The following is a 57,671-nucleotide window of genomic DNA, read 5'->3' as shown; positions in this document are numbered from 1 at the left end:
CGCCTATGTGAAGATGGCTGCCGCCCGGGCGAATGTGCAGCTTGGCGATCTAGATCCGGCAAAGGGTGAGGTGATCTGCCGGGTCTGCGAGGAGATCGTCACCGGCCGGCATCATGACGCCTTTCCCCTCGACGTCTTCCAGGGCGGCGCTGGCACCTCGACGAACATGAACATCAACGAGGTCATCGCCAATCGCGGCCTGGAAATGCTCGGTCGACCGCGCGGTGACTATGCGGCCCTGCATCCCAACAATGACGTGAACCTCGCCCAATCCACCAACGACGTCTACCCGACCGCCATCCGCCTCGCCATCCTGTTCTCGCACAAGAAGCTTAGCCAGGCGCTGGAGCTTCTGGCGGCAGAATTCGAGGAAAAAGCAGGAAGCTTCTCCGACATCCTCAAGCTCGGGCGCACTCAACTGCAGGATGCAGTGCCCATGACGCTTGGACAGGAGTTCGGTGCCTTCGCCATTACCTTGCGTGAGGACGTGGTGAGGCTACAGGAGATCGTCTCTTTGTTCCGGGAAGTGAATCTCGGTGGAACCGCGATCGGAACAGGGATCAATACCAGCGCGGACTATCAGACGGCGGTTGTCGACGAACTTCGCGCGGTCACAGGCCTGCCTGTCGTCGCTGCCGCCAATCTAATCGAAGCGTGCTGGGACACGGGCGCCTTTGTCCTTTTCTCCGGCATGCTGAAGAGAACCGCCACAAAACTGTCGAAGATCTGCAACGACCTGCGCCTCCTTTCCAGTGGCCCGCGAGGCGGGTTGAACGAGATCAATCTCCCTGCCTTGCAGCCCGGCTCGTCCATCATGCCCGGCAAGGTCAACCCGGTGGTGCCGGAGGTGGTGAACCAGGTGGCTTTTCAGGTCATCGGCTACGACCTGACGATCACGCTCGCATCGGAGGCCGGGCAATTGCAGCTCAACGTGATGGAGCCTGTTATCGCCTACAATACGCTGCATTCGATCGATCTGCTCACAAATGCGATCGAGACGTTGCGCATCCGGTGCGTGTCTGGGATCACGGCCAATCCCGAGGCCTGCCGCAAGCATCTCGAGGCCAGCACCGCGGTGGCCACCGCGCTGACACCCGCGATCGGCTATGAGCGCGCTGCCCATCTCGCCAAGGAGATGCTTTCGAGTGGCATGACGATCCGGGACGTTCTTGCCCGGCACACCGATCTGTCGGAGGATCTGATCGCGCAGACCACCGACCTGCACCTGCTGGTGCGGCCGACATCCGCCAGACGGGCCGTGTGAACCGGCATTCTTCCATCCCCGCAGGGCGCCGCCAGCCCCTGCTCACTGCTCGGCGTTCTCCTGAACGCCGAGCATTTTTCTATGGGTGACGTGCGATTGATGTTCGGCGGCACTCCTCACATATTCGCATCTCAAGGCGCGTCTCACCGAGAGCGCCGGGCAACTCGATCGTGTCGATGACGAAGCACGCCGACTGATAGAATTTTCTGATCCAATGGATCAACAAATCGTCGTTTTCATTCTGACTGCCCATCCTATCCTGGAAGTCCATGATTTCGAGGTGGCAGCGTGAATCTCTACGAAGTCCTCAGGGTCGCTACTGACAGTACGTGTTCCGAGATAGACGCTGCCTACCGACAACGGACAGCAACGCCCCAAAGCGGTTTTCTCGGAAAACTAGTGCTGTCGCTGCAATTGTACGCGGACGTCGACTACGCCTATTCCATCCTCTCCAATCCACAAACGCGTCAACGCTACGACAGATCTCCAAGTGAATTTCTGGAGTTCTATCAAGTACCAATCGTGATCTAAAAGGAGATCCTAACATGATCGGCATCCATAAATCCGACCAACCGCTCCTGGACGCGGCCGCATGCGCGGCGCGCGGCGACCAAAACGCCGTCCGGGTCGCGATCAAACAATCCGAAGCACTGGCTGAGCGCAGCATTACGCAAGTTTTCGCCAGCCTCATTCAAGCGGCACGAGCATTTTTCCGCGCAATGAGAAAGGCGGATGCTGTTCAAGGGAAAGAAACAGCCCACCCCAGTCCGATTAGACGCGTCCCGAGATGAGATGCCTCGGTGAAGACATTCTCAAATTCCACTCGCCCGCTAGCCCTGTGGCACAAGGCTCGTTCTGATGCCGCGGGTGTGGTTATCGATTAGGCTCTCTGTGATGTCCTGAAGGCAGATGAACTCGGCCGAAACCGCCCACCGACGTCTTGGTGCTTGAGCTTGGCATTCTTCACTACCACCAAGACTTAAACCGCTTTTTCCAAGTGATGCGAGAGCTTGCGATAGATGATGGCACTCTCCTTTTAAATGAATTTCATCCCATTCAACGCAAACTGTACTGGGCAGAAGACCCGCACCACTACTTCCAGACGGATCGAAGCGGACGTTCCGACCCCCCGCCGACGACGGCGAAAGTCTCGGGAGGTGTATGTACCGGTTCTCGATTTTGGGAGAGATCGTAACTGCAGCCGTAAACGCGGGCTTTAAGATTGCAAGGCTCGACGAGCATCCCGATTGGAAAGACCCGACTATTCCCGGCTCCTTACAATGCTGGCCGAAACGTGAGCCCATGCCATGACAGGTTTGGGCCGAGCCTGGTCTTCCAACGCGTTCAAAGTATGCCGAGCTTTTGATCTGGATTACCGGAAATCTCGGGCCTTAGGGAATGGGCTCGGCATGGTATGGGCCCCGGGATAAATTCCGTTATGCCTAACTCGGCATAAGGGTATGAACATATCTTGCGGCACGGCGGCTTCGGCGCATCGCGCGGGTCTGGTCGGCGTCCATGGGCGATCCCATCACCTCGTCACGTCCTCGAGTCCGCGGCTGCTGACAAGAAGGTTCCGCGTCCTGGCGAATGTCGTTCGATGGACAGGAGCGCTAACCCCAAGGCGACGGCGCTGAGCAGATGCCAAATGAATTCCCACACTCCAAGATCCGCAGAGCGGTTGACCTTGCCCCGCGTAGGGGTTCCGTGGAATCGCGGCTCTCTCCCGATCCAAGGCGACACCTGCAGTCCCTATTTGACGGTCGACCGCAAGCAATAAAACAAAAAGAGCCCGGGCAAAGCCCAGGCTCCCTCTCATGGCTGCCAAAAGCTCACTCGCAGTTCTCCGCAGCACGAGAGTCTCGTGCACGACCTACTAACCTCCCGGCATCGCGCAGCACGCATCTAACGACCGCCCGGTTGCTCCTCTCGCACAGCACGAACACAACCCGACATTAACGCTCGCATGGCGTCGATGTCATCGGATATAGGCCTGTCATCGGCATACGTAGGTACCCTTTCCCGTATCTGCCGCCAAACCGCCGTTGTCGCCGTCGCGGAATGCATTAGTCTCGATTGAAGGTCGTAGGCTTGCGCGGCCGAAAGCAACTCGATAGCCAAGATTTCCTCGACATTCCGAAGAATGGTTAGGAGTTTAAGAGAGGCGGGCGTGGCGTGGGTCAGGATATCTTCCTGCAGGGCAGCTGTGATGCCGCCATCCAACGAGGCCGGTGCCGCCAAGCGGCGATTATCAGCGGCAAGCGAAGCTGCTGTGCATTGAACCACCTGGAATCCCGTGCATGTGCCGCTGTCCGCCGTAAGGAAGGCCGGCAAACCACTGACAAGGGGATTAACTAGACGGTCAATGCGGCGCTCCGAAACGGCCCCAAGCAAGGAAGCGGCAACCGCCAGATTGTCCATTGCAAGCGCAATTGCGGCGCCAACGGCATGCGCTTGTGAATGGACAGCGGGAGCTGCGGCGGTGCCGCTCACGGCCGGATTGTCCGTTACACTAGCTAGCTCCCGGTCGACCACGTCAGCCACGTGCGAAAAATTGTCGCGCACGGCTCCATGGATTTGCGGGACAGCTCTCAGGCTGAGCGGATCCTGTGTCCGGCGGCCTGCTATTTTGGCAAGCAACGGACTTCCGGCGAGCAACGACCGCAGTGTCCCCCCAACCTCCAGGAGTCCTGTCGACTGACGCATAGAAAGCGTTTCATCGTCAAATGTGCCCGCCTGGTTTCCGAGATTTTCATAGCTCATCGCCGCTGCCACATCGCCCCAATCAGCGAGACGCGCCATTCGAGCTAATCCAACACAGGCCAAACCAGTCGCGCAGGCCGTGCCATTGACGAGACTCAACCCCTCCTTCGCCTGCAAGACTAGCGGCTCATGTCCAATGAGAGCAAGAGCCTCCGCACCACCGACCTTTTCGCCTCCAAGAAGGGCGTGTCCACATCCAATCATGACGAGTGCGATGCAGGCTGCGTGAGCCAGATAGCCGACGGACCCCCTGGAACGCACAACAGGAATACAATCGTGCTTAAGCATGGCGCATAGAAGCTCGACTACCTCAACCCGCACCCCTGATCGACCGTGCGCATAGGTGTTCACCATCGCCGCCATGATTGATCTGGTCTCGACCCGACCGAGTGGGTCACCTACCCCGCATGCATGGCTCATGACAATGTTGCGCGACAGTTTCTGCTGCTGAGTTCGATCAATGATGACGTCGCATAGTGCGCCTACGCCAGTGTTGATGCCATATCCTCGGATGTTCTTCTCGACTATGGCCTCGACCAGGGTTCTTGCGTTGGCGATCCGGTCCCGCGCCGCATCGGATAATGTAAGTCCTGCACCCTCGGAGACCGCTGCGATATCGCGCCATGAAAGCGGTTGATCGATAATAATGGTTGTCATGCGTGTATTTGCCTCCCCTTGACGAAGCGCGCTACGTAATCGTCCGCCGGATGCGACAGGATGTGATCTGGTGTTCCGCACTGAACAACCTGTCCGTCCTTGAGTATCGAAATTTCTGATCCGATTTTTAGAGCCTCGTCGAGATCATGCGTGATGAAGACAATTGTCTTGGAGAGGTTCTTTTGCAGATCCAGCAGTTGGTCCTGCATATCGGACCGGATGAGCGGGTCGAGCGCGCTGAAGGCTTCGTCCATCAGAATGACATCGGTGTCAGCAGCCAGTGCACGTGCCAAACCAACTCGTTGCTTCATCCCGCCGGACAATGAAAATGGATAACGATCTTCGTAGCCAGAGAGGCCGACGACGTCGATCCATTTTTTGCCGATGGCGCGCGCCTGCTCGTGTTCCGTACCGCGGATCTTCTGGCCGTACATAACATTCTGCAGCACCGTGCGATGCGGGAACAATCCGAAACTCTGAAAGACCATGCTGATGCGGCTTGTACGGAAGGAACGCAGCTCCTGCGGATTCAAGCTCACGATGTTTTGGCCGTCGAACAACAGTTCGCCGCTAGTTGGCTCGATCAAGCGGTTCAGATGCCGAACGAGTGTCGATTTACCCGACCCTGACAGCCCCATGATCACGAAGATCTGGCCCGCACCGATGGACATGTTCACGTCGTTCAGACCTACGGAGCACCTGGTCTCAGCTAGAATCTCCACTTTGCTGCGACCGTCGCGCAGCATCGCCATTGCGGTTGGAACTTTTGCGCCGAAAACTTTGTAGACGTTGCGGATCTCGATGTTAGCCACGTTGTGCCTCTTCCTTTTTCGAGCGGCCGAAGCCCTGCGTGATGCGGTCCAAAACAATGGCGAGGATCACGATGCCAATGCCGGCTTCCATTCCTTTTCCGACGTTCAGCGTTTGAATTCCGTTGAGCACCTGCTCTCCGAGACCACGAGCGCCGATCATCGACGCAACCACGACCATCGACAGCGCCATCATGATTGTCTGATTGAGACCGGCCATGATGGTCGGCACCGCCAGTGGCAGTTCGACGCCGAACAGGATCTGTCGTGGGCTACCGCCGAAAGCGGTCGCAGCCTCAAGAACCTCGCTGTCCACCTGCCGGATACCGAGGTCGGTCAAGCGGATTAGTGGAGGTACGGCGTAGATGATCGTTGCCAAAATCGCCGGAACCTTGCCGAGTCCGAAGAGCATCATGGCCGGGATGAGGTACACAAAGCTCGGCATTGTCTGCATGACGTCGAGCAGCGGCAGCACAACGGATCGAGCCCATCGGCTTTTCGCGACCAGTATGCCGACTGGCAGCCCAATCACGACCGATATGAATGTGGCCGTCAACATCAGTGCAAGGGTCTGCATAGTCAGATCCCAAAGCCCCAGGATACCACTGACCATGAGGAGGCCGCCGATCGTGGCCGCCAAACTGACACGCTTCGTGCTTTGCCACGCCAATGCGACAAAGACGACCAGGAGCACCCACCAGGGCAAACCACGCAGCACCCATTCAATGAACAGTACGACCTGAAGGATGCCGTTCGAAACAGCTTTGAAAAAGCCGCCGTAGTTTGACACGAGGATCTGCACGAAACCGTTGACGGGGCCGGCGATCGAGACATGAAGACTTTCGGGAAACATGGAATTACCTTTCGTGTTGGGCTCCGTCACAGTCTGCGACGGGAGCCCACTCGAAACTGACGTTGGCTACTTGAGGCTCTCTTCGATTTTCGCCTTGGCGTCAGGCGAAACCCAATTGCTCCAGATGTCGCCCTTGGTCTTGAGGAAGTGAGCGGCTGCCGTGGCACCGTCCGATTGATTGTCCGCCATGTAAGCCAGAGTCTCATTGACCTGGCTCAGGGGTATCGTTGCCTTTGACAGGATTTCGATAAGCTCCGGAGCGGCCTTCGCGAACTCGGTGCTGACGCCGTAGGCGACGTCGACCGCCGGGAAAGCGCAGGCCTTATCGTGCTTGCCGTTGCCGCTGCTCAGGTCTTTCCAGCAATCATCGCTGTAGGCAGGCTCCTCCAGCTTGACCAGTTTGTATTTCCCCATCACCGCGGTCGGGGACCAATAATAGAAAAGAATAGGTTCGCCTTGCGCGTATGCCGAGGCAATTGCCGCGTCCAGCGCCGTGCCGGTCCCAGGGCGGAAATTGATGTAAGCCTGATCGAGACCGTATGCTTTCAGCTTCACAGTGGTCAAACCCTCACATGACCATCCCGACGGGCAATTGAGGAACCGCCCCTTCGTGGGCTCTTCCGGATCGGCGAAAAGCTCGATGATCCTTGTCTCAGAGAGTTGAGAAACGCTCTTCAGGTCCGGCGCGGAAGCCTCGATGCCGCGCTCCTTGTCTCCGTGGACGACATAGTCGGGAACGAACCAGCCTTCCGAAGCACCAACAAAGGGCCTGCCTGCGTTGACCACCTTCCCCGCCGCAAGGGCTTCAGTCCACGTGTCACTCCTGCCCAGCCACTGCTCGGCAAACACCTGGATATCGTTGGTTACTGTGCCGTGCTCAAGAACCACGGATGTGCCGGGCACGGACTCGACGTTGCATCCGTATCCCTTGGCGAAGATTATCTTCATCACCTCGGTAACGAACGAGCCGCTTTCCCAATCGAGACCGGCAAATTTAACTGTATTGCCCGCCTCGCAATAGGACGCAGCATGTGCAGCGCTGCTGATCGCCAAGGCGCCGACTACGACGGAAGTTCGCAAAAGCCTCATCTCATTTCCCTTTCTGGAGTTGTTGTTGCAGTCATGTCGCTGCCTGCTGAAGGCAGAGTCAGCTTGTTGAGTCCGAGCCAAACGACGCGGTCCCTGTTGCTCTGAAGATGTTTTGGAGTTCGCGGGATTAGCTGAAGACGTCAGCCCGCGCCTGCTGGCCGGACAAAGGCGCCGAATCCTGGGGGAACCAAGACATCGGTTCCGTCGAAGACGCAGGTACCGCGCACGAAGGTCGCTATCGGCCGGAACGGCAGCTCCAAGCCCTGATAGGGACTCCAGTTTACATAGTTGTGGCCGCTCGCCCCCGGCTCGTAAATGCTAGGGGCGTGCGCCATTACGGTTATATCTGCGTCACGCCCGAGTTCGATCGCACCTTTCCGGTGACCTATACGGAATAGACGAGAAGGATTGGTTGCTAGCAGTCGAGCGGCCCAGGTGACTGGAAGACCGCGCTCCGTCAGCCCCTTCATGAGAAGGCTGTAGAGCACTTCAAGACCCGGCGCTCCCGAAGCATTTTTCAGCATGTCCGGATCGGACTTGCGGTCCTCGGACCAACTAACGTGATCGGTCGAGACAACCGTGATGTTCCCAGCGGCCAGATGGTGCCAAAGCGCTTCCACTTCCTTGCGGGGGCGAATTGGAGGATTGATTTTTCCCTTGCCCACGAGCCGCCGTACATCGTTCTCCTCATCGAGGGTCAGATAGTGGATGCAAGCTTCCACCGTCGCATCATGGCCCTGTTGTCGGTAGCCGTTGCACAGCTCATAGCCGCGGCCAACCGAGCAATGCACGACATGTGTGGAGCACCCGCTCTGTGCGCCCAATTCATACACTTCGGCCATGGCAAGGGTTTCGGTCACGGGAGGACGCGAAAGTCCGTGAGCACGATAGTCACGTATCCCGGACATCTCGACTTCGGCGATCGCCGCTCGCACCATCTCGTCATTTTCGTTGTGGATGCCGGCAATCAACCCGTGACGAGCGATTTGCTCGAAGCAGGCGTAGAGTGTCTGCGGCGCTATTCGTGGAAACCGCTTGGAGTCGGTGTTGAATGTCGAAAACTTGAAGCCACAAGCACCCGCCTCCACCATTCCGTCTATCTCCTTCGGACCATCCTCCGGAGCAATGGTGCCGTAGAGCGCGAAGTCAACGCGAGCTTGTTCGCCCGCCTCGAGCGCCTTCCGCTTGATCCGGTCACCTGTGCACACGAGGAACCCGGCATCGTAAGGCATGTCGACGACAGTCGTCACGCCTCCAGCCGCTGCGGAACGGGTCGACCAGACAAAGTCCTCCTGCCCGGCTTGCGAGCGGGAATGGACCTGCGAATCGATGGCACCTGGCATCACATATGCGCCACCGAAATCATGACGTTCGCGCGCCGCGGGCGGGGTGCCGCTGCCGACGCGCTCCACGGTGCCATCGCGGACGGCAATAAATCCGTCCTCGATGACACGATCGGCAAGGACAACGCGTCCTGTGACAACAAGATCGAAATCGCTCATGGTTGGTTTGTACCTTTTACTTGATCTGAAACGATTGCTGGCGGGGCGAGCACTTCGACTGCCGGAGGCAGCCCGTCGAAGCGTACGACCTCGACCAGTGCGGAGTTGCATGTCGGGCCCTGCCCTATTGGCGAAGTGCCGCGGTCTGGCGTCAGGACATTTGGATTTCCGTGACGCTCCAGCGATCCTGGAACACCCGGGTTCTCAGGGTCGAACCAAGATCCGGTCGGTAGTTGGACGACCCCGCGAAGCATCGTATCGACGAGCTTTGCACCGGCTAGGCACGCGCCGCGGCCGTTGAACACCTTGACGACGTCGCCCTCCCCGATCCCGCGTGCTTCGGCGTCGTGGCGGCTCATCAGCAGGCGGGTTCTGCCTGCGACCTTTGCAGCCCGGCTCACCACGCCTTGATCATATTGGCTATGAAGCTTGTCCGCCGGTTGAGGCGAGAGAAGGTGTAACGGAAACTCTCGCGCTAGCGGACTGCCCAGCCATTCACGCGGTTCTCGCCAAACGGCATGACCAGGGATGCCCTCGTAACGGAAACCGGCGATGGTCTCGCTGAACAATTCGATGCGTCCTGACGGCGTCCGCAGTGGCCGTCCGGCCGGGTCAGCGCGAAAATCGGACAGCAGGTCGTGCGAAACGACCGTGCGTTCGACTTCGACGCTTCCAAGCCGCCAGAAGGTTTCGAAGTCGGGCATGGCGGAGCCATGGAACGCGGCCCGCGAGCGCGCGTCGTCGTAGAGGGTTTTCACCCAGTCAGAGGCGGACCGGCCTTCGGTAAAGGCGTCCTGGACACCAAGCCGTGCAGCCAAATCAGCAAATATCGCGAAGTCATCGCGTGCGTCCCCGACGGGGTCCATCACCCGTTTCATCGCCACCACGAAGTTCTCGCGGTTTGAAAAGGCCAGGTCGTCCCGCTCCAGCGGCGTCGTCACCGGCAGAACAATGTCGGCATGGCGCGCGGTTGCCGTCCAGTAGGGCTCGTTCACGATGATGGTTTCAGGACGTTGCCAAGCGTGTACGAGACGGTTGAGGTCTTGGTGATGATGGAACGGATTGCCTCCAGCCCACCAGATCATCCGAATATCCGGATAGACTAGACGGCGGCCGTTGAAATCACAGGCGCCGCCGGGATTGAGCAGCATATCCGCAATGCGTGCCACCGGAATGAAGTCGGAAACCGGGTTCTTCCCTTTTGCGACCGACGGCCATTTGAAAGGTAGTTCAGCGCGCCCTGCTCCGTTGGTGGAGGAATATCCGAAGCCGAAGCCTCCCCCAGGAAGTCCGATCTGGCCAAGCATCGCTGCGAGCGTCACCGCCATCCAGTAGGGCTGCTCGCCGTGATCCGCCCGCTGGATCGCCCAGTTGACCATGATCATTGTTCGCGTCGCCGCCATCGCACGCGCCAGTTCACGGATAGTCAGCGCGCTGAGGCCGGAGATTCCCGCCGCCCATTCCGGCGTCTTGGCCACACCATCGCATCCACCGAGGACGTAGGCTTGAACCTGTTCGAAGCCGACAGTGTAGCGATCGAGAAACGTCCTGTCGCAAACCTCCTCGGACAGAAGCACATGCGCCATGGCCAGCATCACAGCCGTATCCGTACCGGGTATCAGCGCATGCCATTCGAAATCGATACCGTCCGGTCCGTCATCCTTCACGGGTGAAAGACTGATGAAACGCACGCCGTGCGAGTTTGCCTTTCGCATGGCTTGCAAAACTTCGTGCTTGCCGACACCGCCACCCTGCACCTGCGCATTGCGCCGAGGCATGCCCCCGAAGGAAACGACGAGACCACCTTGTCCGGCTATTCCATCCCACGTGGACTGGTGACTGGTCAGTCCCTCCATGCTGCCGATGATATGCGGAAGGATCACTTCGGCGGCAGCGTAGGAATACGCGTTCACCGAGGAGGTGTAACCACCGACGGCATTGAGGAACCGGTGGAGCTGGCCCTGTGCGTGGTGGAACCGACCCGCGCTCGCCCAGCCATACGAACCGCCGAAGATGGCCGAGCTACCGTTCTGGGTCCGCACCCGGCTCACCTCGGCTGCCACGATATCGAGAGCTTCGTCCCAATCGACTTCAACGAACGGTCCAGCACCACGCAAACCGGACGAAGCCGTTCCCACCCGTTCGAGCCACGCTCTCCGGAAAGCAGGTCGAGCGACGCGCAGCACCCCGTCCACCGACCCCACAAGTGAACTGCCGATCGGCGATGGGTCGGGGTCGCCCGCCCAAGGCTCGACACGGGTCAGGCGGCCGTCCTCGACAGTCACACCATAGGTGCCCCAGTGCAGGGTGGTCAGAACAGGCTTAGGAGCGCTGCTGCTCATCATCAGATCCGATCGAGCTGTTCCGGAATGCCGATACCAGCAGTCCGCGCCTTCTCGCGCGCTGTCTCGTACCCGGCGCTCGCATGGCGCAGGACCCCTATCCCGGTGTCGTTGTCCATAACACGGGCCAGGCGGGCGGCGGCGTCCTGCGTGCCGGTGGCGATCGTCGTCACGCCGGCCGACTGCGCCCAGTTGCCCATTCCGTGTACGGCCACCAGATCGGCGCCCGAGGCGCAGTTGAGCAGCGCATTGAGGATGGGCCAGTCGGAGATCGCGTCCGATCCATCGGCCATGTTCTCTGTCTCCCGGTGCGGCAGTGTCGCCGAGCCGGAGTCGAGATGGTCCCGCGTGAAGGCAATCGGTCCCTTCAGCTGCCCTTTCGCCACCAGTTCGTTCACTGCGAGCGCCAGAATGCGGCGCTCTCCGAGCCCGAGCCAACCGATGCGTGCCGGCAGTCCCGTAAATTGCACATGGTCGCGCGCCGTGCGGATCCAGCTCGAAATCCTGTGGTCCGAGGGGAACATGTCCAGGATGAGATCGTCGATCATATGGATGTCGCCAGGCTCTCCCGATGCGGCTATCCAGCGGAACGGCCCAATGCCTTCGCAGAAGAGCGGCCGGATGTAGGCCTCGATGAACGAGCCAAAGCCGAACGCCGTCTTGAGACCAGCCTGGCTCGCATACTTGCGCAGGTTGTTGCCGTATTCGAAGACGACCGCGCCGCGCTCCTTGAGCGTCAGCATCGCTGAAACATGCGCAATCAGTGTCTCATTCGCCCGCGCCTTGAGCGTGTCCGGATCGGCCTTACGCAGGGCTGCGGCTTCTTCTACGCTCATGCCGCCAGGGACATACCCGGCGACCGGGTCAGCGATCGTCTGGTCGGTCACGATGTCGGGCGTGATATCCTTCTCAACGAGTTGGACGAGCACGTCGGCAATGTTGCCAACGAGACCGACCGAGATGCCCACGCCCGACGCGCGCGCTTCGGTGCACCAGGCAAGCGCTTCCTCAAGGTCATGGGTCAGGCGCTGGCAATACCCGGTGTCGATGCGCCGACGAACCCGCTTCTCGTCGACTTCGACTACCAGCGTGGCCGCGCCCGCGAGCTGGCCTGCAAGCGGCTGCGCGCCACTCATGCCGCCGCATCCGCCGGTCACGATCAAACGGCCCGATAACGTCCCGCCAAAGTGCATGCGCGCCGCGGTCATGAAGGTTTCGTATGTGCCTTGCAGAATTCCCTGGCTGCCGATGTACTGCCATGCGGCGGCCGTCATCCCGGGCATGATCGTCAGCCCCTTGCGCTCCAGCGCGCGATAGTCGTCGTCTCCGGCCCAGCCGCCGACAACGTTCCCGTTGGCCATAAGCACCAAGGGCGTCGTGCCCTGGGAGGGAAACAGTCCGACCGGGCGGCCGGATTGCATCACAAGCGTCTGGTCTTCCTCAAGACGCTTCAGCGCCGCGACCGCCTGTTCAAAGCTCTCCCAATCACGAGCAGCCTTTGCCCAGGACATGTAGACGACGAGATCCGCCGGGTTCTCGGCGTTTTCGAGGTTGTTTTCGAGAAGGCGCAGGATCGCCTCCTGCCGCCAGCCCTTGCAGCGAAGCTGCGTACCCCTCTGGGCGGTAAAGCGGTTTTCAGTCATTGGAATTTCCTCGCAGGCTTCAGGGATTACGCGTCAGCCACGGCCGGCGCATCGAAGGATTTGTCACGGTCGACGCGCAGCAGTGCCTCAAGCAGAACTGCCGTCCCGTCGGCGCATTGTTGCTTTTCCGTCCATTCCTCGGGGCAATGGCTTTTGCCGTCACGGCTGGGTACGAAGACCATCGCCATCGGCGCGATCAGGGAGAGGAACGCCGCGTCATGACCGGCGCCGCTCGCCATCAGGACCGCAGTGAGCCGAAGCTCTTGTGCGGATGCCGCGAGATGATCGCGTAGTCTCGTGTCGCAAAGTGCTGGCCGGGAGGATGAGAGCAACGTGAATTCCGAACGCCGGACACGAAGCCACGACGCGACGACTTCGCTGGTCTTGTCGATAACCTCGACGAATTCGTCGAGTATGGCCGCATCTTCGGCTCGAACCTCGACGACCATAGTGACGCGTCCGGGAACGACGTTGGCGGCATTCGGCTCCACATCGAGGCAGCCTGTGGTCGCAATGACGTAGCCTCGTCCCCGCGTTGAAAGCTCCTCGCCCACCGAGCGAACAGTCGTGACCATATGGGCTGCAGCCACGAGAGCATCTTCGCGCAGGTCGAATGGCGTGGCCCCCGCATGATCCGCCGCCCCTGCGAAGACGATGCGCAACCGAACTATGCCCACGATACCGGTAACCAGACCTACATCCGTTCCACCGCTTTCCAGCACGCGCCCCTGTTCGATATGGAGTTCTAGGAAGGCGGCGATGTCAGTCCGCACCGCTTCCGCTAGCTCGTCCCGTTTACCGCCGACTCTGGCGATGGCCTGGCCGAGACTCTCCCCGTCCGAACGCTTCAGCGCCAGCAGATCATTCGTCAGATGACCGCTCATCGCGCGGCTTCCAACACAGGAAAGCCCGTACTCGCTCGGTTCCTCGGCGAGAAAATCGATAACCTCGATAGGGTGCCGGGTGACGATCCCTCTTTCGGTCAGGGTCCGCACGACCTCCAGTCCGGCGAGGACACCAAGTATCCCGTCAAAACGTCCGCCTGACGGCACGGTATCGGAATGCGAGCCAAGCACGATCGGCGACAGGCCTGCGACACTGCCCTCGCGTCGCGCGATCAGGTTCGCGGCATTGTCGCAACGTACGCTCATGCCCGCCTCTTCGAAGCGACCCTCCAGCCAGCGCCGTCCATCCAGAAACAACGGCGAAAAGGAGCGCCGTGTGTGCGGGCGACCAGGCTCCGTAATTTCAGCTAGTGCCATAAGATCATCCCAGAGCCGGTCCGGGTTGATCACTGCGTTACTGGCCTCTCGTACATGACTGTTCATCGCGGCTCCTCCGGCACGAGGTGCTCGAAGCGAGGCAAGCCCTCGAACCGCGACAACCAAGCGCGTAAGGACGGCATGCCGCCGAGATCGTATCCACCCTCCGGTGCGAGGCGGATGTACGGGTAGAGTGCGAAATCCGCGACCGTCAACTGATCGCCGGCGATCCAGTCGTGTTGCGAAAGGGACTGCTCTACAGGTGCGAAGGCAGTGCTGGCGATTCCCTTGTAGTGAGCAATTACGTCAGCCTGCTTTTCAGCCTGCCCGGTCATGGCAAAAAAACGGGGATACGCCAGGAAGCGGGAAAGATCGCCTTGGTCGTAGAACAACCAGGAAACGACCGCAGCACGTTGCGTCGGAGCTACCGGCAGCAAAGCAGTGTTTTCCGAGAAGTACAAAAGGATTGCACCGGACTCGGAGATATGGTTGCCGTCGGGCAAGCCAACCACGGGTATCCGTTTGAAGGGGTTCCGCGCAGCGAAGTCGGGCGTCTTATGCGGAGCCTCGGCTAGGTTCATAGTCACCCGCTCGAAGGGAATGCCCAAATGGCGCAGCAGTAGGCGGACTTTCCAGGCGTTGCCTGAAAGCTTGCTGTCATAGAGCTTGATCATTACGCGGCATCTCTGATGTAGGAGAAGAGTGCGACGCCGAGTGCTTCCTCGACTTCGATGAAAACCACTGGGTCGATGGCGCCTTTTCCGAGCGGAAATCGCTTGTGGTGCGCGGTGACGATCGCAACGGATGACCCAATGGGCAACTGAGCGATAGCGATCGGATCGCCCGTCTGCGGATCGAGCGAACCCATCATGTCCGGGAAGGTCGCTGCCCGCCGCCCGTTGAGGTCTGCGGTCATGAATTCGTTGTAGACGCCAAGCACGACTTCACGCGTTCCGTCCGACACGACGATCCGTCCGACGTCAAAGCCGTTGCCATACGCAACGCTGTTTTCCGTGACGGTACCGGAGACCAGGACCTCACCGCCCATGAAGTTGGCGGCGGCGGCGATGCGGTCGGCGCCGGGCGTGGCGTCGAGCATCGCCCGGCCGAGGTCGATCTGGAAGCTGATCGCACCGAGCGCGCCGTTTTCCGCAACGAAGCCAACATCGTACGGGCCGCGGGCCGCCGCCACGAGACCGCCGCTGATAATTGCGGCATGCCGCATCACTTGTGAGGTCTTGACCAGGTTGCCTTCGGCGACGACGGAGATTTTGGAGCCGGTCTCGGCAAAGCCTGCCTGCGCGACTTGGACGATAGACGACGTCGGCTGCGACGCCAGGCCCATACCGCCCATTTTGACGGTCGGATGACCGCGCCCGTTGGCGGCGGCGTCGACATATGGAATGTCCAACGCTGCGGCCACGAGCCAGCCGTTGAAGCCCGGGACATGGCCGCAAATCACCCCGACCGGCTTTCTGTTGAGCTTATCGATAAGCGCACGTGCCGCATCGACGTGATCGCGTAGAACGAGTTCCGGCTTGGCAAAGCCGGGCGCGCCGACCGAGGTGGACACCAGCAGGTACCCATAGGAAGGCAGTTCGTCGACGGACACGAATTCCACATCGCCATAGCCCAGGGCGACTTCCGCGGCCACATCGTGGCGCTCAAGCGACCTCGTCATGCCGCTGCCTCCCGCGGAGAGCAGCAGGCCGCCGATCATTGCGGCCGCGATATCGTCGTTCGTCAGTTTTCTTTTCATGTCCTGCCTTCTTCGTTTCAGGTCTCTAGTCGGCCGCTCGCGCTTTGCTTCGATGCGCCAAGGTTGGCCGACATCTCGCCGGCTTCGGCGACCAGCCATTCGCCGGTGCGCTCGATGAACATGTCGCCGACGCGATAGGTCGGCGCCGTGACGCTGATTGCAGCGATCGCCTGGCCGTCCGCGCCGTACACGGGAGCTGCGATCGCCGTGACGTCGGGCTCAAGCGTCGTGCTCACATGCGCGTAGCCGCGCTCGTTGACTGCGCCGCGGATCGCCGCACCGATTGCCGTGCCCTTGATCGGGACAGAGCGGCCGATCCAGTTGTCGTGGCGCACCGTATGCTGGCTACGAACCTGCCGGATGTAGAGCATCTTCCCGTCGCCCGTCGGGATAGCAAAGTTCGCGGATTCACCAGTCAGCTTCGCAAGGCGCTCCAGGTGTTCTTCGGATGTATCGAAGAGTTCTACGCCATGCAGTGCGATCACTCCGATGCGCAGCAGTCGCCCACCTGGCATGTATCGTCCATCGGCGAGGCGGCGTACGAACTGCGAAGCTTCCAGCGTTCCCATCAACCGAGAAACCGTGCTCAACGGCAAGTCTACGGCTCGCGCGGCTTCCGTGAGGGTCATCGTCTTCTGTTCGGCGCTGAAGCATCCGAGCAGATCGAAAGCCCGATCGACCGCACGCACGGTTGCGCGATCCTGGCCGCCTTTTTCGTTCTCGCCGCCGTTTGCAGATTTCTGATCGTTCATTTGCAATCTCCTAGACATGTCGCTGAGCATCGCCCGTTGTGGCGTAGTCAATGTCTAGCCCGAGGTAGTCTTCGAAGAAACTCTCGCGGGATCTGAGATCAGACGGAGCGCCCGTCACGACCAGTCGACCGGAGGAGAGGACAGCGGCTCTGTCCGCGACATCGAGAGCACGGTCCGTGTTCTGCTCGACGAGGACTATCGCCATCCCCTCCTTCTTCAGGCCAACGATCGTCTCGAGGCAAAGGTCGATGATTTTCGGCATCAGACCGAGTGACAGTTCGTCGACCAGCAGGACCTTCGGAGAGGTCATCAACGCACGGCCGATGGCGAGCATCTGCTGTTCGCCTCCGGACATCGAGCCCGCTATCTGACGCCTTCGCTCTGCCAAGCGCGGGAAAAGCGAATAGACCCGCTCCATGTTTGCGCTTGCGACTGCGGCGGCACAAATGTACCCGCCTACTGTCAGGTTCTCCTCGACAGTGAGTTCGTTGAAGAGGCGCCGCCCCTCCGGCACCACGGCGACGCCCAAATGCGGCCGCCTCCTTGCAGACTCGCGGGTTATGTCCCGTCCGTCGACACGGATCGCACCCCCGGTCACCCGTACATGGCCCATAGTCGCCATGATCGTCGAAGTCTTCCCCGCTCCGTTTGGGCCGATCAGCGCAAGGATTTCACCCTGGTCGACGGAGAAGCTGATGTTCGACGCCGCCACGATCGAACCGTAGCCACAGGACATACTTTCCAGGGTCAGCATTTAGTGTCCCCCCATGTAAGCGGCTTGAACGTCCGGACGGGCCAGAACCTCGGTCGGCGATCCGGTCGCCATGAGGCTACCTTGGTCGAGCACGGCGAGTCGGCTGCAAATGCGCACCACCTCAGCCAAGCGGTGCTCAACCAGGATGATGGTCAGGCCAGTTCTATTCAGTCCCGCGATCACATCGCTCAGCATCGACGCTTCAGCATGGTTCAACCCAGCCAAGGGCTCGTCCAGTAGAAGGACATCGGGTTCCAGCGCCAACGCACGCGCGACTTCCAGCCGCTTCAGCTGCCCCAGAGGCAGGGCGCCCGCTTTTCTCTCGGTCACGCTTGCGAGGCCGACAAGCTCGAGGAGAGATTGCGCCTTCGAGCGCGCCGCGCCGCGGTCGACATGCAAGACCGCACATGCGGGCGACTCGGTCAATTTGTGGCCCGCTGCAATCATGACGTTTTCGATCGTCGACATGGAGCGGAACGGCCTGACGATCTGATGAGTGATCGCAAGGCCGGCCCTGGCCCGCCGATCGATCGACAGGCGTGTGACGTCGCGTGCCCTCAGCAGAATGCGACCCGCATCGGGGCGCAATATCCCGGTCAGCAGACGAAGAAGAGTGGTCTTCCCCGCCCCGTTCGGACCAATGAGCCCGAGCAATTCGCCTTCGTCGAGCGAAAGTCCTACGCCACGGACAGCCTGGACTCCGCCAAAAGAGATGCGGAGATCTGTGGATTCAAGGATAGCCGTCATGCGATCTGGGCCTTTCGGTTTCCAGCGCGTTCGACCACCCGCATTGCGATTTCCGCTATCCCGCCAGGGCTGAACCTCATCACCAATAGAAGGAGCGCGCCGAAGATGAGCTGACGGTATTCTCCGGCAAAGCGGAAGACCTCCGGGAACAGTGTCAGGAGCACCGCTCCGGCGGTCACACCGGCCACCGATCCGATGCCACCAATAACGACGATGGCGACTATCGAGACCGAAACGAGGAAACCGAAGGCATCCGGATTGATGAACCGCGAATAATAGCAATAGAGGAAGCCTGCGACGCCGGACATGGCGCAGCCGATGAAGAAGGCCGTTAGCTTGTATACCGGGACAGGGATGGCGATCGCGCGCGCCGCCGCCTCGTCTTCGGCCAGTGAGGTGAAAGCGAAACCCAGCCAGCTTTTCTTCAAGTACACACAGAAAGCGATCGACACTGCCACTAGGACGGAAATGAAGATCGCGAAACCCAGCTGTCCGAGACCGGACGCCGGGATGCCGGCAAGCCCGACTTCGCCTCCAAAGAACTCGTTCTTGCGAATAACGCCGAGGAACAAGAAGTTGACGGCAATGGTAGTGACTGCGAGGAAGTCGTCGCGGACGCGCAACGATACCAGTCCCACCACCACACCACAAAGGCCCACCAGCAGCGTTACGATAGGCAACACAGCCCAGAACGGCCAGCCGGAAAGCGCCAACAATGCGGAAGCGTAAGCTCCCATGCCGAAGAATGCTGCCTGCCCGAGGCTGATCTGACCGCAGAACCCGGCAATAACGTTGAGCCCCAAGGCGAGAAGGATGTTGATCCCGACGAGCGGCACGAGACTGATGAAGTACCCGGTCATACTGCCCTCCTCCAAACCAGACCCTGCGGGCGAAGCATCAGCACGACGACGAGGCAGACCGCGGCGATCGCGTCGCGATCAAGCACGTCCGTCAGGAAGATTGTTCCGAACGATTCTGCGACCCCCAGCAGCAGGCTGCCCACCAGCGCCCCGGCCATGTTCCCCAGTCCGCCCAGCACGATGACGGCCAGGGCCTTGTAGCCCACCACCATGCCCATCCCAGGCTCTACGTAGTTGTTGAGTAGCGCGATCAGGACACCCGCAACCCCCGCGAAGGCGGAGCCGATGGCGAAGTTCAGGTCATGAACGCGAGCGACATCGACGCCGAATGAAGTGGCCATTTGCGGATTGGCAAGCGTCGCCCTCCAGGCAATACCCGTGCGACTGAAAGCTACAAACACGGCGAACCCGGTCAGGATCGCGGTGGCTGACAAGAACATCACTGCCTGCAACAGGCCAATCGTCATACCACCAATGTCCAGCGTCTCGTAGAGCCAGGGGTTGTCGTCGAACGAGAGTCCGAGATTGCCGAAGACGATCCGGATCGCGTCCTCGATAAAGATCATGAGCCCCACCGACGCGATGAGCGCCACGAGCGGGGGACGGGACGTCAGGGGCTGATAAACTAGGCGGTTGATCAGTACGCCCGCGCAGGCGGCGATGACGACGCTCGCCGGCGCACCGATCCACAGGCTGCCCGTCGCATTGGTCACGATCACCGCAACATAGGCGGCTGTAGCGAAGACCGCGGCGTGCGCGACGTGAAGAATACGCATCAAGCCGTAGATCAATGTCAGCCCGATCGCCATCAGGGCGTACATACTGCCAAAGACGAGACCTTGGACTGCAAGTTCAAGATAGTACATTGTCGGGCATCCCCCGTTTTCAACGCGTGGCAAGAAGACTGGGAGGAAATCCCAGTCCTAGAAGTCACTTCGTCGCGTTGCCAGAGGAGACGAACTTGCCGTCCTTCACCATGATAACGGGGGTCGGGAGCTCCGCTTCCCGTTCGGTAGTGAAGGCCGCCAACGTCCCATAGAAATGCGGGAACTCAGACGTGCTCTGGAGCGCGTCGCGAACCTTGGCTTTCTCGGTCGACCCTGCACGCTTGACCGCATCGTTGAGCAGCATGAAAGCGGAATAGACAGCGGCCGCAGTCGAAGGCGACTCCGCCTTCTTCTCATTCAGACGGGTCATCATGTGCTGAAACGTGGCGTCGTCATTATCGCGGTTCAGACCATTGATGACGTAGATGCCTTCAGCGGCCTGCCGGCCGATCGAGATGAGAGCGTCGGAATCGAACCCTTGCGTACCAACGATAGGAACCTTGATCCCTGCGGCGCGCAGCTGAATGGCCAGCGGCCCGCCGTGGAAGAAGAGACCCGCCACGAAAACGGCGTCCGGATCGTCTCTCTTGATACTTGCGACAATCGAGCCAAATTGCCGGTCCTTCATGCCGAATGTGTAGCTACCGGCAATTTGGAGCCCTGCCTCATGTGCCGCGGGCGTGAATCCAGCAATCACTCCTTGCCCGTAGTCGTTGTCCAGGACGGCCACCGAGATCTTCTTGACCTTCAGGTGGTCAGCCAGAAAATAAGCCGCAGACTTCGATTGCACCGGGCCTAGCTTGAAGCTCCGGAAGACATAATCGCCGGCGTGCGTAATTGCCGGATGCGTCGCATAGGACACGACATAAGGAGTCGAGGCCTCCTGGAAAATCGTGGCCGCTGCGCGCGTCGGTTCCGAGTAGCTGCCGGAGACGACGAAATCTACGGCGTCCTGGTTCGTCAACTTGTTCGCGATAGCGATCGCCTGCTGAGGCTGGGTCTGATCGTCGTAGCTGACCAGAACAACCTTCTCGCCTGCCATCCCGCCGGCCTGATTGATCTCTTCGACTGCCATCTCCGCCGCCAACTGAGCCGAGACGCCGTCGGCTGCTGCGAACCCGGTGGTGGGCGCGTGGAAGCCAATCTTCACATCGGCAAATGCGGGTACCGCAACCAACCAAATGGCCGCGGAAATTGACGGCACTTGGAGCGCTTTTCTGAAGACCACTGGCATCGATTTCCTCCTCACCGACTTTCATTGTGTGGAAGTAACTACCATTCTGCGGAAGTCGTGTCAATTTCGACTGGCCGTTTCTTTTTCCGGACGCCTCAGGATGGGGACAGGAGGTGCGCAGAGCATTCCTTTCACGACCTACCCAAGCTCAAGTGCTCAGGCAGCCCGCAAAGCTGCGAACGTCACTCAAGTCGAAATGGGCCAGTGCATTGGCCAACGGCAAACGCTCGTTTCATAGTTTGAACTTGAGGAACGGCGGTGGATGCTGCCAACTTCGTGAAGGTCAGCCGCGCGATCGGCGCCGATCCGTTTGAGATCATGCGCAAAGGAGATTTGGCCAATTGGACTAGCCTTCGGGCCGACTGCCGAAATCGCCATCTCGACGGATGGCAAGGGTACGTGGCGGGACAACGTGTTCGTCGAACGGCTCTGGCGTTCGATCAAGTACGAGGAAGTCTACCTCCACGCCTACAAGACCGTGTCCAAGGCCCGCGTCTGCATTGGCCGATATCTGACCTTTTACAATAGCCGACGCCCACATTCATCCCTTGACCGGCAGACGCCGGATCAGGCCTACTTCGACGCGCTGGCACCAATGATGGTGGCGGCATAATCGAGGCGGAAATCGACTTAGCGAAACGCCCGAAACTGTTCAGACAAACCGAGCCACCTCTGACCTTGCAGCCGTATCGCAACGTAACCTTATCCAGCTTGCTCGCAATCTCAACGACCAGCCGAGAAAGTGCCTCGACTACAGGACGCCTCCCGAAGTGTTTCGTGCACATTTGCAAGATGGGAGCTGAACGCCTACCCTAAAAAGCCGGTATGATGCACTTCAGTTAGGATCTCCCAAACGGGAACAAGCAGTGTACACGCGGGCCGTAGGGAGAGTCCGGCGCGCAGGCGAAACACCTGGTCGACCGGCGGTTTTGAGCGATTTCGTCAGATGCGGCGCGATCCGCGTGAACGGCCGGCTGAGAGGAGGAACGGTCTTGCGTTGCAACTTTGTCTTGAGCGATTACAATTCCTTCGGGTCGGCGATAACATTGCTGGAGGAATTGCATGTCACTGTGGACTTACTGAGCGATGAGATCGAAGAACATTGGATGGGCCAAATTCGCTTGCCTCCCATTCGTAGCGTTAGGCGCCTGCGTCAGTGCAATCGTCACTTTCTCCCCATCCCACGCTCAGACTGTTGCAGGCCATGCGGTCGGCGAAGACGCTTCCAAATTTGTGGCTGACCAGCAAGTTGCTTCGTCAAAGCCTACAGCCGAATACACGATCCTCCAGCTCCCCAGCCCCAACGGAATCGATGTGACGGCGACCTACCAAAACGGGTCAAAGAAGATCGTCCAAATTGAAGCCACCCGGCGGCTTTCTCAGCCTGGAGCATCGGGGCAGTTTGGGAAATTTGAATTCGGAAAAACAAGCCTCTCCGAAGTACGTTCTCTTTTTGGTAGCAAGGGCTTGCTCTTCACAGGCGTCGCGCCCGCAACCGCTGCACCGGATGGTGGAGTGACTATTGTCAGCTCTTACGAGGTGCAGGGGACCAAAACCATCGCCTCGTTTGTCTCCAAAATATCCGCATCCTCCCTACGTGAGTTGAAGCAGCGGTTCGGTGAAGACATGTACGCTCACCTCGAAGGTGTGGCGTTACTGGAGTCAACCGTAATCTCAGACATCGACTATTTGAAGGGTGCACGAGGGAACGAGCTCGTCTACGATGTGGATTACGCACCCATCATGTGGGTAAATGTAAACTCGCCAGCCGGTGTGAAACGGCAAATTTCGCTCTCGCGCATCTCCCCCTCACAGCTTCCGGTGCATCGTATCTACAATGGGCCGATCAACGCCCCATATTTCACGGATGCCTCGGCACGGAACTTCCAAACTCGAATCTCGGAAGGCATGGCGAGCGGCCCGACCTTCGCCGGCGAATATGCCGTGATCCAAGTGGGCTGCGGCACAGGATGCTCCATCGCCTATGTTGCGAGCGTCAGGACTGGCGAGGTTTCGCGCATTCCCATCGATGACCAGGCGGCCCATTATCTCGACCTTAAATACCAGATCGACAGTCGGCTGTTGGTCGCCCAATGGGCAAGAGGTGCGGCTTCCAAATGCCACATGCAGTTCTTGACGATGGATGAGGGTGAATGGACTTCCTTGCTCGAGCACGATGTCGGGCCGACGGAGGCGTGCTACAACTCGATCGCCCAGAATCTTCGAAACTGACTGGAAGGCGCACCATCAATGGATCGTGCAGACTACGAGAGAACTTTGGCCATCGAACCCGAACTCTGTCCTTGGTTGGCGGACGCAGCTGCTCGGTTTCACTATCTTTATCCGGACGTCCATCTGAGTATAAGCGAGCAGTCGGTGACACTGACGACCTCCAATGACCGAATGACCGCACTCGTGCAGGATTTCATGTTTTGCCTTTATCGGCAGAAGATCTACACCGAAACGTTGCCGCTTCGGACAATGCTGATAGAAGGGGTGACGGGATTTGTCAGTCGTTCCGCTTAAATTCCGGCCACATCACGATGGTCTCCTCCTCTTCGCGGACGACGCCGGCGGATACTTTAAGTCCGACCATGCCTTCTTGCACCGCTATGCGTTCGATCAATTGACATCCGGCGATCTCGCATTCCTGAGTGGGAACGGCCACGCCTACAATGCCGTCGGTGATCTGGCATATTCGGGTTTCGAGTACCGTTTTGCTGAGCGGCTCTACCTGCCGCGAGAAATGGACTATGTCATTCTGGTCCCTACGCTCAGATGCAACTTGGCCTGCGGCTATTGCCAAGTTTCGCGTGTCAACGAAGCTACTCCAGGCTTCGACTGGGACGACTTCACACTTGAAGCGGTTATCGGATTTCTCGGCTCTCTCTCGACCAGGAAGATCAAGGTCGAGTTCCAGGGCGGCGAGCCTCTCTTGCGCCTCGACGTCATTGAGAGGATTCGTGATTTCTGCAGGCAACGATTTGATGCCTGCGAGTTCGTAATTTGTACAAATCTGCAGGAGGTCAGCAACTCGGCCTGGGATCTACTCGGACGAGGCGACGTTTTTGTCAGCACGTCTTTGGACGGCAATCGCATAACGCATCAAAAGCAGCGGACAATCGTGCCGGGCAAGACGGACCAATTCTTCTCAAATCTCGATTTCGCGGTGGGCCGACTGGGGTCGGAAAAAATCTCCGCCTTGCCAACGATCGACCCGCACAATGCGCCCTCGCCGCAGGACGTCATCGAGACCTTCCTCAGCTATGACATTCGATCCATCTACCTGCGACCCGTAAACTACCAGGGCTTCGCGAGAAAGAAGTTCGACGCACGCGGAAGCGCTGACGTCTGGAACAGATATCATACCGCTTTCATCGACGCACTCGTCGAACACAATTGGTCCTCTGCGGTCCCAATCGAAGAGTACTATTTCGTCCATTGCCTTCGACGGGTGCTGAGGTCCGGTCATAACGGTCACGTGGATCTCCGCAATCCCAATATCGTCGGGCAAGGCTACGTAGTGATCGACTATGACGGAAAGATATACCCGACCGATGAAGCGCGGATGGTCACTCGCATCGGTCAATTCGATCTGTCCATGGGAGATGTCTTCAGCGGGATCTCGGCGGACACGATCGATCGCCTGAACGCTGAAGCGCTCAACAACTTCCACCCTGATTGCGTGCACTGCCCCTACCAAGCCTTTTGCGGGATTGATCTGGTCGATGACATTTCACGGTATGGGCGGATCGATATGCCGAAGCATCTTACTGACTTCTGTCAGCGCCATACATCTATCTTCGACAGGGTTTTTGCGATGATCTATTCGGATGATCCGAAGGTCAAAAAGACGCTGGCGCTTTGGGCGGGTACGCCTCACTTCGATCCGCTTCTTGCCAAGGTTCATCAATGATCAGCCTGCGCCTGAAGGTCGACCCGTTACCGATCGACGAGCCTTTGGTCGTGCGCCTGCAAGCGCAGGGGTCACCCGCGCGGACAGATCATGACGCGGTCCTTGCCGACGTGGGATCTGATCGCCGCGAATATGACCTCAATGGCTTCTCCTTTGGCGTTTATGGGGTTTCCGATGAAGTCATAGACGGCGACGTCCTGATGATGCTGCCAGGCGAAACAACGGCGCATCGCCTCATCCGCGCCGGTTCGGCGCACAATACGCTTCTGGTGACCGAGCAATGCGACCAGCTTTGTGTGATGTGCTCGCAACCTCCCAAGAAGTATCACGCCGATCTCTTTGAGCAGTTCACCTTGGCTGCGTCACTTGCCCCGCAGGGTGCAATGATTGGCGTTTCAGGCGGTGAACCCTTGCTTCATAAGGAGCGGCTCTTTGGCATGCTTGAAGAAGTGAAGGCGCGGCGTCCCGACGTCGGATTTCATGTATTGACCAACGCGCAGCATTTTTCCCGAGCAGACCTACAAAGACTGCAGCGGCTAGACCACGAACGCGTGCTCTGGGGCGTTCCGCTCTATTCAGCCACACCTGAAACTCACGATCGGATCGTGGGCAAACCGGGAGCTTTCGCCAACCTCGAACAGGGATTATCGATCCTGATGCGTGCGGGGGCTTCCCTCGAGCTGCGAACGGTCGTCATGCAACAGAACTGGCAGGATCTTCCAGCCCTGGCAGACTACGTCTCCACCCGCCTCAACTTCTTGACGGTCTGGGCCATCATGCAGCTGGAGCGGATCGGTTATGCCCGGATGAACTGGAAAGACACGTTTCGGGACACGTCCAGCGATTTCGACCAGATCGCTCGGGCGGTCGATATCGTAACGGCACGCGGCCTCAAGGCTTCACTCTATAATTTTCCACTGTGTTCAGTACCGCCCGCTTACCAGGATTTTGCGCCCTCAACGATCTCGGATTGGAAGAGAAAATACCTAGACTTCTGTTTGAATTGCCGCGCCAAAGAAACTTGTGGTGGTTTTTTTCAATGGTATAGTCACGCCGAGGGGTTTGCATTTCTGGGGCCATTATGAAATCTCGCCTGTTTATGATCCCGTCACTTCTGGTGGCGGGCTTTTTGCCATCGAAATCTGATGCGATGCCCATTGGCGAGGTTGTTTCCAAGAAAGATCCCGGGACTTCGGTGCTGGAGCGCCTTAGGCTGAAGCACATATTCACGCTCGCCGGGCATCGATCACATAGCTCCCACCGCTCACATAGCTCCCATTCAAGCCACCGATCAAGCAGCGGCGGTGGCTACACATACAGACGCAGTGCGCCAGTCTACTCGCCACCATCCACGGTCTACACAGCTCCTTCTACAGTATACACAGCACCGTCTGGTTCGTTTGCTACCCAACCCACGGTCTCGGCGACACCTACTTATCCGGTCAATTCCGATCCGGTGACAGCCACGCCGCTCAAAACTCTTCCGGGAAATACCGCGAAATTCAAGCGCATCGTTATGCAGGTCCAGACAGCTCTCACCGCCTATGGCTACTACGAAGGCTTGATTGATGGCCAAGTCGGCCCCGCCTGCAAGAAAGCGCTTCTAGCGATGCAGACCGACTACAATCTCAAGGTCACCGGAACGATCACGCCCGACGTGCTCAATACTTTCGGCATCGTCGCGAATTAATCGATCCACCAATCCCAACGGTTTTTGAAAGAACAGACCATGGTCAACCCGTTTGAGCAGCAACCCTTCGAAGGCGCAGAGTTCGTCGAAAACCCAGAACCGCGGTGCCCCTGCCTTCTGCTCCTCGATGTCTCAGGTTCGATGCGAGGAGCGCCACTGAAGGAGTTGAACGAGGGGCTGGTCCAATTCAGAGACGAGCTCTACGCGGATTCCCTGGCTGCCAAAAGGGTCGAAGTAGGCATCGTTACGTTCGGGCCGGTTTCGGTCGCGAACGACTTCGAAGGCATCCACCAGTGGAACCCGCCTGAGCTTTCGTCGCAAGGCGACACTCCGATGGGCCGCGCGATCGAAACCGGACTCGAGATACTCCGACAGAGAAAGAACTCCTACAAACAAAACGGGATCTCTTACTATCGGCCCTGGGTCTTTCTCATCACGGATGGGGCCCCAACTGACGCCTGGCACGACGCTGCCAGCGTCGTGAAGGCCGGCGAAGCCGAGAAGGCATTTTCATTCTTTGCAGTCGGTGTACAGGGAGCCAATATGGAAATCCTGTCGCAGATTTCGGTTAGGCAGCCTTTGGCGCTGAAGGAACTGCGTTTTCGGGATCTGTTCTCGTGGCTATCAAGCTCGCTTGGCTCGGTATCCCACTCGAATCCAGGGGATGCGGTTCCGCTGGCAAATCCGGCTACGCCGGACGGATGGGCATCGATTGCATGACCAACAGCTGGCGATGGGCAGGCGCACGCTCCATTGGCACCTCGCATGTAAGGACGAACACCGCGTGCCAGGACTTCGCGGGCGCAAAGCTTTTCATGCGACCAGAGGGACCGATTATGACCGCGGTCGTCTCGGACGGAGCAGGCAGTGCGTCACACGCGGACGCCGGGTCCAAGCTGATATGTCTTTCGTTTCTTCGGGCGTGCCGGGAGTTTCTGACAACAAAGCCCATTGAAGAATTGGTCGAAGAAGATGTCTGGAACTGGCTCGATGAGATCCGCGAGGCGGTAAATGCCAGAGCGAACTCCATGGCACTGCGGCCGCGGGACTTCGCGTCGACGTTGGTGGCCATAATCGCAGGCCCACATTCGTCGATCGTGATCCATATCGGCGATGGTGCGGCAGTGTGGAAGAAGCGGCGGTCGGACGAATGGGAGGTGCCTTCCTGGCCCTATCATGGTGAATACGCATCGACGACAACATTTGTGACCGACGATCCGCAACCAAAGCTCAGCTATCTGCGGATAGGCGAGGCCATTGACGAGTTCGCCTTGTTTTCCGACGGCATCGAACGTCTTGTACTTGAACAAGCCACCAGATCGGCACACGCTCCATTTTTCAATCGGATGCTAGCACCCTTGAAAGGCTCAAATGTTGAGGGTCTGGACAAGAATCTCTCCGCGGCATTGAAAGACTACCTCGAAAGTCCAAGCGTATGCGAGCGCACCGACGACGACAAATCGCTAATCCTTGGCGTCAGGATATGACAGTCATCGTGTCATCCGATGGTCGGCGATTGACGCTGGGGAACCTTCTCGCGAAAGGTGGAGAGGGTGCTGTCCACCACATCGTCGAGGCGCCCGATCTGGTTGCGAAGATTTATCTTCGCGGAAAGGCCGACGAGCGCAGGGAAAAAGTCGAAGCAATGGTTTCGGCTCGTCTACATCAGACCACGTCTTTCGTCGCATTTCCGGTCGATACCCTGAAATCGCAACGGGGCGAGTTCCTGGGCTTCACAATGAATAAGGTGGACGGCTTCAAAAGCGTTCACGATCTTTATGGGCCGGCAAGTCGCAAGACTGAGTTTCCGACAGCCGATGCGAACTTCCTCGTCAGATCCGCAATTAACCTGGCGCGAGCGATCGCGAGTGTGCACGCGATGGGATGTGTGATCGGTGATATCAACCATTCCGGCGTCCTCGTTTCTGAGAAAGCGCTTGTCACCCTCATCGACAGCGACTCGTTTCAATTCCGATCACAATCAAAACTCTACCGATGTTTGGTCGGCGTTCCGGAATATACTCCTCCGGAGCTCCAGGGAGCACTGCTCGACAAAACGGACCGAATGCCCAACCACGATAACTTTGGGTTAGCGGTACTTCTTTTCCAGTTACTGTATCTTGGACGTCATCCGTTCGCAGGACGCTATCGCGGCAACGGCGATATGGATATCCGAAAGGCCATTGGAGAAGGCCGCTTTGCCTATAGCGAACGCCGCGCTGAAACAATGATGGAGCCGCCGCCCTATGTCCCGGGGCTGGACAATTACGGGAAGGACCTGGGCCGCGCTTTCGAAACAGCTTTCCGTTTGCCTCCGAAGGATATCAACGGGCGGCCACTCGCCTCGGAATGGGTGGCATTGCTGACTTCAGTCGAAGCTGGACTTAAGACGTGCGCCGCCGATCGGGCTCATTCATATGCAGGCAGTCTCAGTTCATGCCCCTGGTGCTCGATTGAGCGGTCGATGGGGCGCTCTCTGTTCGTCGCGCAGTATTCCCCCACGGCCCCAATTATGGATATCGGCCAACTCCTCACGGCAATCCGTGGCATACCAGCCCCCGGGAAGCCCCCCGAGCCCGAGAGAATTGTTGAGCCAGTTTTGAGTCTGACGGTGTCCCCCGCGGGTCAGCAGGCCCGGTCCAAGAGAACCGTTACTGTCGTCGCTGGAATTGTCGCGATTATCATCGGGCTCTACCTGACCACTTCAGTTCAGGGCTTTTGGGGGTCCGCGCTTGTAGCCGGGGCCGGCTTCGTGACCCTTCGCTCTCTAGATTTGAAGCGAGCATTTGCCACCGATCATGCGAGCGCCCAGTCGGGTTGGGAGGCCGAGAGGAAGAAATGGATAGCGCATGCGGGGCCCGAGAAGTTCGAAGAACGAAGGAGTCACTACCTCGGTGTAGCCACAGCTCATTCAGAGTTGCCTGCGCAGGAGCAAGCAAAATTGAAGGCGCTGGAACAGAAAAAGCGTCAACTCCAGATGCAGAAACACATGGAATCGCATCTGATCGAGCGCGCGAAGATCCCTAAGATAGGGGCCGGTCGCAAGGCAACGCTGGCGTCCTTTGGCTTCGAAGATGCGTGGGATGTCATGCAGCGCCCAATCACCAATGTGCCGGGCTTTGGCCCATCGCTCGCTGCAGACGTCATGGGGTGGGCGCGCTCGGTCGAGCGCAAGTTCGTCTTCAACAATGCTATTCCGACGGACCCGCAGGCGATTCAGCAGATCAAGACCGAAATCGGAAAAAAGCGCGCCGAGTTCGAAAGAGAACTTAATCGAGCGCCTGATGAACTTCGCCGTTTGGCCGACGACGCGCGCACGCTTGTGAAGTCACCGCCTCAAGGGCTGATCGACGCCTACCAAAGGCTAATGCAGGTCCAGGTAGACATGGGTACAATTTGATCCATGTCAGCCACTTACCGAAACTTCTGGATCATTGTGGGCATGACAGTGTCGGCAACGGTGCTTGCGAATTTGTCGGCAAAACCGAAGCGCGCTGCTTCATCGGGATTCGAAGTCAGCCGCATTGAACCAACCCTACCTATGAGCAGAACGACAGAACAAATGTCGAATTCGTCTGGAATGCCGCAGCCGGTCGAAGTTGAGCAAGGAAACACAAACACAAATGCAACCACGCCCCAAGTTCCTCTGGTTGAACGCCAGTTCAAAGACATAAATGCCGAGTTTAAGGCGTCATTCGACGCGGCCGCTCAGATCGCGCTCGCTATGCCTTCGGCTTCGACTGCTGACCAAGTCGAACAACCCATTCCAAATGTCCCTGTGCCATCGCTGCAAACCCGGGAAATACAGTCAGACCCGACGATTTTCGATTTGAGTGCGCAAACATCGCCGAACAATGATGCCGGCCCGTCCGGCCTTGGTACGGGTGTTACGACCACGAACCTAAACATGCGCGAAGGCCCTGCTGCAAACTACCTTGTTGTCGACGTCCTGGCCACCGGCATAACGGTCGTTCTTCTCGAGCAAGAGAATGGCTGGCTGCACGTGCGCGATGCAGCTGGCCGTCAGGGCTGGGTCAATGGGACTTACATTTCAAGAACCATGAATTAGCGACATTCTGGGCGGAAGCCAGGTAACTGTCCGCCTTTATCAGATTCGAACGGCAGGCCCAGCTGTTCGTCTTACAGAGGGAGGGCAACTCGTGAAGCAAGTGCCGCTCCGGCAAGGGAGGCGCCGGAGTGGCTTCGCTCAGAACAACGCCGCGACCTTATCCGCGATGGCGTGCCCTAGCTTGATGTTGGTTTCGGCGGAAAAATGAATGCCGTCGACGCCGTCGGTGGCAACGTGGTCGCCGGCGGCGAGGAACTCGACTTTCGTGAACTCGGCAAGCGCCTTATAAAGGCCGGCGAGCTGCGTCGATTTCTCATAACCACCGCCGAACATGCCCTCGAACCAAGGATCGGGCATCGGCGCGAGCGGTGGCGGGGCGACGACCAGAACCCTCGGGGCTGGATAGGGTGTACCCACGCCGCCGGCCGATGTCAGCACCTGGCCGACCAACTTTCCCATGCCGTTAGCAATCTCATAGGGCGCGCGGCGGAAATAGGATTTCGTATCGTTCGTCCCCAGCATAATAATGACCAGGTCGAGCGGCAGATGGCTGGCGATTGCTGCGGGTAGGTAGGCGCTGCCGTTCAGTCGCGGATCGTTCGGATCGTCGAGGCTGGTGGTGCGGGCACTGAGCCCCTCCTCGATGACATAGTAGCCATCGCCAAGCCTTTTGGCCATAGCCCCGGTCCAGCGTTGATCAAAGGGGTAGCGCAATGTAGGTGCGGATTCCCTCACGGGAATCCACCCCCAAGTCAAAGAATCTCCAAAGCACAGGATTGAGCGCTTTTCCGCCATTTATTTCCTCCTTTAGTGGCTGCTGTGTCATTTGCCGGCGCGAAGGCCGTAGAAGATGGCCGCGAACAGGATGATCAGACCCTGAGCGACGAGTTTTCCCGCATCGCCGACGCCGAACATCGTCATCACGACAAAGAGGAAGGCGAAGCAGAGCACGCCGAAGAACGGCCCCCAGACGCCCCCCTCGCCTCGCCCGAAGACCACTCCGCCAAGAATGGTCGCGGCGACCGACAGGATCGGCAGGTCGAGCCCTACTCGCACGCTGCCGACGGCGATCGACGCCGTCTGGACCAGTGCAGCGACGGCCGCCATTAGGCCAGCAAGCGTGTGAGCAAGGATCACCGTGCGTTCCACGGGGACGCCAGAGAAATGGGCGGCCGGAATGCTTTCCCCAACCGCAGCGACGAAGCGGCCGAAAACGGTCCATGACAGTAGCAGCGCCATCAGTGCAGTGAGCGCGATCCAGAAGAGAACGGGACTCGGCAAACCGGCAAAGCGGGTATTGAAGAGTTCTGCAAAGATTTTGGGAACATCGCCCGGCGGCTTGCCACTCGATAGATATTGCACGAATCCGACGAGCACTATGGAGAGCGCCAGTGTGACGATGACCGCGGAAACACGGCGCTTGGCAACCATCACTCCGTTGAAGAGACCTATGACAAGGCCGGCTGCAAGCGCCAGCACAACATAGAAACCGAGCGAGGCGCCGGGGAAGATGCCGGACGAGATGCAGTAATTGATGAGAACGATGATACCGCCGCCGGAGAGGTCGATCGACTTCACCCGCATCACGAGAAGCTGGCCGAGCACGAGAATGCCGAGCGGCACCACCTGGCGTGCGAATACGCCGAGCACATTGGCGTTGAGCATCTGCGGACGCGCGATGAAGAGGATCACCAGCAGCACGACGAGCAGGTAGTAAGAAGGCGGGACCTTGGATATGCGCCGGAAAACGGTCGAGTTGACGAGAGCCGACATGATCAGAGTCCGATCTTCTTGCGCGACTGGAGCGCGACGACGGCCATGAGCAACATGCCCTTGATCGCCGTCTGAACGAACGGCGTGACGTTGAGCAGGTTCATGCCGTTGGACAACAATGCCAGCACTGCGACACCGATGACCGTGCCATACAAACTGCCGACGCCGCCGGACAACTGCGTGCCGCCGATCGCGACCGCCGTGATGGCGTCAAGTTCCATCAACAGGCCGACATTCGGATCGCCCGAGATGATGCGGCCTGCGAGGAACACGCCGCCGCCGGCGGCGAAGAGCGAGCAGGTGACATAGGCAAGTAGGATGTTGCGGCTGGCAGGGATGCCAAAATTGCGCGCCGCATCGGTCGATCCGGAAGCGATACCACCGCCGATGGCGAAAAGATGCAGGCCGTAGCGCGAGCCGTAAAGCAGCTTCCAGGCCACGACAATCGTAACAAGGCCCCAAAAAACCGGCAGCGGCAGGCCGAAGAGCGAGCCCTCGACCATCGAGCGCACCCCAGCCGGCACCGTGCCGCCTGAGACCGGGCGCAGCACACGGGTGATGCCGAGCACGACATACTGCATGGAAAGCGTCGCGACGATCGGGTGCACGTTGAGCCGTGTGACGCAGTAGCCGTTGGTCGCGCCGATCAGGCCTGCAAGCAAGAAGACGCCGGGGATGGTGACAACGCCAGGCAGATCTAGCGCGAGGATGGCCGTGGTGAAGCTGACTACCGAGCCGATGGAGAGGTCGAGGCCGCCCACGAGCACGACGAACATCTGTCCGACCGCCGTAATCAGCAGCGGCATGCCCTGCGCGACGAGATTGGCGAGATTGCTCCACTCACCGAATTGACTGGTCGTGGCGGCAAGCCACAGCGCCATGGCAAGCGCGATGACGAGCGGAAGCAGCCAGAGGCCCTGCCGGCTGCTGCGGCCGGTGAGCAGTTTTCCGAAAGTGGACGAAGAAGGTGTCATCAGGTTTTCCAGTCCGTTATGCGCTTAGCGCCGCATCGAGAATGCCGTGCTCGGTCGCATCCGCGGCCGACATTTCCGACACGATCGAATTGCCGTGAATCACGTAGAGGCGGTCGCAGAGGCCGATTAACTCGATCGTCTCGCGCGACAGCACCAGCACTGCGCCGCCGGCTTTCGCGAAGTCCCGTAGAATGCGGTAGATTTCTGCCTTCGCGCCGACATCCACGCCGCGCGTCGGTTCCTCGATGAGGAGCAGGTCGGCATCGGTTGCTAGATAGCGGCCCAGCAGCACCTTCTGCTGATTTCCGCCGGAGAGCGCGCCGACGACGGCTGACGGCCCCGACGCCTTGACGTTCAGCCGCCGCATCATCTCAGCGATTACAGCACCGTAGCGCTTCGCCACCTTCAGCGCCGGCTGGCAAGCATGCAGCGCCGTAACAATGTTCCGGCCAACGGAATGGCCGAGGAATAGGCCTTCATCCTTGCGATCTTCAGGCACGAAGGCACCCCCGAGCGCCTGCCAGCGCCGCACGCCGCTTTCCTTTGGTCCGGGAAGGTGGATGGTTTTACCGCGCCGGGACACCGTGCCCTCAACTGGGGTGAACTGCCCGACGAGCGCGCGCAGCGCCTTCTGTTGTCCCTGTCCTTCCAGTCCCGCGAAACCAACGATTTCGCCCTGCTTCACTGTGAAAGAGAACGGCTGCGAATCTGCTTGAAGCCGCAAGCCGGATACCGAGAGCGCCGGCGCACCTGTCCACTCGCCCCGCTCCGGGAAAAGATCCTCCAGTTCCCGCCCGACCATCATCGCGATCACTGAAGCGGGCGTCATCTCCGAGAGCGGCCGGGTGCCTACCAGCTGACCATCCTTCAGCACAGTCACCACGTCGCAGATCGCAAAGATCTCGTCCATGCGGTGGGAGATATAGACGATGGCCTTGCCGGCTTCGCGTAGTGCCCGGATATGCTTATTGAGGATTTCGACATCGGCGGCGTTCAATGCCGCCGTCGGCTCATCAAGAATGAAGACATCGGCGTCCCCATCGATTCCGTGGGCGATCTCGACGAATTGCCGTTCGGCGATTGAGAGTTCCGAAACCAGCGTATCCGGATCGAGCGTCAGACCGAGGCGGCCGAGCGCGCCCTTCGTCTCTTTGCGCATGCGCCGCCGATCAATGCCGCCCAGACGGCCGGCAGGTTCGCGACCGAGGAACATATTTTCTGCAATCGTCATGTTGGGAAGCAACGACAGCTCCTGAAAAACCGTCGAAACGCCGGCTTCAATTGCGGCGCGCGGATTGGCGAAATTGGCGGTCCGGCCCGCACGGCGGATTTCGCCGCTGTCCGGCTGGTGCACGCCGGCCAGGATCTTCATCAACGTCGATTTGCCGGCGCCGTTTTCACCCATCAAGGCATGTACAGTGCCGGGTGCCAGCGCAAGCGACACGCTGCGAAGCGCGACGCTACCGCCAAAAGTCTTGGATATGCCCACCATTTCAATGAGTTGCGACATGGATTTCCTCTCCCCAGATAAACGAGAGGCAGGCGGACGCCTGCCTCCCGGCTCGGTCCGCCTACTGCTTGGCGTAAAACTCTTTGAGCTGCTCTTCGGAGAGTTCCGACGGCCACCAGACATTGGCCGACAGGTCGTCGCGGTAGTATTTTTTGACCTTTTCGAGGTCCCAGCCCGGCGGGTTGTAGTCGTAGTGCTTATGAAGAGCCTTGCCCTCCAGAAGTGCTACGGCGGCGCGCACGCCCGCTGCGCCCTGGGCGGGGCTGTATTCCGACGAGACCGACTTGAAACCGTCAGCGATCCATTGGCCGAAGAAACCGTTGTTGCCCTCGCCGGAAATCGGCGGGATAGCGACACCGAACTGCTTGAAGACGTCCACGCAGGCGCGTGTCATGTCCGCGCCCGACGACCAGATTCCGTCGACATCGGGGTCATTGAGGTAAAGCGTCTCGCAGACCTTCTTGGCCTTGTCGTACTGCCAGTCTCCGTGCTCCTCGGCGGCGATTTTGATTTCGGTGCCTTCGAGCGACTGTTTGAGGCCATTGTACCGGTTCGTATCCTCCGGATGACCTGCAAGGCCGCGCAGCACCCAGATGTTGCCTTTGCCACCAAGTTCCTTGACGAGGAAATCGCCCATGACCTTGCCGAAATGCTCGGCGCCGCCCTGGATCTCCGTCGTATAAGCCTCGGTCTCGACGCGGCCGGTGTGCAGTACGACCGGAATGCCCGCTGCGACGGCCTTCTCGATACTTGCATTGGCCGAAGTCGAGGTGACCGGCTGGACGATGATCGCATCCACCTTTTGTGCGATCAGGTCCTCGATATCGGCAACCTGCTTCTTCTGGTCGAAGCCGGCATCGAGTAGGATAAGCTTGGTGATGCGCTTGTCGCGGTCGGTGGCCGCCTGCGCCTCATGCGCCACCTGCACCGTCCAAGTATTGGCGTTGACACCAAAGCTGCTCATTCCGATGACCCAAGGTGCGTCTTTCTTGTATTTGCCCTCTTCCACCTTGGGGTTGTTGTCCGCGCGTGTCGTCACACCGTCGAGCAGGGGGACTTCCTGCGCCAGGCTGTTCGTTGTGAAGACCACTCCGGCCAACAGAACCGATAGGCCGATTTTCCTGATGATGCTGCTCATACTTCTCCTCCAAAAGTAGGCGTCCAACACGGAGAAAGGCCAGTCGGAAGGCATGCGAGTTCGGCAGCCCGCGACCCATGTCCGGTGCTCGTGCACAGCCTTTGAAACGACTTGAAACTCTCCTCCGGCCGACACAAAACCACTGGCGCTTTTGGCTGTCAATAGTTATTCAGACTGAATGACCAATTGACCATCCTTGCAAATCGCCTTTGCTGATGCGAAGTCTGGGCGGGGAAATGCGGGCGTGCGCCCGACGGAGGAGACAGTGACGCGGACAGTTCTTTGCTTCGGGGATTCCAACACCCATGGCCAGATTCCCGGCCACGGACCGCTTCAACGCTATCGCCGCGAGCAGCGGTGGGGCGGCGTGCTGGAAGTTCTGCTCGGCCCCGGCTGGCAGGTCATCGAGGAGGGTTTGAGCGGCCGGACGACGGTTCATGACGACCCGATCGAAGGATCGCTGAAGAACGGCCGGACCTATTTGCGCCCCTGTCTGCAAAGCCACACCCCACTCGATCTCATCATCATCATGCTCGGCACCAACGACCTGAAGCGGCGCTTCAACATGCCGCCATCAGAGGTCGCCATGGGCATCGGTTGCCTCGTGCACGATATCCGCGAGCTTTCGCCCGGCCCCGCCGGCCACGATCCGGAAATCATGATCGTAGCACCGCCGCCGATGCTGGACGACCTTCGCGAATGGGAATCCATCTTTTCCGGCGCGCAGGAAAAATCGCGCAAGCTGGCGCTGGAATTCGAGATCATGGCGGATTCGCTTGAGGCGCATTTCTTCGACGCCGGCACCGTCTGCCAGTGCTCGCCGGCCGATGGTTTCCATATCGACGAGGCGGCGCATCGCCTGCTCGGCGAGGCGCTGGCACAGGAAGTTCTGGCAATCGGGTGGGCCAATGCCTAAGCCCCGCCGTATGACCAATGCCCTTTCCGCGAAGGACCGCCGCCTTGCCTGACATGCGTTTCGCGCCGCCCAACCCGCTTCGTATCGCAGACCGCGCCAGCGGTCTCAATTCGCTGAGCGTGCGCAGCCATAACGAGCGCCTTGTCCTCTCGCTGCTCCTGCAGAACGAGACGACAACCCGTCTGGAAATCGGTGAGAAGACCGGCCTTTCGGCGCAGACGATCTCCGTCATCGTGCGCTCCCTCGAACAGGAAGGTCTTGTCGTGCGCGGCGAGGCGCAGAAGGGCCGCGTCGGCCCGCCGACAACGCCTTTGATGCTGAACCCCGAGGGCGCCTATTCCGTCGGTGTGAGTGTCGGATACCGCAACACCCATATCGTCGTCGTCGATTTCATCGGTACTGTGCAGCATCATCGCGTGATGCCGCACACAACGGCCGCCACCTTTGACGCGCCAGAAGCGCTTGCGCTCGAAATCCACCAAGCAATTGCCGGTCTTTCGGAAAGCCGGCAGGGCCGCATCGCCGGAGTCGGTCTGGCACTCCCCACCCCGCCGATCCGCTCCGGGCCGAACCATGACGTGCTGCACCGTTACCTGGAGGACGAGCTTGGCCTTCCCGTGTTCGTGCAGAACGACATTACGGCAGCCGCCGGTGGTGAGAGCCTGTTCGGCGCGGCGAGGCAGTTGCAGGACTTCCTATTCTTCTATCTCGGTGCACGCCTGCACGGCCGCCTCGTTCTCAACCATCAGATATACAACGGCAATTCGCCGCTAAGTTACGATGTCGGCGTGCTCGCGCTGGAGCGTGCCTTCCCGGAAGGCGATCCTGCGTCGACGAAACTCTGGGGCAACGACCCTATCTGGCCGCCCATCGGGCCGGAACTCTTCACCTGGCAGCAGGCATGCGCGGAAAGCCTCGTCGGCTCGACGCGATCCCTGTTGCAGTTCATCGAGCTGAAAACCGTCGTGCTTTCGTCTTTCGCTCCCGCCGAAATCTGCACGGCACTTTGTACGCTCGTCCGACAGCAAATCCCTTCGCTGAACGCCGTCGTGGGCAGACCATCCGCCGCTCCTAAGGCCGTCGGCGCCGCGAGCCTGCCGTTCAGTTCACGCTTCATGGTAAATTGAACCCTCGGTGAGTTGGGCTTTACCCGAGCTTTGTGTGGGCGGCGCGCTATCGATCAAATTCGTGCGGAGCATCTGGCCACCTCGGCTAGTTCCAGTCGGTACATGGCCTTTATCAACCAAAGACAGCGACTGCTGATTTGACGATGATCCCACCATCCGGACTTCTGCGTATTTGGCGGCCGGTAGCGGCGCGAAAGACTTGCAGCAATTGCAAGCACCGGAGGCACCCGTGACCACAGGGTTTTCATGCGTTCCCTGCCATTTCGGCTTTTCCGCACTGCCTGACCCGTCACAAGGCGCTGTGACCAGCGGTAGCCGATCTCGTGGAAATACAGGTCGGCACTCTCGACCGATCATGGACAAGATCGCCGATGCTGAAGGATCTTAAAATGCACAGCGATATCTCCGCAGCTTCAAACGACTGCGAAAAGCCTGGGCATGTTTTGCCTCACGGGAAAATTCGCGCCCGCAGTTGTGATGCAGAGCAAACTAGGAGCAAAGCTTCTTAGAACCACCTGAGCGACATGATTTGATTCAGACTACAGCCTGATATTTGTCCATGAATCACATACTATAGCCTGATATCTGAGTGATCGGATCATATCACAGCTTGAGTCAGCGTCTTGAATATCAGACTGTATTCTGATATCTATCACCGCAGAATCAGCCCATAATCTGAGAGTTTTGAATGAAAAGCGACAGTCGAAAAAGGGGGCGCCTCCGACTTGATGAACGACTTTGGGAGCTTAAACCAATCGACCGGTTCAAAGCGCCGCCGAAAGGATGGGTGCGCGCACTACGTGACGCGCTCGGAATGACGGGGGCACAGCTTGGCACGCGCATTGGCGTGCGGCCCCAAACCGTAGACGCCATCGAGAAGTCGGAAGCCGCCGGCACGATTCAGCTGAACACCTTGCGTCGCGCAGCCGAGGCGCTCGATTGCACGCTCGTCTACGCACTCGTTCCCAACAGCTCGCTCGAGGCGGCCGTCGAGGCACGCGCCCGGCAAATCGCAACACGCGAGCTTCAGCGCGTCGCGCATACCATGCGGCTAGAAGCCCAGGGCACAGACGATTCAGCTTTCGAATCCCGCGTCCAGGCGTACATTCGCGACAGGCTCTCCGACCGCGACCTCTGGAACGACCCATGACAGACCTGTTTCAGGAGCCTGAAGACGCGACACCCCTTGAACCGCATGAGCGTGACGGACTCCTTCAGACATGGATTACGCACCGCCGTGATCTCAACGAAGCCGAGCAGGAGAATATCGTCGAGGGCGCAGCCTGGGCACGGGGGCGCCGGCGCGCGCCGCTTGAGCGAATGCTCAGCGAGGACTTCATGAGAACGCTGCACAAGCGGATGCTCGGCGACGTCTGGGAGTGGGCCGGCGCCCTCCGAATGACGGAGCGTAACATCGGCGTCCAAGCCTACCGCATCGGAATGGAACTCGCGAGCCTATTGAGCGACGTTCGCTATTGGATCGAGCACCAGACATTTCCGGCGGATGAGATTGCGATAAGGTTTCACCATCGTCTGGTCGCCATTCACCCTTTTCCAAACGGAAATGGCCGCCACGCCCGATTAGCAGCCGACCTTCTTATCGAACGCCTGGGAGGCGAACGTTTTAGTTGGGGCGGCGGAACTCTGGCTGATGTTGGCGAACTCCGTACCCGATACGTTGCAGCCCTACGCGCAGCGGACAATCATGATATCGCGCCACTTTTGGAATTTGCGTGGACTTGAGAGGCGCGGCCTCCGCGCATTGCTGTTCTTGAAGAGATACGAACACAGAACCCGCTTGCAAGGCGACGTCGCGAAAACCCCGAGCAACACCTCGCCGCGCTCGGCGATGCGATGCCGCAGCTTCCCCTCATCGACCGGGTTCTTAGCGATTCCGCACGATCGGACCATACTCTCTCAATCTCCGGAGGAATTTGCTCGTCCACAGATCGCCTGGATCAGACACCTGTTGCGCAAACCGATCCATGCCGGTCGTGCCGTAACGGGTTGGATGCCGCGCAGCTGGCACTAGATCAGCGATCACGAACAAGATGTGTCGTGCGAACGCGCCCGGGTCCTGCCTGCTGGCGGCATTTCGCAGACCCAGCTCGCCAGGACGTCCAATGGTCCTGCCTGGTGTTGTAGAAGTCGCGGGCGATAACCCAGAAGACGAAGTCGACAATGTCGGCGATCCAACCGTGCGCCTTCGCAGGGGCTGGAACAGTCGTGCCCGCAAAGACAGGTACGTATCGGTTATCTGATCGGGCAACGCCGTGCGCTGCCAGAAAATCTCATCAAGAATGGCAAAGTCAACAGGGGCTTCTTTCGGTCGCGAACGCGCCACGGCCGCAGGGGGCGACATCATCGGCATTGGCCCACGGCGGATCAGCTAGCGTACCGGCACAGAAACGTGACTGCCACCATCGGCCCGACTGTGCTGCTCGTACGCGGGTCAATCCTCAGGCAACCCGGCAGCGATCATCAGGCCCACGAGGCGTTCGGTCGCGCCGAGATAAACCGGACTGGTGTTCTTAGTGGGCGGTGGCAGATTGCGCGCTGTCGAACCCTGCCTCAGCTTCATGGCCTGTGCCAGGGCCGCCCTGGCTTCGTCGGTTCGGCCCAACTGCTGGTAGGCCGCTGCCAGCAGGAAATGCGTACGTCCGCTGGCTGGCGTGATCGCGATCGATCGCTGCAGCCAGGGCAGTGCTTCTTCGGCCCGGCCCATCAACATGTGAACCCAGCCTGCTCCTATAGCCCATGTCCAACGGGCGACCTGGGGTGTATCGAACCGGTTGGCTTGCTCGAACGTTGCGAGGGCCTCGTCGAAACGCCCCAGGAAGACATGGGAAAGCCCGATGAGATAGAGTACGGTTCCGTTCCATGGATCGAGGGTGAGTACCTTGCCACAGGCCACCAGGCTTTCGACGAAGCGGTTGGTCGCCGACAGATACCGGCAGTGCATTTCGAGTACCGGGATGTAATTCGGCTGCGCGCGCAAGGCGCGCTCAAGAATCTCGCCGACGCGGTTCTCGACCGTTTCGCGCTCCGCAGCGGGAAACCAGGCCATTTGAATCCCGCGCAGCTGAAATGCCGCGAGCGCAACTTGCAGGTCGATATTTTCCGGGTCGTCGGCGAGCGCTTGTTCGAGCATCGCCTGCGCGGCGCGAAAGCGCTCCGGCGTCGTTTGGTTGATCGAGGCCGTTGCTTGCTCGATGGCCGCCTTGGTGCTGCCCGCAGGCAAGCCGACGGCCGAGCGCTCCCCAGCGTTCAAAAGCACGTTGATACGTAGCGCCAGCGCATGGCCCATGCCGGCCGTAAGGCGCGTTTGCTGGAGTTGCTCGTCGACGCCGGCCAGGCCGACCGACACCGAGCTGGTCCACTTGACCGCGCCGGTCGCCGGTTCGGTCATGCGCGCGCGCAAATTCCACGCTGTTTCGGTTCTCTCCAGTTCGCTGCTCACGACAAGATCGGCCGCCCCTGTAGCGCCGCCGGGCGGAACGACCACCCGGATTGTCTCGACTTTCGCCAGGCCGTCGGTCAGGTCGCGGTTGACGCCTGCCGCCATCCGCCAAGTCAGCGGATCGTTGCTTGCAGCCGTCATGGGGATCACGGCGACAGTTGGAAGCGATCCTGTGACGAAACTGGGGAGCCGCGTCGCCGCGGACGCCAAAGCGGACAGGCCGAACCCAGCGACAGCCACGAGTGCGGCGCGGCGGCGCATCTTCACGCCGAGCCAGCGCCCTGTCGATCCAATTTCCGCTTCAGGATCGATCTGCTGCAGAGGCTTTTGCGGCACGACCGCGTCCGGCGCGGTCGTTACCTCGGCCTCAAACAGGTAGCCGCGGCCCGAAACCGCTCTGATCAACTGCCGACTGTCATCGCCGAGAGCTGCGCGAACTTCTCGAACGCACTGGAACAGGCTGTCTTCGCCGACATGGACGTTCGGCCAGACCGCCGCCATCAGCTCGTGCTTGCCGATGACCCTGCCCGGGTTGGCGGCAAGCAGTTGCAGCAAATCGAATGCCTTGGGCCTGAGCTTGATTGTTTCGCCGCCAGGCCCGCGCAGTTCGGATCGCTGCGGATCGAGTTCATATCCAACAAATCTGAGCACCGGGCCTCCGACTCCCGCGATGATATCCCCGGAACTCCGGTGTTCTGCCAAGAACAAGAAGATTGACAATTAAGCCATTCGTTTTCCTGCGGGAAAGGCGAAATTCAACAAAATTTCAGAATTTCCCCGACGCCCTTTCAGGACTTTCCCCACCCCGCGCCGACATAACGCGCATGAACACAACGAACACGATCGCCGGAAACACGACTCCCGGCAAGCGTTGAAAGGGCAGAGGCCTGGATGCGCTGCGGGAATGTGAGTCCTGATCTAGGCGGAGGGAACCTATGTCTTCACGAGTACTTTTGGCTTCGGCGCAGAACGCGCGTTGGCTAGCCTCGCCCGGCAGCGGCGATCTCAACACCGGCGCCAAAGCATGCGGAGCATTTTCGTGAATACTGCCAGAAACTATGAGGCGCGCGCCAACCGGTCCGCGCTGCGTGTCCCCGCATTGGGTATCGTGGCCTCTTTGGCAGCGACCCTTGCGAACTCCGTAGCACCATTGGCGCTGATCGTCGCGTCCGGGCCTGCACTGGCGGACAGTATCGGCCAGAACGGTGCTGCCGGCGGAAATGCGCCGAATTACTCGACTGCCGCCGGCGGTGGCGGGGCAGGCACTGCCGGCGATGGCTCGGCGACCGGCACGGGCGGAGGTGGAGGCTCGACGGGCGGCTCGGGCAATCGCGGCGGGTCGGGCGGCGTTTCGGACAGTGGCGGCGGCGGTGGTGGCGGCTACGGACTTGGCGCGGGGGGCGGCGGCGGCGGCGCGGGTGGAGCAGGCCTCACGCTAACCACCGACCAGGTCAATAATTCGACAATCAAAGGTGGCAACGGCGGCAACGGCGGCTACGGGGCAGCCAATTGGGCGCAATCCTGGAACTATGCCGGCGGCGGAGGCGGAGGTGGCGGCGGGTCAGGCATTATCGTCACGACGGGAACCAGCCTTACCAATTCAGGCGTGATATCAGGCGGCAATGGTGGCGGCGGCGCGGACGTCATTGGGCCGGGTATTCCCAACTCCTTCGCCAACCCCTCGGGCAACGGCGTGGGGGGCAATGGCGGCAACGGCATCACCGCCACCGCCTCCAGCGGACTGACAATCAACAATTCTGGTACAATCCAAGGCGGCGGCGGCGGAACCGACTACCACAACGTCCAGCCCTATCGCCCACAGGCCGGCGGCTACGGCATCATCGGCCAAAATCTGACCATCACGAACAGCGGAACGATTGCAGGCGGCGCCCGCGGCGGGGCGGGCGGCCTGTCCGGTAATCTTTCATCCGCCATCGTCATCACCGGCGGTACCAACAACATCACGGCTCTCACCGGCAGCAATATCGGCGCGATTGATCTCAACGGCGGCGCGACGACCCTTGCCGGCGCCTTCAATGACAAAGTCCAGGTCAACGGCGGCGCCACGCTCGCCTTGGGCGCGGCCGGCGACGCGACCGGCTTCACAAGCCTTAGCAATGCCGGTGGCACGATCAATATCGGCGACGGCAAAACGCTTTCGGCCGGGACAATCTCCAATTTTTGGGGAGGGAGGATCACCTTAGGCGCTGGTGCGGTACTCTTTGGCACGGGCAACACGTTGAACAACGATGCCACCATCGATGTCGGCACCGACGGTGTCGTCACGGACAATGGCGACATCAACAACAATGCTGCCGGCATCATCAATTTCAATGGCCCGGGCGGTACAGCGCAACTTTCGCCTGGGACCGGCAACGTCAACAACAGCGGCCAGATCAATGTTGTCGGCGGTGACGTCGATGTGCGGATGACCAACATCAACAACCAAGGCAATGGCTTGGTGTCGCTCATCGGCGGCGACATGTTCGGCGTGTCTACACTCACAAACTCCGGCACGGCGACGCTGAACGTTGCTGCGGGCCGCAAGCTCAGCCTGGGGACCCTTGCTTTCAACGGTGGCACCATCTCGGGCACCGGCACGATCGAGGCTACGAATGCTTTCAACCTCTGGGGCAATGGTACGGTCGGCGCGACACTCGCAGGCGCGGCAAATCTGACGAGAGGCGGTCCCGGGACGACAATCCTCACGGGAACCCACACTTATACTGGCGGCACTACGGTCAATGCCGGCGAACTGCAACTCGGCACCCTCGGTGCCACCGGCTCGATCCGGGGCCAGGTCAACGTGTTCGGCGCCGGTACATTCACGCTCACCAACGCCGACACCACGGGCATCACCGGTATCACGAATGCCGGAAAAACATATTTCTACAATTCCTCAAGCGCAACCAGTGCCAGCATCGCCAACACCGGCGAACTCTATTTCTACAATACCAGCAGTGCTGGCAATGCTGTCGTGACCAACAACAATTTCCTCGAATTCTACGACACGAGCACGGCTGGCAACAGCAATATCACCAACAACAGCAACCTCCTTTTCTATGACAACAGCCGCGCTGGAACTGCCACCATTGCCAACAACAGCGGCAGTCTTCTGAATTTCCACAACACCAGTTCCGCAGACAACGCGCGTATCACCAACGATGCCTTGCTGTCCTTCTACGACAGCAGCACGGCCGGCAGCGCGGAGATAACCAACAATCGCGATCTTACCTTCTATGATGCGAGCGGGGCAGGCAGCGCCAGGATCACGAACAACGACACCCTGACGTTCCGCTCCACCACTACGGCCGGAAGCGCCAGGATCACCAACAACGCCAGCCTGGCATTCCTCCACAACAGCAATGCCAGCAATGCCGAGATCACCAATGGCGCGGCTGGCACAGTCGATTTCTCGGGCTCGACGGGTTCTGCCGGCAACAAAAAACACACCGCCGGTTCGATCGCCGGCGGCGGCTCCTATTTGCTTGGTGACAACGAGTTGACTGTCGGCTCGAACGGCCTGTCGACCGAAGTGAGCGGGACGATCAGTGGCACCGGTGGATCGCTGGTCAAAGCTGGCACCGGTACTCTGACCCTGACGGGAGAGAACACCTATAGTGACGGGACGACGATCTCGGGCGGCACGCTGCAACTTGGCAATGGCGGTGTGGTCGGCTCGATCCTGGGCGAGGTGACCAACAACGGTGTGCTCGCCTTCAACCGCAGCGACTCGGTCACCTTCGCCGGCGCCATCTCGGGCAGCGGCGCCGTGCAGCAGATCGGTTCAGGCACCACCATCCTGACGGGCACCAACGCCTACACCGGTGGCACAACGATTTCAGGCGGCACGCTGCAACTCGGCAATGGCGGCGCGACCGGATCGATCCTGGGCGATGTGGTCAACGACAGTGTGCTCGCCTTCAACCGTAGCGACACGGTCACCTTCGCCGGCGCCATCTCGGGCAGCGGTGCAGTGCGGCAAATCGGTTCCGGTACGACGGTCCTGACCGGCAGCAATGCCTACACAGGCGGTACCACGGTCGTGGGCGGGACGCTCCAGATCGGCAATGGCGGCGCGACCGGCTCGATCCTGGGCAATGTGGTCAACGACAGTGTGCTCGCCTTCAACCGCAGCGACGCGGTCACCTTCGCCGGCGCCATTTCGGGCAACGGCGCGGTGCGGCAGATCGGTTCCGGTACGACCGTCCTGACCGGAGACAACAGCTACACCGGTGGCACGACGATTTCAGACGGCACGCTGCAACTCGGCAATGGCGGCGCCACCGGCTCGATCGTCGGCGATGTCGTCAACGACGGCGTGCTCGCCTTCAACCGCAGCAATGCCTTCACGCTCGCCGGCGCCATCTCGGGCAGTGGAGCGATGCGGCAGATCGGTGCAGGCACCACGATCCTGACGGGCAGCAACAGCTATACCGGCGGAACGACGATTTCAGACGGCACGCTGCAACTCGGCAGTGGCGGCGCGACCGGATCGATCCTGGGCGATGTCGTCAATGACGGCACGCTCGCCTTCAACCGCAGCGATGCGTTCACTTTCTCCGGCGCCATCTCGGGCAACGGCGCGGTGCAGCAGATTGGTTCCGGTACGACCGTCCTGACCGGCAGCAATGGCTACACAGGTGGCACGACGATTTCAGGCGGCACGCTGCAACTCGGCAATGGCGGCGCGACCGGATCGATCCTGGGCGATGTGGTCAACGACAGCGTGCTCGCCTTCAACCGCAGCGACGCCGTCACCTTCGCTGGCGGCATCTCGGGCAGCGGCGTGGTGCGGCAGATCGGTTCCGGTACGACCGTCCTGACGGGCAGCAATACCCATACCGGCGGCACCACGGTCGCGGACGGCACGCTCCAGATCGGTAATGGGGGCGCGTCGGGTTCGATCGCCGGAAATGTCGTCAATGACGGCGCGCTCGCCTTCAACCGCAGCGATGCGTTCACTTTCGCTGGCGACATCTCGGGCAACGGCGTGGCGCGGCAGATCGGTACAGGCACCACCATTCTGACTGGCACCAACACTTACACCGGCGGCACGACGATTTCAGGCGGCACGCTGCAACTCGGTAATGGCGGTACGACCGGCTCGATCACCGGCAATGTGGTCAACGACAGTGTGCTCGCCTTCAACCGCAGCGACGCCGTCAACTTCGCTGGCGACATCTCGGGCAGCGGCGCTGTGCGGCAAATCGGTACGGGCACCACGATCCTGACAGGCAGCAATACCTATACCGGCGACACCACCGTCTCCAACGGCGAGTTGCAGTTCGGCGGTGGCAGCAACTTGCTCGGCGGCAAGGTGATCGTAACAGGCGGCACGCTGGCGATCCAGGCGCCGGCGGCCGTCAACGTCGCACAGACCGTAAACTTTGCCGACAACACTGCGCTAGCCATCGTCGCGCGTTCGAACGGCGCCGCGCTGTCTGCCGACGGTATTACGATCGGCAACGGCGTCGGCTTAAACATTGGCGGCATCAATGATGCGAGCCAGCTCGACAAGGTGTTGATCGACACCCGCTCAGGAATCAGCGGCGACTTCGCCAGCGTCAGCGTCGGCGGCTTCAGCGGTACGGTCGACTATCTCACCATTTCCACCCGCAAATCGGCCGACAACCTGCAATATCTCGCCAGCTATGGCCTGAGCTGGACAGCCGGCAATAACCTCGCCCACGGCACCTTCACGCTGACCAATGCCACCGACAGCTTCACTGTGGGCGCGGTGCTTTCCGACCAAGGGGCGAATCCCGCGACGGGCTGGAACGGCACGGCGCTGACCAAGGCCGGCGCGGGCACACTCACCCTGACCGGCGACAACACCTATAGTGGCGCGACGACGATTTCGGGCGGCGTCTTGCAGCTCGGTAACGGCGGCACGAGCGGCTCGATCCTGGGCAATGTCGTCAACAACGGCGTGGTCGCCTTTAACCGCAGCGATGCGGTCACTTTCTCAGGCGACATCTCGGGCAGCGGCGCTGTGCGGCAAATCGGTACGGGCACCACGATCCTGACAAGCAGCAATACCTATACCGGAGGCACGACGATTTCAGGCGGGACGCTCCAGATCGGTAATGGCGGTACGACCGGATCGATCACCGGCAATGTCGTCAACGACAGCGTTCTCGCCTTCAACCGCAGCGACGCGGTCACCTTCGCCGGCGCCATCTCGGGCAACGGCGCTGTGCGGCAGATCGGTTCCGGTACGACCGTCCTGACGGGCAGCAATACCCATACAGGCGGCACCACGATTTCAGGCGGAACGCTCCAGATCGGCGATGGGGTGGCGACCGGATCGATCACCGGCAATGTCGTCAACGACAGCGTTCTCGCCTTCAACCGCGGTGATGCGTTCACCTTCGCCGGCGCCATCTCGGGCAGCGGCGCTGTGCGGCAGATCGGTACGGGCACCACCATCCTGACCGGCAACAATACCCTTACCGGCGGCACGACGATTTCGGGCGGAACGCTCCAGATCGGCAGTGGCGGTGTGGCCGGCTCGATCCTGGGCGATGTGACCAACAACGGTGTGCTCGCTTTCAACCGCAGCGATGCGTTCACCTTCGCCGGCGCCATCTCGGGCAGCGGCGCTGTGCGGCAGATCGGTACGGGCACCACCATCCTGACGGGCAGCAACACCCATACCGGCGGAACGACGGTTGCGGGCGGGACGCTCCAGATCGGCAGTGGCGGCACGTCGGGCTCGATCACCGGCAATGTCGTCAACGACAGCGTGCTCGCCTTCAACCGCAGTGACGCCGTCACCTTCGCCGGCGCCATCTCGGGCAACGGCGCTGTGCGGCAGATCGGTGCGGGCACCACGATCCTGACGGGCAGCAACAGCTATACCGGCGGCACCACGGTAGCGAACGGCACGCTCCAGATCGGTAATGGCGCCACGTCGGGTTCGATCACCGGCAATGTCGTCAATGACGGCGCGCTCGCCTTCAACCGCAACGATGCGTTCACTTTCGCTGGGGACATTTCGGGCAGCGGCGCTGTGCGGCAAATCGGTTCCGGTACAACGGTCCTGACTGGAGACAACAGCTACACGGGAGGCACCACGATCGCGGGCGGGACGGTGCAACTCGGCAATGGCGGCGCGACCGGATCGATCACCGGCGATGTGGTCAACAACGGCGTGCTCGCCTTCAACCGCAGCGACGCGGTTGCTTTGGCCGGCGCCATCTCAGGCAACGGCGCTGTGCGGCAGATCGGTTCCGGTACAACGGTCCTGACCGGAGACAACAGCTACACGGGAGGCACCACGATCGCGGGCGGAACGTTTCAGATCGGTAATGGCGGCGCAACCGGCTCGATTGTCGGCAACGTCGTCAACCACGGCGTGCTTGCCTTTAACCGCAGCGACGCGGTTACCTTCGCCGGCGCCATCTCGGGCAGCGGCGCTGTGCGGCAGATCGGTTCAGGCACGACGGTCCTGACCGGCAGCAACGCCTATATGGGCGACACCACCGTTTCCGGTGGGCGCTTGCAGTTCGGCGACGGCAGCGCGGGCAGTAGCAACACTCTGGGCGGAAACCTCACTGTGACCGGCGGCACGCTGGCGATCCAGACGCCGGCGACCGTGAACGTCGAACGGGCAGTCACCCTCGCCGACAACACCGCGCTGTCCATCGTCGCCGGCACGAACAGCCCCGGGCTATCGGCCAACCACGTCCTGATCGGCAATGGCGTCGCCTTCAACATCGGCGGCATCAACAATGCAAGCCAACTCGACAAGGTACTGATAGACACCCGTTCTGGAATCAACGGCGACTTCGCCAGCGTCACCATAGGCGGTTTCAGCGGTACGGTGGACTATCTCACCGTATCCGGCCGCAAATCGGCCGACAGCCTGCAATACCTCGCAAGCTACGGCCTGAGCTGGACCGCCGGCAACAATCTCGCCCAGGGGACCTTCACGCTGACCAACGCCACCGACAGCTTCACGGTCGGGACGGCGCTTGCCGACCAGGCGGCAAACCCCGTGCTTGGCTGGAACGGCACGTCCTTGGCCAAGGCCGGCGCCGGTGTGCTCACCCTTACCGGCGATAACACCTATAGTGGCGGCACCACGATTGTGGGCGGTGTGCTGTCGGTCTCGCGCGACACCAATCTCGGTGCAGCTTCGGGTGGCGTTTCCTTCTCCGGTGGCGCGCTTGCGACCACCGCGAGCTTCGACACCGCTCGCTCGATCGGGTTGACGCAAGCGGGGCGCTTCGACATCGCTGCCGGAACTGAACTCGGGCTGACGGGCAGTCTGTCAGGCAGCGGCGATCTGATCAAACAGGGTGCTGGCACGCTGCGGCTAGACAACGGCGCCAACGCCTACGGCAACACGCTGGTTACGGCCGGTACGCTGATCGGCAATGCCGACTCGATCTCGGGCAAGATCGGGAATGCCGGCACGGTCGTCTTCGAGCAGACGGCCAACGCCGCCTTTGCCGCCGATATAGGAGCACTCAATGGCTCGGGCGGCCGGATGATCAAGCGCGGGGTCGGTGCTCTGAGCCTGACCGGCATGTCGTCACTCGATTGGACGGTGCAGGCGGGAAGGCTCATCACGTCAGCCGAGCGCTTCGGCGGCAATGCAGCCCTCGCCTCGGGCGCCTCCCTGACGTTCGATCAGGCCGTCAACACCAGCTATGGCGGTGTGATTTCCGGCAGCGGCGGCTTCGCAAAGGCTGGGACGGGCCTTCTCACGCTGACGGGCAATTCCTCCGCTTTCTCCGGGTCGACCACAGTCGAGAACGGCACGCTGGCGGTCAATGGCTCACTTGGCGGCACCCTCGACGTACTGGCCGGCGGCCGCCTTCAAGGCAGCGGCGCGGCGAGCAATGTGCGCGTTTCGGGCACGATCGCGCCCGGCAACTCGATCGGCACGCTCAACGTCGCCGGCAATCTCATCTTCAACTCCGGTTCGATCTACGAGGTTGAAGTGAACGCGGCCGGTCAGTCGGACAGGATCGTTACCACCGGGACGGTGACAATCGCCGGCGGCTCGGTCAAAGTGCTGGCGGGCACGGGCAACTATGCGCCGGAGACAAAGTACACTATCGCGACCGCCAATGGTGGTCGGAGCGGCACTTTCGGCGGCGTGAGCTCGAACCTCGCCTTCCTTGATCCTTCACTCAGCTACGACGCCAGCAACGTCTATCTGAAGCTGACCCGCAACAATATCGACTTCTCCAGCGTCGGTGTAACCCCGAACCAGATCGCCACCGGCGACGGAGTCGAAAGCCTCGGGAGAGGCAATCCGATCCACAACGCCATCACGAACCTGTCGGCAGCGCAGGCGCGAAACGCCTTCGACCAGCTCTCGGGCGAGATCCACGCATCGGCGAAGTCGACGCTCACCGAAGACAGCCGCTTCACCCGCAACGCCATCAACGAACGCCTTCGCGCGGCCTTCGACAGTACCGGCACGGCGAACGCTACAGTCACGAGCTATGTCGATGGCAAGCCCCTCGCCGTCGACGCGACAACCGATCGTCTGGCGTTCTGGAGCCAAGGCTTCGGCTCGTGGGGGCACACCGATGGCGACGGCAACGCCGCGGGCCTCGACCGCTCGACGGGTGGTTTCTTTGTCGGAGCGGACGTCCCGGCGTTCGACAACTGGCGCTTCGGCGCGATCGCGGGCTATAGCCACACCAGTTTTGACGTGAAGGACCGTTATTCCTCCGGTTCGAGCGAAAGTTATCACGCCGGCCTCTATGGCGGCACGAACTGGGGCGATCTCGCCTTCCGGTCCGGTGCCGCCTACACCCGGCACGACGTCTCGACGTCGCGAACAGTGATGTTCCCCGGTTTCAACGACAATTTGAAGGGGGACTACGACGCCGGCACAGCTCAGGTCTTCGGCGAGCTCGGCTACGGCATCGCCATGAGCGGGGCCTGGTTTGAGCCCTTCGCCAACCTCGCTCATGTGAGTGTTCATAGCGATGACTTCATCGAGAAGGGCGGGGCGGCCGCGCTGAGCAGTAAAGACGACACTACGGATACGACCATGACGACACTGGGACTGCGCGCCTCGACAACCTTCGACCTCAACGGCGCGGCGGTGACGGTCAAGGGTATGGCGGGCTGGCGTCACGCCTTCGGCGATTTGTTGCCGCTCTCGACGATGCGCTTTGTCGGCGGCGGCGACGCCTTCTCGATCGCGGGGGTTCCGATCGCGCGCGATGTGGCCGTGGTTGAGGCCGGCCTCGACTACGCCCTTTCACCAACTGCGACGCTCGGCGTGACCTATGCGGGCCAGTTCGGCTCCGACGTCTCCGATCAGTCCGCTCGCGTCAACCTCAACGTCAAGTTCTGAAGGCCTTTCCATGACAAGCAACAACATCCGGTTCGTTGGAATCTCTTCCGCAGTGCTCGCGATGGCGGTAGGCGTGGCACTATACCTTGTCCCGGAACTCGCGTCCTCGAGCCCGACCCAGACCACACCGATCACCGACACCCCCGATGATCCCGCGCCGCAGCGTTTCCAGGTAGCCCAGGCGCAGACTGGCGGCCAAACTACCGTTGCTGCAACGGGATCGTCCTTGCCGGGGGGCGCATCGTCGCTGAATGAGACCTATAAGGACTGGCGCGTCGCCTGCGTGCAGGATGGCAGCGTAAAGCGCTGTGCGCTGTCGCAGATCCAGGCACAGCAGAACGGACAGCGCGTACTTGCAATCGAGCTGGAGGCGCCGTCCGTAAATGCTGTGTCGGGCACGCTGCTTCTGCCGTTCGGTTTGGCGCTCGAGCCCGGCGTCACCTTCCAGATCGACGACAAACCGCCGATGCAGCCCGTGCACTACCGAACTTGCGTTCCGGACGGGTGCCTCGTTTCAGTGACCTTCGACGCTCCAACGCTGGTCGCACTGCGCGCCGGCGCCGCGCTCAAGGTCAAGGCGGTAGCTGATGGCGGGGCAGCGGCTCCGTTCTTGATCTCCTTGCAAGGATTCGGCACTGCGCTTGACCGTGTGGAGACGCTGGCACGCTAGGATTGGCCGAACCCGTAACATGCGTGTGGTCAGTGATCTCCCGGAGGTTTCATCGCCCGCAATCGGTGGTCTCGGGTGTAGCTTCGGAAGCGAGGAGGCTGGGTGTTCTCGCCCCTGACCAACGCTGTAGCGCGGCCCTCTACACCTTTGGGAGAGGTCGGCTGGCCGGAAATCTTGCCATTGAAATTGTTGATTGTTCCTCATCGAAGCCGATAAGGCCCCACCTCTGGCAGCCGTAAAGGCGTGGCGTGGAGCGGATAAAAGTGGGGGGATCTTCGGGTAGTCGAGGCCTTTTCGGAAGGGGCATTGGCGCCGGACCTACTATTACCGCGCCCTGCAGGAAGTCCTGCGAATACGGCACTGGGGAGGCTTTCAAACGGCAACGCGTCCATCCTGGCACGTCGGACTAGGTGACAAATCGTTGCTTAGGTCAAAATGACTACGCTGAGATCTCGGAGGGGGCCTAGGCTCAGGACTTATTAATCGAGGTATAGCACCCACCGCCTAGCCTGAAGGGATATCTGCTTGTTGCAGTCACTTTGAAATATAAGCCTTGAGTCAATTCACAATTGACATTTTCGGTTTTTAGTAAAGCCACACTCGCACTGACTTTAGATCCATGCCATAATGTCAAACATGAGTGGACAATCAGAGACAAAGCTAAAGCAGCTCCTCCGGCAAGTTCCCCCTGGTTTTCTGGTGGACACGCGGTGGATGACCCGTCATGCCATCTCGCGGCAATCCGTCTCGGGCTACGTCAAACATGGTTGGCTTGAGCCGGTCGTACCCGGCGTATACCGCCGCCCGTTCTCCTCAGACACCAATCCAGAAGCCACCGTCGGCTGGAAGATACCCCTGCTCTCGGCCGTTTGGCTCATGGAGCATAAGTTCTACGTCGGCGGCGCGAGTTCACTCTCCTTGCGGGGACATGCCCACTACCTCTCATTCAGCGAGCAATTCCCCCTCTATCTCTACGGCTCCGACGTCCCTTCCTGGCTACCGAAGTTGCGGACGGATGCTCAGGTAAAAGTTAGAAGAAAAACCTTATTTGGCGACGGAAGGGCCGGAGTCCAGGACGCAGATTTCGCCCTCTCGAATGGCGAAGATCCGGAGCTGGCACAAAGTCCTTGGCGCTGGCCAATGCCGATGTCATCGCCTGAACGCGCAATCCTCGAGATGCTCGACGAACTCCCGAAGGGCGAAAGCTTTCACAAGGTCGACGTGGCATTCGAGAGCCTCGCCAATCTGCGCCCGAGATTACTGACGTCGCTCCTTACCCTATGCCGAAGCGTGAAAACCAAGCGCCTCTTCTTCGTCTATGCCGACAAGCACAATCATGCCTGGCGCCGGCACATTGACATGTCAGCGGTAGATCTTGGCAAGGGCGACCGGGCGCTGACACCGGGTGGCAGGCTGCACCCCACCTACCGCATCACAATCCCCGCCGACTTAATGCCAAAGGAGACCCCGCATGGCACGTGAGCAGTACATGCGCCAGGTCGACCTTCTGGTGCGGACCCTGCCTTTCATCGCCCGCCACGAGGCCTTCGCGCTGAAGGGCGGCACGGCGATAAACCTTTTCTATCGCAACATGCCGCGGCTCTCGGTCGACATCGACCTAACCTACCTGCCGATTGAGGACCGTGAAACGACGCTGAAAGAAATCGATACGATCCTTGAGCACATCCGCGAAGACCTGCTACGCAATTTGCGCGGTGTGACCGTCCAGAGGATAACCGGCGGTGGCAACAACGACACTCGCGTTCTCGTCCGGCAGGGAAATGCCGAGATCAAAATCGAAACATCACCTGTCGCGCGGGGCACCGTTCATGCACCCCAACTGCGTCGGGTCAGCGCGAGCGTCGAAGAGACGTTCGGTTTCGCCGAGATGCGGGTCGTCTCGTTCGAGGATTTATTCGGTGGAAAGCTACATGCGGCGGTTGACCGGCAGCATCCTCGCGATCTGTTCGACGTGAAGCTTCTATATGAGAACGAGGGACTGACCAACGCGCTGTTCCGAACATTTCTGGTCTATGTCGCGAGCTCCGGACGCCCGCCGCACGAACTGGTCAGGCCTTCGCTCGCAGACCTCGACGAGGCATTTGTGAAGGAGTTCGAGGGGATGACCACCGAGCCCGTCAACCTAGAGGATCTTAAGGCAGTGAGGAGCCGGATGATGGAGGACCTTCTTTCTCAGCTCGACGACAAGGCAATGCGCTTCCTGTTATCGCTTCACGAAGGCGAACCGGATTTTGACGCCATTGGACTGCCCCAAGCGGCGAAGCTTCCCGCAGTCCGATGGAAGATTCTCAACCTCGAAAAGCTGAAAGCCCAGAATCCCGAGAAACATGCCGAGCAGCGGCGAAAAATCGAAGGGATGCAGCAATAGCTTGGGCCCGCTACAGAAGCGGGCGGAGAGGCCGAACAGTGATGCGCTTGCCTGCTGGGGCAAAAGCCATCGACCAGGCGAGCAAGCTTTTACCCCTGTCCATGTCTACTCTTCATTGGACGCAGGACGATTGAGCCGGTTGACTTTATGCCTTGGTTTGGAAGCGTTCATTCCATTTCGGGCGAACCGCCACCCCGCTCCTTCGTGAACGGGGCTTCTTCCCGCCGAGTTAGCTCATTTTCGATAGCCTCGCGGATAAAGGCAGCGATACCGTAGTTTCCGACCAGGGCTTTGATCCGCTCTCTCGTTGCCAGCGAGAGGCGAATTTTCGTTTCTTTCAGCTTTAGCGGTGGTCGTCCCATAAGATATTTGCCCTCGTCTGTTTTTCAAACAAACACCTCCGCCATAAACGGACCCCTTTATTGACGAAATAAACGGGGACGTTTATCGTTAAATTGCAAGACGGCTGGACCGCATGTTTGCCGCACGCAATCCAGCCTAACCACAACCTAGCTAGCTGGAGCTTGGATCATGGCTGATTCTGAGAGTAGCAGAACTTTGCCTGCAATCACCTGTAGAAAAAAAGGTTCAACGAGCAGCGCGTCCAAAACCCTGCCGCTCCTGATCGACCGTCGAAACCTTCTCCCCGTCGCCGCACACTTTCTGACCGCCCGCCTCGCAGAACGGGGCGGCAAGGAACGCGCCAGCGGTCCAACGCCTGTCCACGAAATGTGGCCACGATGGTACGCTTGCCACCAGCAGTGGCTGCAGGCCACGCGCCGTCGACAAAGGCTTGAAACGGAAATGCTGGAAGAGACCGGGGGTTTCCCGGTTGCGGAGCTAAGGATCGTTGGAAACGATCAGCCGGTCGTGGCTCGCTCTTTCGTCGACATCAAGCGACTGTCCTCTCAACTGGACCCCGTCCAATTGTCAAAGGCACGAGCCGAGCTTCGCCAGCGTCGAAAGCAATGGCGAGAAGCCGACGAGCGTCTGGAATACGGTACGGCTGTCACTCGGGAACAGGAGCTTGAGGGGCAAGCGGGGATATCCGGCCGTGTGATGTGGATCACACGACCTACCTCCCTGATGGAGGTCACCGCAAAGCTTCATTGCCTGATCGCCATGCACGATCCCGGCCTGAAGTTCGAAGGCGCCCCCTGGCCCGAGCTGCGGACCATGCTGAAGGATCTTATCGGTATTGCCGGGACGTGCCCGGAATCATGCGGTGGGCTTGTGCGCACCGACAAGGCAGCAAGCACGCGAGACATTCTGGCATTGGCGGCACAGTACAGAAACGCGGCGGTCAAACTTGGTGAGAGCTTGCCACACTCCAACCATTTCCCGCGACGTCTGCTCGCTCTGCATTCGATCGAGCTCTATCTGAATGCTCTTCTGCTTGCCAAAGGCTTCGATCACACCACGATCCGCGGCCGTGAGCACGATCTTGGCGAGCGCACCCGGCTGGCAGTGGATGCCGGCCTGGTTCTGCGCAAGCGCACGGCGGCACACCTGGTCACGCTCTCCTCAGGCAGAGAGTATTTCGTCATCAGGTATGCTCCAGAGCTGACTGCCACGCTCTCAGAGATGAACCGGGTCATGGCGACACTCGACGAACTCTCGCGGAAGGTCAAAAAGATGTTGGGTGCGTCGTGATCGATTGCTGCCGCAGCTTTGTCCTGCCCGGGCAACGTCGTGGTCGCCGCTCCCGACATGCCAACGAAGCTATTCGGCTTCGGGGCACTAGCAAAAAATGAGCGTACCAGGCGCCGGCGGCAATTCTGCCAGAGCCAGTTCGCGCGCGGCTTGCCGGTTAAAAGCCTCGTCTCGGAGGATCAGCATCGCGCCGGCCAACGGCCGGGATCCGGGAAGCCTAGGCCCCGCAAGCCGCACCGCTTGACCGTAAGAACGCCATTCACGGCCTAAGAGTGATCGATCCCGGAAGCCGCCGTACCTCGCGCCTTGGCCTCCGATCAGAACCAAGGGCTGTTCGACCCTCACTCCAATGAAACCCGCTCGATATGGTCGAACGCCTGCCACTTGTCCGAAGATCGTCCCGCAGCGGGGGCTGCGGGTCCGATTTTTTTACGAACTGGTTTCTGTCGCCACCCCTCGTTCGGGGGATGGCGCTGGCCCCCATGAGAGCGTAGAGAACGGCGCACGGCAGTAGCCGTAGGGATATTCGGTGCAACGAGACGAGGCGGCGCGCTCGAATATCCCTCGCCCGCTGTGCCGGTCAGACAGCGACGGGCTCGTCTACGGTGTCATTTGCGTTATCGGCGGCCGGCTGCAGGCGGTGCAGATAGGCGACGGCCCGTTCGGCATGGGCCGCCATCTGGAACACAAGGCGCTTGTCGTTTTTCAACGCCTTTAGCCAAGAGGCAATGTAGGCGACGTGATCGTCGCGCGGCTCGATCGCAAGGCCGAGATCGGCAGCGAGAAAGACGCTTCCGAGCTCGGCGACCAGCTCTTCCCTGGCATAGCCTTCATCACCCCACTTTTTCCGGCCGAGATTGCGATCGAGCCGGGTCGGGCTCATCGTCCAATGGATTGCCTCGTGTCCAAGCGTGGTGGCGTGCGCCTCGGCCGACACGA

44 protein-coding genes and 3 pseudogenes (1 of these 47 running past the window's edge) are annotated in these 57,671 nt (G+C 60.1%); 22 read left to right on the top strand and 25 right to left on the bottom strand.

Annotation, left to right across the window (positions count from 1 at the left end):
* On the top strand, positions 1–1,264 hold the 3' portion of the coding sequence (locus tag IB279_RS34875) for an aspartate ammonia-lyase (RefSeq protein ID WP_375292975.1). It extends 155 nt beyond the left edge of the window; 1,264 of the gene's 1,419 nt are visible here — the last part of the coding sequence; its start codon lies beyond the left edge, outside the window; its stop codon occupies positions 1,262–1,264.
* A gap of 545 nt (positions 1,265–1,809) precedes the next feature.
* Entirely contained in the window at positions 1,810–2,055 is a 246-nt protein-coding gene (locus IB279_RS34870; RefSeq protein ID WP_192340947.1) for a hypothetical protein, read from the top strand.
* A gap of 1,114 nt (positions 2,056–3,169) precedes the next feature.
* Here IB279_RS34870 and hutH read toward each other — a convergent pair.
* The 16 genes from hutH to IB279_RS34790 all read right to left on the bottom strand — a co-directional run bounded on the left by hutH (position 3,170) and on the right by IB279_RS34790 (position 21,117).
* The gene (hutH, locus tag IB279_RS34865) at positions 3,170–4,684 is read right to left on the bottom strand and encodes a histidine ammonia-lyase (protein ID WP_192340945.1); all 1,515 of its coding nucleotides are present in this window, start codon (positions 4,682–4,684) and stop codon (positions 3,170–3,172) included.
* Positions 4,681–5,496: a glycine betaine/L-proline ABC transporter ATP-binding protein gene (locus tag IB279_RS34860; protein ID WP_192340942.1), complete on the bottom strand. Its 816-nt coding sequence runs from the start codon at positions 5,494–5,496 to the stop codon at positions 4,681–4,683. The genes hutH and IB279_RS34860 overlap by 4 nt, the downstream gene beginning before the upstream one ends.
* The gene (locus IB279_RS34855; RefSeq protein WP_192340940.1) at positions 5,489–6,346 is read right to left on the bottom strand and encodes a proline/glycine betaine ABC transporter permease; all 858 of its coding nucleotides are present in this window, start codon (positions 6,344–6,346) and stop codon (positions 5,489–5,491) included. The genes IB279_RS34860 and IB279_RS34855 overlap by 8 nt, the downstream gene beginning before the upstream one ends.
* A 66-nt stretch (positions 6,347–6,412) precedes the next feature.
* The gene (locus IB279_RS34850) at positions 6,413–7,435 is read right to left on the bottom strand and encodes an ABC transporter substrate-binding protein (RefSeq protein WP_192340938.1); all 1,023 of its coding nucleotides are present in this window, start codon (positions 7,433–7,435) and stop codon (positions 6,413–6,415) included.
* 140 nt (positions 7,436–7,575) lie between these two features.
* Positions 7,576–8,937, bottom strand: coding sequence for a dihydroorotase family protein (locus IB279_RS34845; RefSeq protein WP_192340936.1), 1,362 nt, complete (start codon positions 8,935–8,937; stop codon positions 7,576–7,578).
* Positions 8,934–11,279: a molybdopterin guanine dinucleotide-containing S/N-oxide reductase gene (locus IB279_RS34840; protein WP_192340934.1), complete on the bottom strand. Its 2,346-nt coding sequence runs from the start codon at positions 11,277–11,279 to the stop codon at positions 8,934–8,936. The genes IB279_RS34845 and IB279_RS34840 overlap by 4 nt, the downstream gene beginning before the upstream one ends.
* Positions 11,280–11,281: 2 nt before the next feature.
* Positions 11,282–12,922, bottom strand: coding sequence for a urocanate hydratase (locus IB279_RS34835; protein WP_192340932.1), 1,641 nt, complete (start codon positions 12,920–12,922; stop codon positions 11,282–11,284).
* 26 nt (positions 12,923–12,948) lie between these two features.
* Entirely contained in the window at positions 12,949–14,250 is a 1,302-nt protein-coding gene (locus IB279_RS34830; protein WP_192340930.1) for a Zn-dependent hydrolase, read from the bottom strand.
* On the bottom strand, positions 14,247–14,858 hold the full coding sequence (locus tag IB279_RS34825) for a glutathione S-transferase family protein (RefSeq protein WP_192340927.1): 612 nt from the start codon (positions 14,856–14,858) through the stop codon (positions 14,247–14,249). The genes IB279_RS34830 and IB279_RS34825 overlap by 4 nt, the downstream gene beginning before the upstream one ends.
* Positions 14,858–15,943 carry a DUF917 family protein gene (locus IB279_RS34820; protein ID WP_256439316.1) on the bottom strand — a complete coding sequence of 362 codons (1,086 nt, stop codon included), beginning with the start codon at positions 15,941–15,943 and terminating at the stop codon, positions 14,858–14,860. The genes IB279_RS34825 and IB279_RS34820 overlap by 1 nt, the downstream gene beginning before the upstream one ends.
* A gap of 17 nt (positions 15,944–15,960) precedes the next feature.
* A complete protein-coding gene (locus IB279_RS34815; RefSeq protein ID WP_192340923.1) occupies positions 15,961–16,695 on the bottom strand; it encodes an IclR family transcriptional regulator in 735 nt (244 codons plus the stop codon).
* 10 nt (positions 16,696–16,705) lie between these two features.
* A complete protein-coding gene (locus tag IB279_RS34810; protein WP_192340921.1) occupies positions 16,706–17,449 on the bottom strand; it encodes an ABC transporter ATP-binding protein in 744 nt (247 codons plus the stop codon).
* Positions 17,450–18,196: an ABC transporter ATP-binding protein gene (locus IB279_RS34805; protein ID WP_192340919.1), complete on the bottom strand. Its 747-nt coding sequence runs from the start codon at positions 18,194–18,196 to the stop codon at positions 17,450–17,452.
* On the bottom strand, positions 18,193–19,032 hold the full coding sequence (locus IB279_RS34800) for a branched-chain amino acid ABC transporter permease (RefSeq protein WP_210338771.1): 840 nt from the start codon (positions 19,030–19,032) through the stop codon (positions 18,193–18,195). Before IB279_RS34800 ends, IB279_RS34805 begins: the two co-directional genes overlap by 4 nt.
* 20 nt (positions 19,033–19,052) lie before the next feature.
* Complete coding sequence (locus IB279_RS34795) at positions 19,053–19,922, bottom strand: branched-chain amino acid ABC transporter permease (RefSeq protein WP_192340915.1); 870 nt, start codon at positions 19,920–19,922, stop codon at positions 19,053–19,055.
* A 64-nt stretch (positions 19,923–19,986) separates the two neighbouring features.
* Entirely contained in the window at positions 19,987–21,117 is a 1,131-nt protein-coding gene (locus IB279_RS34790) for an ABC transporter substrate-binding protein (RefSeq protein ID WP_192340913.1), read from the bottom strand.
* 364 nt (positions 21,118–21,481) lie between these two features.
* On the opposite strand from IB279_RS34790, the pseudogene IB279_RS34785 reads away from it, so the two are divergent.
* The 11 genes and pseudogenes from IB279_RS34785 to IB279_RS34745 all read left to right on the top strand — a co-directional run.
* A pseudogene (locus IB279_RS34785) lies at positions 21,482–21,730 on the top strand (integrase core domain-containing protein); the annotation flags it as partial.
* A gap of 55 nt (positions 21,731–21,785) precedes the next feature.
* Positions 21,786–21,920, top strand: a pseudogene (locus IB279_RS37545) (IS30 family transposase); the annotation flags it as partial.
* A 283-nt stretch (positions 21,921–22,203) separates the two neighbouring features.
* Positions 22,204–23,349, top strand: coding sequence for a hypothetical protein (locus tag IB279_RS34780; protein WP_192340911.1), 1,146 nt, complete (start codon positions 22,204–22,206; stop codon positions 23,347–23,349).
* Between the two features lie 45 nt (positions 23,350–23,394).
* Entirely contained in the window at positions 23,395–23,643 is a 249-nt protein-coding gene (locus tag IB279_RS37020; RefSeq protein ID WP_246802249.1) for a hypothetical protein, read from the top strand.
* Positions 23,624–25,033, top strand: a complete 1,410-nt coding sequence (gene hxsB, locus IB279_RS34775) for a His-Xaa-Ser system radical SAM maturase HxsB (RefSeq protein WP_192340909.1) — start codon at positions 23,624–23,626, stop codon at positions 25,031–25,033. The genes IB279_RS37020 and hxsB overlap by 20 nt, the downstream gene beginning before the upstream one ends.
* The gene (gene hxsC, locus IB279_RS34770; protein ID WP_192340907.1) at positions 25,030–26,118 is read left to right on the top strand and encodes a His-Xaa-Ser system radical SAM maturase HxsC; all 1,089 of its coding nucleotides are present in this window, start codon (positions 25,030–25,032) and stop codon (positions 26,116–26,118) included. Before hxsB ends, hxsC begins: the two co-directional genes overlap by 4 nt.
* Positions 26,115–26,723: a His-Xaa-Ser repeat protein HxsA gene (hxsA, locus tag IB279_RS34765; protein ID WP_192340905.1), complete on the top strand. Its 609-nt coding sequence runs from the start codon at positions 26,115–26,117 to the stop codon at positions 26,721–26,723. Before hxsC ends, hxsA begins: the two co-directional genes overlap by 4 nt.
* Positions 26,724–26,762: 39 nt before the next feature.
* Positions 26,763–27,443 carry a VWA domain-containing protein gene (locus tag IB279_RS34760; RefSeq protein ID WP_192340903.1) on the top strand — a complete coding sequence of 227 codons (681 nt, stop codon included), beginning with the start codon at positions 26,763–26,765 and terminating at the stop codon, positions 27,441–27,443.
* On the top strand, positions 27,425–28,210 hold the full coding sequence (locus IB279_RS34755; RefSeq protein ID WP_246802253.1) for a PP2C family serine/threonine-protein phosphatase: 786 nt from the start codon (positions 27,425–27,427) through the stop codon (positions 28,208–28,210). The genes IB279_RS34760 and IB279_RS34755 overlap by 19 nt, the downstream gene beginning before the upstream one ends.
* A complete protein-coding gene (locus IB279_RS34750) occupies positions 28,207–30,123 on the top strand; it encodes a helix-hairpin-helix domain-containing protein (RefSeq protein ID WP_192340899.1) in 1,917 nt (638 codons plus the stop codon). The genes IB279_RS34755 and IB279_RS34750 overlap by 4 nt, the downstream gene beginning before the upstream one ends.
* Before the next feature lie 42 nt (positions 30,124–30,165).
* Entirely contained in the window at positions 30,166–30,792 is a 627-nt protein-coding gene (locus IB279_RS34745; protein WP_246802248.1) for an SH3 domain-containing protein, read from the top strand.
* Between the two features lie 138 nt (positions 30,793–30,930).
* Here the strand turns inward: IB279_RS34745 and IB279_RS34740 are convergent, their stop codons facing one another.
* The 5 genes from IB279_RS34740 to IB279_RS34720 all read right to left on the bottom strand — a co-directional run bounded on the left by IB279_RS34740 (position 30,931) and on the right by IB279_RS34720 (position 36,187).
* Positions 30,931–31,587, bottom strand: coding sequence for an SGNH/GDSL hydrolase family protein (locus IB279_RS34740; RefSeq protein WP_192340895.1), 657 nt, complete (start codon positions 31,585–31,587; stop codon positions 30,931–30,933).
* Positions 31,588–31,614: 27 nt separating this feature from the next.
* Positions 31,615–32,565: an ABC transporter permease gene (locus IB279_RS34735; RefSeq protein ID WP_192340893.1), complete on the bottom strand. Its 951-nt coding sequence runs from the start codon at positions 32,563–32,565 to the stop codon at positions 31,615–31,617.
* A gap of 2 nt (positions 32,566–32,567) precedes the next feature.
* Positions 32,568–33,539 carry an ABC transporter permease gene (locus IB279_RS34730; RefSeq protein ID WP_192340891.1) on the bottom strand — a complete coding sequence of 324 codons (972 nt, stop codon included), beginning with the start codon at positions 33,537–33,539 and terminating at the stop codon, positions 32,568–32,570.
* 16 nt (positions 33,540–33,555) lie between these two features.
* Complete coding sequence (locus tag IB279_RS34725) at positions 33,556–35,049, bottom strand: sugar ABC transporter ATP-binding protein (protein ID WP_192341004.1); 1,494 nt, start codon at positions 35,047–35,049, stop codon at positions 33,556–33,558.
* A gap of 61 nt (positions 35,050–35,110) precedes the next feature.
* Positions 35,111–36,187 (bottom strand): substrate-binding domain-containing protein, encoded by a 1,077-nt coding sequence (locus IB279_RS34720; protein WP_192340889.1) that lies wholly within the window; start codon positions 36,185–36,187, stop codon positions 35,111–35,113.
* Between the two features lie 265 nt (positions 36,188–36,452).
* On the opposite strand from IB279_RS34720, the gene IB279_RS34715 reads away from it, so the two are divergent.
* Together IB279_RS34715 and IB279_RS34710 are read left to right on the top strand one after the other, a co-directional pair.
* Positions 36,453–37,103, top strand: a complete 651-nt coding sequence (locus IB279_RS34715) for an SGNH/GDSL hydrolase family protein (RefSeq protein WP_192340887.1) — start codon at positions 36,453–36,455, stop codon at positions 37,101–37,103.
* 53 nt (positions 37,104–37,156) lie between these two features.
* A complete protein-coding gene (locus IB279_RS34710; RefSeq protein WP_192341002.1) occupies positions 37,157–38,230 on the top strand; it encodes an ROK family transcriptional regulator in 1,074 nt (357 codons plus the stop codon).
* 112 nt (positions 38,231–38,342) lie between these two features.
* Here the strand turns inward: IB279_RS34710 and IB279_RS34705 are convergent.
* A pseudogene (locus IB279_RS34705) lies at positions 38,343–38,583 on the bottom strand (IS1595 family transposase); the annotation flags it as partial.
* A 335-nt stretch (positions 38,584–38,918) separates the two neighbouring features.
* On the opposite strand from IB279_RS34705, the gene IB279_RS34700 reads away from it, so the two are divergent.
* Together IB279_RS34700 and IB279_RS34695 are read left to right on the top strand one after the other, a co-directional pair.
* A complete protein-coding gene (locus IB279_RS34700) occupies positions 38,919–39,380 on the top strand; it encodes a mobile mystery protein A (protein ID WP_192340885.1) in 462 nt (153 codons plus the stop codon).
* The gene (locus IB279_RS34695; RefSeq protein ID WP_192340883.1) at positions 39,377–39,973 is read left to right on the top strand and encodes a mobile mystery protein B; all 597 of its coding nucleotides are present in this window, start codon (positions 39,377–39,379) and stop codon (positions 39,971–39,973) included. Before IB279_RS34700 ends, IB279_RS34695 begins: the two co-directional genes overlap by 4 nt.
* 709 nt (positions 39,974–40,682) lie before the next feature.
* Here IB279_RS34695 and IB279_RS34690 read toward each other — a convergent pair.
* Positions 40,683–42,341: a tetratricopeptide repeat protein gene (locus IB279_RS34690; protein ID WP_192340881.1), complete on the bottom strand. Its 1,659-nt coding sequence runs from the start codon at positions 42,339–42,341 to the stop codon at positions 40,683–40,685.
* A gap of 388 nt (positions 42,342–42,729) precedes the next feature.
* Between IB279_RS34690 and IB279_RS34685 the strand changes: the two genes are divergently transcribed.
* The 4 genes from IB279_RS34685 (at position 42,730) to IB279_RS34670 (ending at position 55,079) form a co-directional block, all read left to right on the top strand.
* Positions 42,730–52,020, top strand: coding sequence for an autotransporter-associated beta strand repeat-containing protein (locus IB279_RS34685; protein ID WP_192340879.1), 9,291 nt, complete (start codon positions 42,730–42,732; stop codon positions 52,018–52,020).
* 10 nt (positions 52,021–52,030) lie between these two features.
* On the top strand, positions 52,031–52,690 hold the full coding sequence (locus tag IB279_RS34680) for an invasion associated locus B family protein (protein ID WP_246802247.1): 660 nt from the start codon (positions 52,031–52,033) through the stop codon (positions 52,688–52,690).
* 627 nt (positions 52,691–53,317) lie between these two features.
* The gene (locus IB279_RS34675; protein ID WP_309142332.1) at positions 53,318–54,172 is read left to right on the top strand and encodes a type IV toxin-antitoxin system AbiEi family antitoxin domain-containing protein; all 855 of its coding nucleotides are present in this window, start codon (positions 53,318–53,320) and stop codon (positions 54,170–54,172) included.
* Positions 54,162–55,079: a nucleotidyl transferase AbiEii/AbiGii toxin family protein gene (locus tag IB279_RS34670; protein ID WP_192340875.1), complete on the top strand. Its 918-nt coding sequence runs from the start codon at positions 54,162–54,164 to the stop codon at positions 55,077–55,079. Before IB279_RS34675 ends, IB279_RS34670 begins: the two co-directional genes overlap by 11 nt.
* 167 nt (positions 55,080–55,246) lie before the next feature.
* Here the strand turns inward: IB279_RS34670 and IB279_RS34665 are convergent, their stop codons facing one another.
* Complete coding sequence (locus IB279_RS34665; protein WP_192340873.1) at positions 55,247–55,441, bottom strand: hypothetical protein; 195 nt, start codon at positions 55,439–55,441, stop codon at positions 55,247–55,249.
* Between the two features lie 169 nt (positions 55,442–55,610).
* Here IB279_RS34665 and IB279_RS37015 point away from each other — a divergent pair, with 169 nt between their 5' ends.
* Positions 55,611–56,732 carry a hypothetical protein gene (locus tag IB279_RS37015; protein ID WP_246802246.1) on the top strand — a complete coding sequence of 374 codons (1,122 nt, stop codon included), beginning with the start codon at positions 55,611–55,613 and terminating at the stop codon, positions 56,730–56,732.
* A 580-nt stretch (positions 56,733–57,312) separates the two neighbouring features.
* Here the strand turns inward: IB279_RS37015 and IB279_RS34655 are convergent.
* Positions 57,313–57,671, bottom strand: a 359-nt coding sequence (locus IB279_RS34655) for a zincin-like metallopeptidase domain-containing protein (RefSeq protein WP_246802245.1), incomplete at its 5' end; no start/stop codon positions are given.

The sequence above is a fragment of the Ensifer sp. ENS06 genome, assembly GCF_014852205.1.
Taxonomy (GTDB): domain Bacteria; phylum Pseudomonadota; class Alphaproteobacteria; order Rhizobiales; family Rhizobiaceae; genus Ensifer; species Ensifer adhaerens.
Note: the sequence above shows the minus strand (reverse complement) of the source record. Positions and strands in the feature narration are given on the sequence as shown.

Bases quoted from the DNA above. Each gene is read 5' to 3' on its own strand.
- IB279_RS34810 (WP_192340921.1), bottom strand. From the start codon at position 17,449: ATGCTGACCCTGGAAAGTATGTCCTGTGGCTACGGTTCGATCGTGGCG.
- IB279_RS34720 (WP_192340889.1), bottom strand. From the start codon at position 36,187: ATGAGCAGCATCATCAGGAAAATCGGCCTATCGGTTCTGTTGGCCGGA.
- IB279_RS34795 (WP_192340915.1), bottom strand. From the start codon at position 19,922: ATGTACTATCTTGAACTTGCAGTCCAAGGTCTCGTCTTTGGCAGTATG.
- IB279_RS34745 (WP_246802248.1), top strand. From the start codon at position 30,166: ATGACAGTGTCGGCAACGGTGCTTGCGAATTTGTCGGCAAAACCGAAG.
- IB279_RS37015 (WP_246802246.1), top strand. From the start codon at position 55,611: ATGGCTGATTCTGAGAGTAGCAGAACTTTGCCTGCAATCACCTGTAGA.
- IB279_RS34855 (WP_192340940.1), bottom strand. From the start codon at position 6,346: ATGTTTCCCGAAAGTCTTCATGTCTCGATCGCCGGCCCCGTCAACGGT.
- IB279_RS34740 (WP_192340895.1), bottom strand. From the start codon at position 31,587: ATGGCGGAAAAGCGCTCAATCCTGTGCTTTGGAGATTCTTTGACTTGG.
- IB279_RS34840 (WP_192340934.1), bottom strand. From the start codon at position 11,279: ATGAGCAGCAGCGCTCCTAAGCCTGTTCTGACCACCCTGCACTGGGGC.
- IB279_RS34750 (WP_192340899.1), top strand. From the start codon at position 28,207: ATGACAGTCATCGTGTCATCCGATGGTCGGCGATTGACGCTGGGGAAC.
- IB279_RS34760 (WP_192340903.1), top strand. From the start codon at position 26,763: ATGGTCAACCCGTTTGAGCAGCAACCCTTCGAAGGCGCAGAGTTCGTC.
- IB279_RS34790 (WP_192340913.1), bottom strand. From the start codon at position 21,117: ATGCCAGTGGTCTTCAGAAAAGCGCTCCAAGTGCCGTCAATTTCCGCG.
- IB279_RS34755 (WP_246802253.1), top strand. From the start codon at position 27,425: ATGGGCATCGATTGCATGACCAACAGCTGGCGATGGGCAGGCGCACGC.
- IB279_RS34820 (WP_256439316.1), bottom strand. From the start codon at position 15,943: ATGAAAAGAAAACTGACGAACGACGATATCGCGGCCGCAATGATCGGC.
- IB279_RS34680 (WP_246802247.1), top strand. From the start codon at position 52,031: ATGACAAGCAACAACATCCGGTTCGTTGGAATCTCTTCCGCAGTGCTC.
- hutH (WP_192340945.1), bottom strand. From the start codon at position 4,684: ATGACAACCATTATTATCGATCAACCGCTTTCATGGCGCGATATCGCA.
- IB279_RS34825 (WP_192340927.1), bottom strand. From the start codon at position 14,858: ATGATCAAGCTCTATGACAGCAAGCTTTCAGGCAACGCCTGGAAAGTC.
- IB279_RS34845 (WP_192340936.1), bottom strand. From the start codon at position 8,937: ATGAGCGATTTCGATCTTGTTGTCACAGGACGCGTTGTCCTTGCCGAT.
- IB279_RS34725 (WP_192341004.1), bottom strand. From the start codon at position 35,049: ATGTCGCAACTCATTGAAATGGTGGGCATATCCAAGACTTTTGGCGGT.
- IB279_RS34695 (WP_192340883.1), top strand. From the start codon at position 39,377: ATGACAGACCTGTTTCAGGAGCCTGAAGACGCGACACCCCTTGAACCG.
- IB279_RS34850 (WP_192340938.1), bottom strand. From the start codon at position 7,435: ATGAGGCTTTTGCGAACTTCCGTCGTAGTCGGCGCCTTGGCGATCAGC.
- IB279_RS34835 (WP_192340932.1), bottom strand. From the start codon at position 12,922: ATGACTGAAAACCGCTTTACCGCCCAGAGGGGTACGCAGCTTCGCTGC.
- IB279_RS34675 (WP_309142332.1), top strand. From the start codon at position 53,318: ATGTCAAACATGAGTGGACAATCAGAGACAAAGCTAAAGCAGCTCCTC.
- IB279_RS34730 (WP_192340891.1), bottom strand. From the start codon at position 33,539: ATGACACCTTCTTCGTCCACTTTCGGAAAACTGCTCACCGGCCGCAGC.
- IB279_RS34815 (WP_192340923.1), bottom strand. From the start codon at position 16,695: ATGAACGATCAGAAATCTGCAAACGGCGGCGAGAACGAAAAAGGCGGC.
- IB279_RS34670 (WP_192340875.1), top strand. From the start codon at position 54,162: ATGGCACGTGAGCAGTACATGCGCCAGGTCGACCTTCTGGTGCGGACC.
- IB279_RS34780 (WP_192340911.1), top strand. From the start codon at position 22,204: ATGAGATCGAAGAACATTGGATGGGCCAAATTCGCTTGCCTCCCATTC.
- IB279_RS34700 (WP_192340885.1), top strand. From the start codon at position 38,919: ATGAAAAGCGACAGTCGAAAAAGGGGGCGCCTCCGACTTGATGAACGA.
- IB279_RS34870 (WP_192340947.1), top strand. From the start codon at position 1,810: ATGATCGGCATCCATAAATCCGACCAACCGCTCCTGGACGCGGCCGCA.
- hxsC (WP_192340907.1), top strand. From the start codon at position 25,030: ATGATCAGCCTGCGCCTGAAGGTCGACCCGTTACCGATCGACGAGCCT.
- IB279_RS34710 (WP_192341002.1), top strand. From the start codon at position 37,157: ATGCGTTTCGCGCCGCCCAACCCGCTTCGTATCGCAGACCGCGCCAGC.
- IB279_RS34830 (WP_192340930.1), bottom strand. From the start codon at position 14,250: ATGAACAGTCATGTACGAGAGGCCAGTAACGCAGTGATCAACCCGGAC.
- IB279_RS34665 (WP_192340873.1), bottom strand. From the start codon at position 55,441: ATGGGACGACCACCGCTAAAGCTGAAAGAAACGAAAATTCGCCTCTCG.
- IB279_RS34735 (WP_192340893.1), bottom strand. From the start codon at position 32,565: ATGTCGGCTCTCGTCAACTCGACCGTTTTCCGGCGCATATCCAAGGTC.
- IB279_RS34805 (WP_192340919.1), bottom strand. From the start codon at position 18,196: ATGACGGCTATCCTTGAATCCACAGATCTCCGCATCTCTTTTGGCGGA.
- hxsA (WP_192340905.1), top strand. From the start codon at position 26,115: ATGAAATCTCGCCTGTTTATGATCCCGTCACTTCTGGTGGCGGGCTTT.